The sequence below is a fragment of the Aureimonas sp. AU22 genome (assembly GCF_001463745.1).
In the GTDB taxonomy this organism is placed as follows: Bacteria; Pseudomonadota; Alphaproteobacteria; order Rhizobiales; family Rhizobiaceae; genus Aureimonas.
Window position 1 is genome coordinate 1 of sequence record NZ_BBWJ01000045.1, and the last position, 56,863, is coordinate 56,863.

Genomic DNA, 56,863 nt, shown 5'->3' on the forward strand with positions numbered 1-56,863 from the left:
ATGCAAACCGATCCTCAACCGCTCAAGTGCTATCCGCTAGCCGATCGCCAGCAGGGGAGCCTCTACAATGCACTCGTCAGAGGAGAACGTCCTTGCGGAGCATAACGACGTCGATCGGAAGCGGGTGTGCCGTGCCCCTAAAATTGCATAATATGGATTATGGAACATATGATTGCTTTGCGTTAGGCGCGCTGTCCGAGCGGACGATGCAGGAAATCCCATCATTCTCGCCGAGTTCTTCGCTTGGCTGACAAATCGCGATCTCGTTTGACCGAGCGACAGATTGCGGAGCCTACCAATCGCGCAGTCTTCGGCTTGAGCCCCTTCGTGTGACTATCGGCCGTCAAACGTCGCGTTCGACACGCATCCCGTCGAAACCGGGTTCGATATGCGGCGGCAGCGCTGCCTTGAGCGCCGCGTAGTCAAGCGGCGTGTGCATGTGGGTGAGAATCGCCTGCGGTACGCCCAACCTGTCGATCCAGTCGATCGCTTGCTCAAGCGACAGATGGCTGGGATGCGGACGATGCTGGAGCGCGTCGATCAACAGAAGATCGGCGCCTCGGATGGCTTCGATTGCTTCGATCGGGAAATCCGAGACGTCGCTCGAGTACGCAAACGGTCCAATCCGAAAGCCGAGAGAATGGATGGCGCCATGCACCTGTGCGTAAGGCCGTATGGTCAGGGCGCCCGCGGGTCCGTCGATGTCGAAGCTCGTTCCGGCAGTGATTTCGCGGTGGCGCACGACGGGAGCATACGAGCTGCCAGCCGGCGTCCGGAAGCAGTAGCCGAAGGCTTCGAACAGACGCGCGTAGGTGTCGGCGTCCGCATACAGGTCGACGAGCTTCCGGTGGTCCAGCACGTAACCTCGAACATCATCGAGGCCATGGATATGGTCTGCATGCGGATGGGTGATCAGAATGCCATCGATCCGATCGACGGACGCGGCGAGCATCTGCTCCCGGAAGTCCGGTCCGCAATCGATGACCACACGCGTCACCTCGGGTCCGTCGATCAGTTCGACCATGGCCGAACAACGGGTCCGTCGGTTGCGCGGATTGGTGGGATCGCATTGACCCCAATCGCCCGTGATCCGCGGCGTCCCGGGCGACGAGCCGCATCCCAGGACCGTGAGACGCAGTCGCTTGGTCACGTGGGTCCGCCCACGCGGGGATCGGGAACCTTGCGGCACAACCGGAAGAAATTGTCCGTCGTCTGCCGAGCGAACGTATCGAAGTCCAAGCCGAGCGCGCCAGCCAGCGCTTCCGCGGTATCTCGCACGAAGGCGGGCTCGTTTCGCTTGCCGCGGTTCGGTGGCGGCGCAAGATAGGGCGCGTCGGTTTCGACGAGAATGCGATCGAGCGGAACCGATGCCGCGACGGCGCGAAGATCGGCCGAGTTTTTGAAGGCGACGATCCCGGAGAACGAAACGTAGCCTCCGAGCTCGACGCCCACGGATGCGAGGCGCTGTCCAGCCGTGAAGCAATGCAGGACGAAGGGGAAGGCCCCCTTCCCCGTCTCGTCCACCAGAATACGTTCCACGTCCGCATCGGCGTCGCGCGCGTGGATCACGAGAGGAAGTCGCGTCTCGCGGGCCGCGGCGATGTGGCGCCGAAACACGCGTTCCTGGCGATCATGTGGAGCCCGGTCGTAGTGAAAATCAAGCCCGGCTTCGCCGATGGCAACCACCTTCGGATGCGCTGCCAAGCGCACGAGATCCGCAACCGGGACCTCGTCCTCGTCCGCGGCATTCAAAGGATGCGTGCCGATAGATGCGAAGACGCAGGCAAAGTTTTCGGCGATCGCCAGTACACGCGCCCGATTGATCACCTGCGTGCAGATGCTCACCATGATGCCGACCCCGGCTGCGTTGGCGCGGCCGATCAGCGCCTCGCGGTCGGCGTCGAAGTCCGGGAAATCGAGATGGCAATGGCTATCGACGAGGATACAAGGTGTCATCAGACTTCGTCGGCCGCAGGTTCGACGTAGCGCGGGAAGACACCGCTCGGTGCCGGTAGAGGCACGCCGCCCTCCAGCATGATCCCTTGATCAAGACGCGCAAAGGCACGCTCGTGCTCAGCGACGCCCAGCAGATCGAGAAGCTTGGCAATCGATTCCGGCATCACGGGCTGGAGCAGGATCGCGACGCGGCGCAGCACTTCGGCCGTCACGTAGAGAACCGTTCCCATGCGCGCCGGGTCGGTCTTCCGCAGGACCCACGGCTCTTCGCCGGCGAAATACCGGTTGGTTTCCGAAACCACGGACACGACCGACGACAGCATCAAGTGGAGCTCCTGCCGGTCCACGGCCGCGCGGCAGCGCTGCAGCAGTTGGCCGCTCGCCTGCAGGATCGCATGGTCCGTGTCGGTGAACGGGCCGGGTACAGGAAGCCTGCCGTCGCAGTTCTTCGCGATCATCGACAGCGAGCGTTGAGCGAGGTTGCCCAGGTCATTCGCCAGCTCTGAATTCATCCGGCCCACGATCGCCTCGTGCGAGTAGTTTCCGTCCTGGCCGAACGGAACCTCGCGAAGAAGGAAATAGCGAACGGGATCGAGCCCGTAAGCGCCGACGAGGGCACTGGGATCGATGACGTTGCCGACCGACTTCGACATCTTCTCTCCTCGATTGAAGAGAAATCCATGCACGAAGACGCGCTTGGGCACGGCTAGGCCGGCCGACATCAGGAAGGCCGGCCAGTACACGGTGTGAAAGCGAGCGATGTCCTTGCCGATGACGTGAAGGTCCGCCGGCCAGAAGTCCGCGCGCTCGCCCCCGTTCGGGAAGCCGGTCGCCGTTAGGTAGTTGGTGAGCGCATCAACCCAGACATACATGACGTGCCGCTCGTCGCCCGGCACCGGGATGCCCCAGTCGAAGGTCGTGCGCGAGATGGACAGGTCCTTCAGCCCCGAGCGGACGAAGGAAACGATCTCGTTGCGCCGCTCGGAGGGGCCGATGAAGTCGGGGTGGGTTTCGTAGTGTTCCAAGAGCCTGTCGGCGAACTGGGAAAGACGGAAGAAGTAGCTCTCTTCCTCGACCCATTCGACCGGAGACCCCTGCGGACCCAACCGCGTACCGTCGTCCGTCAGGAGCGTCTCGTCCTCGGCGTAGTAAGCCTCGTCCCGTACCGAGTACCAACCGGCGTAGGATCCCTTGTAGATGTCTCCGGCCGCCTCCATCCGCCGCCAGATTTCCTGGCTCGCAGCCTTATGGCGGTCTTCCGTTGTCCGGATGAAATCGTCGTTCGAGCTGCCGAGCTGGCGGCCCATCTCGCGGAACTTCGAGGAGTTCTGGTCGGCGAGTTCCAGCGGCGAAATACCGAGGTTGCGCGCGGTCTGGAGCATCTTGATGCCGTGCTCGTCGGTTCCGGTGAGGAATAGGACGTCGAAGCCGTCGAGCCGCTTGAATCGCGCAATCACGTCGGTCGCGATCAACTCGTAGGCATGCCCGATATGCGGACTTCCGTTCGGATAGGAGATCGCGGTCGTCGTGTAGAATCGCTCGGCCATGGTGGTACTTCTGCGCGGATCGGGTCGAGATGGGGAATAGCCCATCGGCAGGCTCGGCTCAACGAACCTCGTGCACACGCGTCAACCGCCAACTTCCCTTCGAGTGGCGTAGAGGCGGTCCAGGAAGCTGAGGATCGTCTGTTTCCGATCGAGATTGTAGGCGGCAGCTTCCCGCCAGCGAGCCTGCTCGCCCAGGCAGAAGCTGGCGAGCGCCGCGCCCTGACGCGCCCTGCCCTCCGCGGCCGCCTGCCGGGCTTCCGAGGCCAGCTTGTCGAACAGCCGGTCGCGAAAAAGGTCCCACGCCGCTTCGCGCCCTTTCTGGCCTAGCCCATCGAGAAGCGCATGCACGCCTTGCCAATCGGCCGTGGCGCTGTCGATGATCCGATCCGCCTCGTTCAACACATCCACGCCGCCTCCCGACTGGACGATGAGGGCCTGACGCAGGCTGCCTTGCGCGACATCTGCGGCCGCCTGCATCTCGCCCACCGGTGTTCCCGAAAGCTTGCGCTTCAACCCCTCCAGGAGCGATGCCCTATCGAGGCCGCCCATGCGCAGCGTGCGACAGCGCGAGCGGATCGTCGGTAACAGTCGCCCCGGTGCATGATTGGCGATCAAGAAGATCGAGCGAGCGGGAGGCTCCTCGAGGATCTTCAGCAGCGCGTTGGCCGCGTTGCGGTTCAGGTCGTCGGCCGGGTCGAGGATCGCAATCCGCCATCCCGGCGTCGCGGTCGACCGGAAGAACGCATGGAGGCGACGGATCTCGTCGACCGTGATCTGAGACTTGAAGCCGCCGCCGCGATCGGCCTCCGCTCGCTGGATATGGATCACGTTCGGATGGGCACCGGAAGCGATCTGTCGAACCGCGGCGTTTTCGGGATCGAAGTCGAGGGTCGCGCCCTCGCCTGCCGTCCAGTCGGCGCCGACGAGATGGCGCGCGAAAGCGAAGGCGAGTGTCGCCTTGCCGATGCCCCGTGGGCCCTGCAGAAGCCAGGCGTGATGCATCCGCTCACCCCGCGAGGCTTCGACGAGTTCACTCCAAACGCGCTGGTGACCGACCAGAAAGGTGGTGGCGGCGGGAGGCGGGACGTCGTCGATATCGTCGTGGGAGGACCGCTGCTCCATGCGCTCAGGCCGTGGCTCCCGCCCGGCTTCGCGCCAGCCGGCTCAAAACGTCGCCACAACGGTCGATCACGACGCGTTCGATCCGATCCGAAACCTCGTCCAACGGTCCCGTCGCTTCGATCACGGCGCAACGGTTCGGCTCGCGTGCCGCGATATCGAGAAAGGTCTGCCGTCTAGCCTGATGAAGTTCGATCCCGTCCTTTTCGAAACGATCGGCCGCATCGCTCTTCCTGCGCTCCGCCAGCCGGCGCAGGCTGATATCAGTCGGAAGATCGAGGATGATCGTCAGGTCGGGGCGTGCATCGACCGTCGTCGCAGCCTCCAGCTCTTCGAGGAAAGCCCTGTCGAGACCGGGAACGGAGCCTTGATACGCCCGGGTGGAATCGAGGAAGCGGTCGCAAAGGACCACCGCGCCCTTCTGAAGGGCCGGCAGGATCACGGTCCGAACATGGTCGTAGCGCGCGGCGGCAAAGAGCAGGGCTTCGGTCTCCACGCCCAGACCTTCGGCCGCGCCCGAAAGGACGATCTGACGGATGGCATCGGCGCCCGGAGATCCTCCGGGCTCCCGGGTCGTGACGACGGGAATGCCTCTGGCTTCCAGCCGGGCCGCGAGCCGGGCGATCTGCGTTGTCTTCCCGCCCCCGTCGGGCCCTTCGAACGTGATGAAACATCCACGCCGCGGCGCGTCGGATGGCTGCGCGCCCGTCATCAAAGGCTCCGTATCCAACCGAAGGCGAGTTCCTGCACCGCGTCCGCGGCCCGGCTGGCGAACGTGCCCTCGGTGACGTCCTCACCAGCGATGAGCTCGCGCTCCAACGAGACCCGGTCCTCGATCTTCAGTTCCACCACGCCGATCCTGTCGCCCTTGCGCACAGGTGCGCGCAACGGGGTATCGTAGCGGACGGAAGCGGTCACGGACTGGGCATGCCGCTTCGGCACCAGCGCGACCAGATCCTCCTCGAGGACGAGCGGAACGGACGCGGTGACGCCGCCGAAGACGGGCGCCTGCGCGATCGGGGTACCGGCTTGGAAGATCGCCTTCTCCTCGAAGGCGGAGGCTGCCCAGTTCGCCAGCGCGATCGTCTCCCGAACGCGGGTCGGTTCCTTGTCGAGCCCGGCGAGCGCCAGGATCGTCACCCGGCCGGCTTCCCCCTCGACCACCCCCACGATCGAGTATCCGCCTTCCTGCGAGAAGCCGGTCGCCATGCCTGTCGCACCGGGGATGGCGCCGAGCAGCGGATTGCGGTTCCGCTGCAGGATCTTGTTCCACTCGAATTCGGGCTGGGCGTACAGCGCGTACCGGTCGGGATATGCGTAGCGTACGTGACGGGCGAGAATGGCCACGTCGCGCGCCGTGACCTCCTGCCCGCCCTCCGGCAGGCCGGTCGGGTTCACGAATCGACTGTCGACCATGCCGAGCGCGCCAGCACGGTCGTTCATTCTTTGGGCGAAGGCCTTTTCCGACCCATCCAGGTGTTCGGCGATGATGATCGCCGCATCGTTGGCCGCCTGGACCACCAGTCCATGCGCCAGGGCATCGACCGGCACCGCGGATCGAACCGCCGCGAACATCGTCGCCGTCCGCGACGGCGCGCCGCCGGTACGCCAGGCGTGATTGGATACAGGCATTGTCGCATCGGCCGACACTTGGCCCGACGCCAAGGCCCCGAACAGGATTTCCGCGGTCATGATCTTGGCCAGCGATGCCGGCGGAAACGGCGCACGGCCGTTCTTGTCGAACAGAATGCCACCGGTCTTGCCGTCGAGCACGACGGCGACCTTCGCGGCAGTTTCCGGGAACAGCGTCTCGTCGCGGTTCTGCGCCAAGGCGGCGGCGCCGGGAAGAATGGCGGCGAGCAGAATGGCGTTCCGAAGAACTCGCATGGGATGACGCATCAGGGAAAGCCGGCGGGACAGGTGCTGCCCACCATAATCCATTGCTACGGCTTCGTATATCGCGGCCGAAGCAATCTCGCGGCGTTCGGTCAGCGTTCGTCGGCCTTGACCACGAAAGCGTCGGTAAGCCCGGTGTCCCAGATCTGGCGCAGCAAGGCGTCCGCGTCCTGTCCGGGGCGGAGACCAAGGGCTAGCGAGACCTGCCCCCCTGACGCGGTCTCCGTCATGTCGGCGCGGCCTTCCGCAAGGCTCGCGACCCGCATCAGAAGCGCGAGATCGTCGACGGTGCCGAGTTCGATCGTCTCCGGTGCGGAGCCAGTGGTTGCCAGGGACGACAAGGCGGCGTGTGCGCCCGTCGCACCCGGTCCCGCAGCGTACGACAGGAGCGAGCCGCGCGGCATCGGCACGGGAACCGGCGCCGAGGGGGCTGCATCGTATGTCTGGATGAGATCCTCGATCGACGGCATGCGCGATGGCGCAGCGCTCGGCGCCGGCGCGACCCGTCGCGGCGCTGCAAAGGCGGCCGCCATCATCAACGGCGACTTCTCCTGTCGCGACGCGATCATCACACCGCTCGGCAGACCGTCGTTGATGGCCGGCGCGTTGCCCGGGCGGTACGAGGCCATCAGCATCGGCGTGTCGTCGCCCTCGAGCGGAGCACGGCCGACATACTCGACCTTCACGTCGGCGACGCCGGCGTTCTGGAAGCCCAGCATCTCGGCGGCCTTGGACGACACGTCGAGCACGCGGTCATGCATATAGGGTCCGCGGTCGTTGACCCGCACCACGACGGAACTGCCGGTCTTGCGGTTGGTCACGCGTGCGTAGGATGGCAGCGGGAAAGTCGGATGCGCCGCCGACAGATGGTACATGTCGTAGACTTCGCCGTTCGCGGTAAGGCGTCCATGAAAGTTGGCGCCGTACCACGAGGCGGTTCCGGTCTTCACGTAGCCCGGCTCTTCCTTCGGATAGTACCACTTGCCGCGGACCATGTAGGGCTTGCCGGTCTGGTCGCGCCCGCCGCCCTTGGGCACCTTCTTCAGCCGCGTCACACGCGGACTGGCCTTCACGCCGAAGATACTCGAGCTGAAGATCGGCGCGTCGTCGTCCGGCGCCAATTCTTCTCCGTGCGTCGAAGACGATGTGGACTGGCAACCGACCAGCGCCAACGACAGTCCGAAAGCGAGCCCAAGCCCGATCTTCCGGTCGCGTCCGGCTCCTGCCATCGTTCATGCCCCCAAGTCATCGGTCAGGCGCGCACGCCCCGCCGCGCCAGACCCACCATATCAGCGGCAGAGGTTACCAATCGATGAAGCGAATGCAAGTCCACACGTATCGTGGGACTCTAACCTACAGAAAACAGCTTGCCGAAATCTTGCCACATTCGTGTCGATCGACAGTTGATGCGCAACTAACCTGCGCAGCACTTTTGGTCTCAATCCGCAGGTGGCTGAAACAGCGCATTCGTACTCTTGGGATTAAGCCTTCGATCGGATAGCGGCCACCTTCACAGGCGGTGCCTGCCCTGGCGACCCGATCCAGCCTCATTCCCGCTACTACGGCGCCTGCTCCGTAGGGAAATGAAACCGGGCATTCCGCAATCAGGAGAAGAACTGCGCTGTGACGTTTCCGTTGACCTCGCCAGACGCTTTGCGCCGCAGCATGTCGATGTAGTCCGCCTGCCTGCGCTCCTCGGTGGTGCTGTCGTCTCCCAACATCTTTTCGATCTGACGGAGGGTCTGCTTCAGCCGTTCGGTTACGTCGGCGATGTCGATCAAGTCCTGCATGGCGTCTCCTATTTCGGTGCACCCTGCCGCAACCAACTGGCCTCAGGCTGGCCGTCCCGCCTTGCGGACATCATGCTCCCCCTGGACGTGAACCGCGGCGAGAACATGGGCCGCGGTGACTTATGGATTTTCGCTAGGACGCCCAATTCGCGATGGTGTCGTTGGTCCGCGTGGCGATCTCAGCATTGGGAAAGTCAGGCGCTGACGCCGACGGGTGACGCCTTTGGGCCTCTCGCGAAACGACGGCAAATGATCGCAGCGCCTCCATCCGCCTCAAAGGCCCTTACGCCTATTGGCCGACTTGTTCCGCGCCTGCGGACCCCAACGAATGGTCGTTTCCTGCTCCGCGGGAGCTGGACCACAAACGGGAGGAGGCCTTTATGACGACTTGGAACGGCAACTCTTCACTGGCTGCAATCATCGCTGGCCCACAGGGAACGTCTGGTCCCGACAACCTGATCGGGACGACGGGCGATGACTACATCGAGGCGTTCGGTGGCAACGATACGATCCAGGGACTAGCCGGAAACGATGTCCTGATCGGCAACAGCGGGTCCGACCAAATCTTCGGCAACCAGGGCGCTGACACCGTCTACGGGGGTCAAGGCTCCGATACCGTCTACGGCGGCAGGGACAACGATCTCCTTGTGGGCAACCGGGGGGACGACATTCTTTTTGGCAATCTGGGTGACGACGTCGTATTCGGAGGCCGCGCCAACGACATGGTGTACGGCGGGCAAGGCAACGACATTCTCTACGGCAATCGTGACAGCGATACCCTCAACGGTGGTCTCGGAGACGATACGCTGAGCGGCGGGGCCGATGCCGATACGTTCGTCTTCGACAACACGAGCGGCAACGATGTGATCATCGACTTCGCCATCGACGATAGGATTAGCCTGAACGGTCAGACCTATACGGTCGGCTCCTCCACCGGTGGTGATGCAGTGCTGAGCCTCTCGGGTGGCGGGACCATTACCCTGATCGGCGTCACGGCCGCTGCGTTCGATCCGAGCCTGGTCTCCTGAGCTTGACCGCCGGACGATCGATGAGCGTCTGAACCATGACGGTGAGCTCGCAACCGTTCACGTTGCGGGCTCACCGACTGTCCTTCGATACACCAACTCTCGAGCTGTCGCCGTTGTTTCCCGATCAAGCCGGATCGATCAAGCAAGACGGCGTGTCGGCCCGCTCAACCGGTTTTCGTCCGCCTCATTGGCCGAAATCGGCGCTGCCCTGCGTTGTCGGGCATATACATGCCTCTTACGTCGACTGGGCGCACGCAGCGTTGCGGACGAACCGTCTGGGAAGCTTCACGCCGTTGTCATGCGGCGCCCTTAAGGCCGGAGTAACGATTGATCCGATCTCCGTTCAGGTGAACCATGGCGACCACGACCGTTCTTTCCGGCCAGACCATTTCCGCACGCATCAACCTCAGCGGCTCTGATCTTCTCGACGTCGACGCCGGTGGCACGGTGTCCGTGAACTCCAACGCTCAGAGCGTGCGGTTCAACAATCCGACGAATGGCGCCCTGATCGACAATGACGGACTGATCGAAAACCTGCAGTCGGCCGGGCGCGCCATCCGTTTCGAGACGAGCGTCGGCGCCACTCTGTATGCCACGATCGACAATGCCGGCACCATTCGCTCGGCCGACGATGCGATCCAGATCCAGGCAGGCTCGGTTACCAAGGGCTTGGTCGAGATCGTCAATCAGGGCACGATCCAGTCCACGGTCGGCCAGGCGGTGGACTTCGCCGGCGGGACGGGCAGCTTCACCACCGTGGTCAACAACGGCACGAACGGCCGGATCCTCAGCGGCGAAAACGACGGCGTTCGCGTCGGCGGCATCGGTGAGATCACCAATGCCGGCCTCATCGACGGCGGCAGCAGCGCAACGCCCTTTGCCTCGGCCGATGGTGTTCAGTTCGAGGACGACACGAACGGCAGCGTCCAGAACTCAGGCACGATCTCCGGCGATCGCCACGGCATCAACGCCGGCGCCGGCTCGAACATTTCGGTCGACAACGGCGTGAACGGAGTTCTCATCGGTCGCAACGGCTCCGGCGTCGGCTCGGACGGCGCGGCCAGCGTCATCAATCGCGGGCTGATCTCCGGCGGCTTCACGCCAGGAGTCGACATCAACAGCCCCGCCGGCCGCGACACGCAGGACGGGGTCTTCGACGGCGATGGCGACGGCATCGACATCGACGGCCGGGCCGAGATCCTGAACTACGGCATCATCGAGGGAACCGGGGCCGGCGGCAACGGCTCCGACGGCTTGCCCAACACGTCGGAGGGCATCGCGGCCGGTGGCGGTTCGATCATCAACGTCGCCGGCGCCACCATCCGCGGTCAGGGCCTCGGCATCCTGATCGACGATTCCTCGCAGGGGAACGCCCCCTTCGCGACCTCGATCGTGAACAGCGGCAGCATTTCCGGCGAGACCGGTACCGGCATCCGGATCATCAGCGACAAGGGTGATTCGATCACCAACGATGATACGATCTTCGGCGGCAACGGCATCGCCATCGCCTTCGGCACGGGCCACGACACGCTCTTCATCGGCGCCAATTCGGTCATCGACGGCATCAGCCAGGGCGGCGCGGGCACCGATACGCTGGACTACAGCGTCCTCCAGGACGGCCGCGGCGTGAACGTCGACCTCCGGGCGGGCATCGCGGACGGAACCGGCGGTGTCACCGGCTTCGAGAACATCGTCGGCGGCAGCGGCAACGACGTCCTCATCGGCGACGCGGGACGCAACGTGATCAAGGGCGGCGCGGGCGATGATGTGATCGGTAGCGGCGGCGGCGGTCCGGACTTCCTGGACGGCGGTGCCGGTGCCGACACCTACGTGGTTGGTCTCGGCACCGGCGACACGCAGTACGTCTTCGACAACGTCGGCGACAAGATCCTCACGGTCCGGATGGATGGAAACATTACCGAAGGGGAGACGGCGGCCGGTGGCACCGATGTCATCTGGTCGCTGATCGATATCGATCTGCGCCGCGATGACCTGACCTTCGTCGAGAACGTGCGCCTTCAGGGCACCGCGGATCTGAAGGCCACGGGCAACAGCCTCGACAACCTCATTACCGGCAACGCCGCGAGCAACACGATCGCCGGGGGCCTCGGCAGGGATCAGCTTTACGGCAAGGGCGGCGCCGACACATTCGTCTTCGCCGAGATGGGTGCGGCCAACCGCGATTCGATCTTCGACTTCGACGCGGACGACAAGATCCAGCTGAGCCAAGCCACTTTCGCCGGCCTCGACGCGAACGGCGACGGATTCCTCGATCCGACCGCGCTGTCGCTGACGGGCAAGGCGGCCGGCAGCGCGGCGCAGCTGATCTACAGCGGCAACACCGGCATCCTGTCCTACGACGCGGATGGCGCCGGCGGCGCGGCTGCACAAGAGATCGCCTTCATCGGGAAGAAGCTGGGATTCCTCGGCATCGACGACTTCATCCTCGTCGCCTGACCCGATCCGTACCGCCATATGCGAGGCCGCCGAGCGAAAGCTGGCGGCTTTTTTTCGTCGATGCGAGAGTGCACTGCATCCAAGAAGCGCTTCCGTCCGTATCTTGTCGATCGCGCGGTCGAGGTATGAGATGGACGAGTTGGTACGGCGTATCGCTTTCGAGATCCAAGACGACGGTATGAGCCGCCTACAGACCCAGCGCCTCGTCGCTTCGGTCCTGGCCGCCCTCGAAACCGGTGACCAGATTGGCAGGTCGCTCGTCGTTCGGTCGAGCGCGCACCACGCCGTTCGGGAGGACGGTCCGCGGTTCTGCAGCTGGGACTAGCAAGGGTGTTCATCTCCGCCACAGCATCACCGTCGCGATGCGGGAGATGACGGCGCGGTAGGTGGTTGCGATTTAGGTTCAGCAACCAGCTTCCGGTCCCCAATCCCGATACATGAGCGCTCAACGATGTTGCGGTAGGTCGCGTCGAGGGCGGCAGCCTTCAAACGGGTTCCGCCGAGGAAACGCCTATGGGCGTCAAGCTTCGACCGATTCGAAGATGCGCTGTCGGATGCCACGCCGAACCCATCGCGGGTGGCGTTTGGAGGATCTTCGGCTCTTGGAGAGCGATGGCGGATGGGGTGAGATTCGAACTCACGGTACGGTTCCCCGCACGGCGGTTTTCAAGACCGCTGCCTTAAACCACTCGGCCACCCATCCAAGCCCTGATTTCGCTAGCGAATTTGGCTTGGCGGAGCGCCTGGAAGGCGGGTCTGCTACCGGATTGCTACCGAACGGCTTTAGGCCTTCGGCTTTACCGCCTTGCGCACGGCAGCGTCAACAAGTTCGGCGGCGCTCGCGCCCATGCCAGGCATCGTGTGCTGGTACAAATCGATCGTGATCCCGATGCGGCTGTGACCGAGCCGCTCGGAAGCTACCTTCGGATGTACGCCAGCCATCAGCATCTGCGTCGCGTGGCTGTGGCGCAGGTCGTGGAAGCGGATGCGCGGCAGGTCGGTCTTGGCGAGGAGCCGTACCCACTCATGCGTCAGCGAGTTCGGCTGCAGCGGCTGGCCGTCTACCTGAGCGACAACGAACGCATCCTCGTCAGGGCGAACGCCAAGCCGAAGCTGCTCCTCGGCCTGCGTGAGACGATGCTGCCTCAGATCCTCGGCGAGCGCAGCCGAAAGGTCGACGACGCGCCCTGCCCCCGTCTTGGTAGGCTTGAGCCGGACGCCTGTCTTCGTCTGCTCTGCGGACTCCACCACCGTAAGACGCCGGCCGTCGAGATCGACGTTTCGCCAGCGGAGCGCGACGACCTCGCCGCGGCGCATGCCACATAGAGCTGCGAGCAGTACCGGGACGAAAATGCGCGTCTCCCGCACTGCGTCGAGAAGCTGCCCTGTCGTAACGGCGTCGTATGCGGTCATCGCTTTGCGCTCGATCTTCGGCGGCTTAGACAGCGCGGCAGGGTTCTTCTGGATCAGCTCCCAGGTGATCGCCTGCTTCAGCGCCTTGGACAGCACGCGACGCGCGTGGTGGACGCTGCGGGGCGCTAGACCGCCCTTCCCGTCCCGCCGGCCGGACGTCAGTGCCTTCGTCCATGCTGTATCGACGTCGCTGGTTTTGAGCTTCGTCAGCAGGACGTGCCCGATCAGCGGAGCGATCGTCTTGCGGCATAGCTCGGCGTACCGCTCCCACGACTTCGGCGATACGGCTGCCTTCTCGTGATCCAGCCACGTGTCAAGGAACTCGCCGACGGTCGTCTTCTGAGGCTCAACGTATCCGCCGTGCTTCATCAGCGTGACGAGACGCGCGCACTCGACCTGGGCCTCGCGCTTCGTGCCAGCAAACGAGTGCCACTTCCGCCGTCGCTTCCCTGTCACTGGGTCCGGCATCGGATGATCCAAAATGATCGCCCAACGGCCCGGCGAGCGCTCTTTGATGGAGCCCTTCATTCCTCGTAATCCTCAGGGCTCGCGTAAAGCTCTGGGTGACGCTTATGCCTGCCGAGTTCGAAGTCGTTGATATGAGCTTTCAGCCTCTGGAACTGCTTAAAGCTTACTTCATCAGCCAGTTTTAATTGCGTCATGAATGTGCCACTTTCGCTGAGGTTGGCTAACTCTGTCACCATCCCATGAAGCTGCTCGCTAGAAAGTATCAATGCCCCAAGCATGTCGTCGTACATTTCGACAAATATGGTAGCGACTTCAGTTGCTCGTTTGGGGTTTTGTGCAATCTCTTCTGCGCTGACGTTGTGGATCGCAACCCGCATCTGGGTCGCAAGGTTTGTAGCCTCCCAGAATGGGTTCACTACCTCTGGCAGCTGCCGCTCCGTCCGAATTCCGATCTGAACTAAACGCCGGACAGCTTCCGACTTTGAGCGAATGCGGTTGCGCCAAGCCCACTCGTCGATCGCCTCCATCTCAGACTTCGAGATGAACATGTTGAACCGCTCGCTTTTAGGTTCGTCCGCAGGCGTATCGTCGTCAACCATTCCCAACCCTCGAATGCATGAACCTACGTAGCTTACCCATCGAGGGGTTGCAATCGGGTTAATCCGTGCTACGTTCACCTATGAACCTACGTATGTTCATAGGAGGCGCAAAATGATGACGCTCGATGACGCACTGAAGCAAGCCACCATCTCGGTGCCGGACGCTGGTCGGTTGTTTTTCGGGATGAGCCGAAACGCCGCGTATGACGCTGCGCGGAGCGGCGACATTCCGACCATCAAGGTCGGCAGCCGTGTCCGTGCGATGGTCACGCCGCTGGCCGAGAAGGTCGGCTTGCAGTCCCGTGTCGGGCGTGCAGTATGAGCTCCGGTCAGCGATTTGCCGCGCGGCACGAACGCATCGCCCGCCGGCGGAAGGACACCCAGCGCTCCCTGGATCGGTCTCAAGGAGCCTTCGGCCTCCAGTCCGACGTTCGACCCGACGGCGACGAACTCGATGATGAGGCTAGGATCGCTGCATGGGACGCCGACCCTGAAGCGCGCGGTGGCCCGACCTTCACTGACGTTAAGGCTTGGCTGGCATCGCTGGACGAAGACGGAAGTGACGAGCGGCCGGCCGCCAAGTCGGACGCGATCACCCATCTGAGGGGCATAAGCCTGTCAGCCCTAGTCGGCGCTATGGTCTTCGATCGCGTCGCGAAGGCGGCGGCCGGCCGCATCTGGGATCGCTTGCTACGACACCGGTTCGGGCCCGACGACATCGCCGAGCTCGTGGACGACGAGGTCAGCCTGATGCGCATCCGGCTCAGTGAGCGACAGCTCGATGAGCTCGGCCGCGGCTACCTGCTCAACCTGTTCCGACGCCGCGTGGCGGCCGAGGGCAATAAGACCGCACAGCTGTTTGCAGCAGACTGCGGAGGTGCAGCATGAGCCGGCTCGACTCCTACGCTCGTGAATGCAGGATCTTCGAGCGTGCCGAGGCGCGCGCCCTGCAGCAGCTACGGCTGCGTCGGATCGGCTCTATCGGTTACGACCGGCGCGCCCTGATCGAAACGACGGACGACCTCGAGCATGTCATTCGGCTCTCGCAGTTCGAAAGCGTCCGCAGGCGCGCTCGGGCAAGGCTGACCGAGATCGTTGACGAGGTAGCTCGCCGGCAGATCGAGGGCGACGAGGTGACGGCATGAGCGCGGTCCGTCGTTCTTCGGCTGCGGCCGAGTTCACCGCCAACCTCCACCGGGCCGGGCTCGGCTCCTGCCGTACGGACCTCGAGGATGCCTTCCGGGCGCTCGTCGGCTGGCCCGGCGAGGCACCCATGCCGCACCTGAACGCAACGCAGCGGCAGGGCCTTCTCGTTGGAGTGTGCCGCGGGCTCATTGCGATGGAAAATGATCAGATCATGCCGTCGGGCACCTTCACCATCATTCTCGACGAGGCGGGCGCCGAACGCGTCGCCAGCGGCACTTACGCACACGGCGCCCAGGCGGTGCTCGACACGCCGGCGTTCTTAATGAACCTCACTCGGGAGAAGTCGTCATGACCAAGGTGATGGAATTCGCCGCCGAGCGAGACCTGCTGCACAGTGTGCATACCGATCTAGCCGTTGCGCGAACCACCAACGACTACGACGGGATAAAGGAAGCGGTCGACGATCTAGAGATGATCGTTCAGCACACGAGCTTCCCGCTACTGCGGCACCGCGCCCAGGGACTGATCGCTCGGGCGTTCGACCCCCACGACTCCTAAAATGTCGAGCTGTCAGCAGAGGGGCGGCTACCACCCCGGCCCTCTGCGTCCAACCCATTCTAGGAAACGCCCTCTGGCTGCAACCGACGGCGTGGAGTTCTGTACGTGCTGATAGAGAAGATAGCGCCTCCGCGCGTCGATGCCAATATCGAAATGCCGCACGAGCCTGACCGTACCGAGATCGATCGCTTTGTTCGCTGGGTGCATGGTGTGGTGCTACGCGCATGCGGTGGCAACCCGCCTTCTCAAGGGAGATTGCAGGTCTCGGTTCTCAATCCAAAGACGGAAAGAGTTGAAGTGTCCGGTCGATTCCGGCCGGGCGACCCGTCGCATATGAACGCGATGGCCGACAACATCGAGAAGAACGCTCGTAAAGGGCTGAACTGCTATTGCGAGCCACGGCTGGTGAACAAGAACGTCGACCAGGGGCTTCGCGGCAAGGACGAAGACACGATCGGCGTATTCGCCCTGGTTGCCGACATTGATGTTTACCATGGAGACGACGCCAGCAACGAGATCGGCGAGCCAGCGCTCGTCGTGGCGTCGTCGGATACCGGCAGTGTCCATCGCTGGTACGCCTTCAACGAACTCGTCTCCGGTGACATCGCATCTCGGCTTGGTAAGCGCATGCGCTTGGCCGGCGGCGACACCAAGACCGGCAGCATATCGCAGCCCTACCGTGTCCCGGGCACGCCGAATTACCCGTCTGCGAAAAAGGTGCGTGAGCACGGCCGGAAGGTATCGGCGACGCGCGTCCTTCGCCTCAAGGAAACGGCCTACAAGCCGCAGGACTTCGCTGCTCTCTGGCCGCAGTTGCCTCCACAAGCTGAACGGAAGGCGAAGCCGAGCGCGGCCGACGAGCGGTCGGCGCCGGACACTGTGGATGGCATTCGCGAGCTCATCGAGCGGATCCCGCGGTGGATTCGGACGAGGCTCGAGGTTGACTCTGAGGACGTCGAAAACCTCACGAAGGGGGATCGATCGACGCACTTCTACAGCGTGACGGGGTTCCTGAAACGAGCAGGCTTCGGCCAGGCAGAGGTACTCGTGATCTGGGAAGCGCATCCCGATAGCGCGGCCCGCAAATACACGGACGGCCGGGAGGATCTGCCTGAACGGCTGTCGAAGATCTGGGATCAGCTCGAGCCGCCTCTTGATACCCAAGTGCTCGTTGCCACGTGGCTCGAGCCAGTCTCCGACGATCCAAACGCGACCGCAGCGGATCGCAGGGTGGAGGTGCTCCCGAGCTTTGGCGATCTTCTGACAGAGAACGTTGCCGCGCAAATTTTCGCAGATCGGTTCGCTGGTAAGCTGCGCTTCGATCACGATCGTGGAGCTTGGTACGCTTTCGACGGGGCGCGCTGGCGGCACGCTCGCGATGGGCGCGCGTATCAGTGGATCCGCGAGCTCGTGAGCGCTCTTGTGCGGGCTGAGAAGAAGGAGGTTCGGTTCATCGCCGAGCGGGCCAGCTTCGCTGGCAACGCGGAGAGGTTCGCGCGGGTCGATCCTCGTATCCGATGCACGTCCGACATTTGGGATCAGGATCACTGGCTACTCGGCACGCCGGGCGGCACCGTAGATCTACGGACTGGCAAGTTGCGTCCCGCAGATCCAGCGGACGCCATCACGAAGATCACCAGCGTCGCGCCGACGTCGATAGCGGACTGCCCACGTTGGCTGGCATTTCTCGACGAGGCTACGAGAGGTGACGCGGGGCTGATAGCCTATCTTCGCGTGTGGGCAGGCTACAGTCTGAGCGGCAGCACTCGCGAGCAGAAGCTGACGTTCCTCCACGGGCCAGGCGGCAACGGCAAAGGCTTGTTCTATGGCGCTTTGCTTCACGTGTTCGGCGAGTACGGAAAGATCGCGCCATTCTCGACGTTCGTCGCAAGCCGCAATGAGCAGCACCCGACAGCGCTCGCTTCGCTTCGTGGCGCACGCCTAGTCGTAGCCAGTGAGGTCGACAACAAGCAGGCGTTCGCCGAGGACCGGATCAAAAGTCTAACCGGCGGCGACCCGATCTCGGCCCGCTTTATGGCCAAGGACTTCTTTGAGTTCGAACCGACGGCGAAGATCATGCTCATCGGCAATAGCTTGCCGCGCCTAACCAACGTCGACGACGCAGCGCGGCGCCGTTTCCGTATCGTGCCGTTCGTGAACAAGCCGCGCGTCGTAGACATGCAGCTTGCCGACACGTTCAAGGCTGAGGCGCCCGGCATCCTCGCATGGACGATTGTCGGATGCCTCGAGTGGCAGGCGAGTGGCTTGCCCTATCCAGCCGCCGTGCGCGAGGCGACGGAAGGGTTCTTTGCCGAGCAAGACGTCTTCGGAGAATGGTTTGCCGCGTGCTGTTTAGAAACGGGGCGCGGAGAGATCACGGCGACAGCTGAACTTTACGCCAGCTGGCGCGCCTTCGCGAAGCATGTCGGGGAAGAGGCAGGGCATCAAAGCCAGTTTGTCGCAACGCTAGAGCAGCGCGGCTTCGAACGGTTTCGGTCCAACAAGATGCGAGGCTTCCGCGGGATCCGACTGCGGGTCGCCGAGGACGTTCGCGAGTGACAGACGGTGACGGGGGTTCCGGTTCCGTCTCATACGCGTATGCATGTGCGCGTGAGAGGGAGTCTGCAAGGGTGTCACCGTCCGTCACTCCCCGGCAGGTCCACCTCGCGCTGCCCCGTCGATGCCCCTCGATCGATCCCGACGGGAGGGGGGATCGAAAGTCGGCGCGGTCTTGGGGGTGTCCACCGACAGGGGTCCCATTCGCAGATTTTTTTCGCTCGTAAGAATTTAGCCCGCTAGCGCGTTCGGCTGCCCATGCCCGCACCAGCACCTGCTACCCCGTACAACTGGAGAACCTCCCGCCATGACGGCTAGCACGCTCCCCTCCCCCGTCCTGATGCGACCGGAAGAGATCATTTCGCTTAAGGAGGCGGCCTATCGCACCGGTAAGAACGAGAAAACGATCCGACGCTGGTGCAAGGAGGATGGCATCGGTCGACGCTCATCGCTGGGCGCTCCGTGGGAGATCTCAGCCGTAGCGCTCGAGGCGAAGCGATATGGAGATCGGGAGGCGCTCGACCTGCTCCGCGAGGGGCACCGAGACTCTCCGATCGTTACGCGCTACTTCCTGTCGCTTGGCATCAGCTGCTGATCGTCCTGCCTCGCGCGCCCTCACATAGTGATTGTCCGCACATGTCCGGACGTGTCCAGTAACCAATAGCAACTGCCACCACCACATGACTTTCGACAGAACGAAGGTCTCGGCTCATGGCAACAGCTCAGCTTTTCCTCAGCGGCGCGCGTGTCACCAGTGGTTTCCGAGAAGCCATTCATGACGCGGCCAACCGTGCGGGCGTGACGCCGAACGAGTTCGCCATTCGAGCGGCGGCAGAGAAACTCGCGCGAGCCGGTCAAACGTTCCCGGGCGTCTTCCGCCGAGGCGACTTCGACGCTGGCGTCGATTCAAGTGCGGATAGCGGCCGAAGCCACGATAGGCAGGCTGGGGGCGCAGCTGATGGCTGCAGCAACAGTCACCCGCAAGCTCGTCGTCACGTCGGACACGTCAGGCCTGCAGAAGGGCGCGCGCGACGTCCAGTCATTCGGGCAGCAGACCGAGAGCGCGGCCGCGACGCTGAAGCGGATGAAGGCCGAGATGGACCCGGCCGCCTACAAGTCGCTGGCCGCTGGCATGAAGCCGGCCATCGAGGCCGAGCGTCAGATGGCTTCCATGACGAAGGCGCTGACCGCAGAGCTGAAGCCGTTCGGCGATGCGCTGCGCAAGCAGCAAACGGATAGCCTGAAGGCTGCCGAGGCGGTCAACAAGCTCGCTTCGGCAGAGATGAAGCGTGCCGAAAACCTCCGTCGCGCCTACGACGACACGTACGCCAACGCCACCCGATTCCTGAAGGTAGAACAGGACGTCGCGCACCAGATCGGCCTTCGCAACCTGACGACCGAGCAGGGCAACGTCATCCTTGCGACCGCCGCGAAGCGCTTCGATCAGATGGGCAAGGGTGCCGAGGCTGCGAACCAGAACGTGAAGCTGACCTCCGGTCAGGTGCAGGGCCTCGGCTTCCAAATCAATGACATGGGCACGATGCTCGCGATGGGCGCGTCGCCGTTTCAGATCCTGGCTTCGCAGGCCGGTCAGGTCGTTCAGGTTCTGCAGGAAGGCGGTGGCGTAAAGGTCAGCATCGGCGCGATCGCGACCGCGGTCGGCGGCTTCGTCACCTCCCTTGGCCCGGTGGGCATCGCGCTCGGCGCGACGACGGCCGCGGCCGGCGCGCTGTGGCTTATGTCGGACGGGCCCGAGGCCAAAGCTGCGAAGAACTCGATGGACGAGTTCAAGCGGTTGATCGACAGCGTCCGTGACAGCTTCGGCGAGGCCGGCCGCGCTGCCGATCTCGTCTATTCGGCCGGAGCCAAGCTGACGCCGGGCATGGCTCTCGGCCAGCTCGTCGACAGCATGAAGACCGCCAAAGAGGAAATGAAGGCGGCCGTCGAGAACCTCGGCCGTGGCGAAGCGGTCCGGCTCGACATGGGCACGCTTGGCAGTGCCAGCGCTGTGCTCGACCTCTTCAACGGTGAGCTGCGCAACGCCCAGTCCGAGATCCGCGAACTTTACGGGCAGTTCACCCGTGGCGAGATCGAGGCCAAGGCCTTCGTCGAACGCATGGCGATGATCCAGATCAAACCGGGCGCCAGCGACGAGGTCAAAGCGCTCGCCGGCGAGATGCGCCGTCTCGGCACCGACGTCTTGAACGCCGCCACGAACACGCAGGCCCTTCAGGCCGCTATGGATGCGATCGTGAACTCGCGCTCGCGCCTGCCCAAGCCCGCCGCCCAGGATCGGCCGGACAACGCCGGCCTCGAGCGTCGCTTCGGCGACCGGATCAATCCGGACGTCACGGACGATCTGCGCAAGCAGCTCGAGGACCAGGCGGCCGCGCTGACGAAGACCGAGACCGCGACCCGCTCCTATTCCGACGCCGTGGCCGAACAGAAGGCCAGCATCGAGAAGTCCGTCGCCGAGCTGCGGCTCCAGGTCGACATGTACGGCCAGAGCGAAGGTGCGATCGCCGCGGCCCGGTTCAAGCTCGACGCGATGACCGAGGCACAGCGCGCCTCGAACGACGCGAAGGCCGGCGCTATCGATCCGGCCCTCGTCGACCAGATCAACCGGGAGGCCGACGAGATCGGCCGCCTGACCGACAAGATCCGCACGAACACGGCGGCCGAGCGTGAGCGTCAGAAGGCGGCCGAGGACGCCAAGCGTCAGCGTGAGCGCGTCGCCGAATTCACCGCTGACGTCGAGTTCGAGAGGTCGATCCTCGACTTTTCAGAGAACGAGCAGGAGATCCGCCAGATCATCCGCAACCTCGATGTCGACTTTTCCAGCTACGAGGGGCAGCGGCTCGCCGCCGCGATGCGCTTCAACGAGTCCGTGCGCGACCAGCAGGATGCGATGTCGGACATGGGCGAAGTAGCCTCCGACGTCTTTGGCGACATGATCGAAGCGCTCGGCAAAGGCGGGAGCCTGATCGACAACCTAGCTCAGGCACTGTCCGGGCTCGGGCAGAAGCTCGCCTCGGCCGGTCTGGACCGCATGTTCGGCGGCCTCTTCGGCGCCGGACAGCGGCATGCCGCGAACCAGAACAACATCGGCAACATCTTCACGGGCTCGCTTGCCTCGGTGCCGCCGAGCTCCTTCGTACCCGTACCGACGCCTGCGGTGCGCGACACGACGCAGCGGCTCGCGCAGGGCGTCACGCAGTCGGTCTCGAACAACCTCCTGTCGTCGCTGCTCGGTGCCGGCAAGAGCGAGAGCCACATCTCGGGGCTGAACGCGCAGTTCGCGACCGCGCTCACCAATATGCTAGAGGCGGCGCCCGCCGCCGTGCAATCTGCGATCACGATCAACTCGGGCTTCCGGTCCGTCGCTCGGCAGGCCGAGCTCTTCGACGCGGCGCTGCAGAAGTATGGCTCTGTCGCGGCCGCCAGGCGCTGGGTCGCGCCTCCGGGGAACTCTCAGCACAACAAGGGCATGGCCGCCGACTTCGGCTACGGCAACACGGCGGCGCGCAACTGGGTCCACCAGAACGCCGGGGCCTTCGGCCTCAAGTTCCCGATGGCCCATGAAAACTGGCACATCGAGCTCATTAACGGCCGGACCGGCAAGACCGGCGCCGTCGTCGACGAGCGCACGCTGTCGAAGGGCGTGAGTTCGGGCCTCGCCGACTATAGCCGCCGGGGCGGTCCCGAGAGCTACGGCGCCGGGCGCTTTGACGCTGGCAGCGCGGGTATGGCTTCCGGCTTGTCTCGCGGCCAGGCGGGCATGGGGGTACTCTTCGGTCTCGCTGGTATCGCCGGCAACGGATACGCGAGCGGCAGCCCGCTCATGAGCGGTATCTCCGGCTTGATGGGCGGCTACGAGCTCGCAGGCCAGTTCGGCGGTGCGCTCGGCCTCGGCGCGATGGCCAACCCGATCGGCATGGCGCTGGGCGCCGGTGTCGGCATCATTTCCTCCCCCGTTGGCAAGCGGAAGCGGGCGACCCTCGCCGACATGCAGCGCCGCTACGCCGAACACCTCGCGACGAAAGGAAACGACGATGACAGCGATCAACGGCTTCTTGCAGCGTGACCGCGGGTTCCTGATGGCCGACGGCGCCTTCTACCTGTCCGACGGTACGCCGATGGGCTTCGGAAGCAAGATCGTCTCAATGCCCAAGCTTCACGCGGCAATCGCGGCGCGAGGGTACTCCCTGATCGCACCGACGATCGCGATGGAGATGGCGATCAAGTACGCTGATTTCGACGACATGCTCGACCGGGCCGACGATGATCTGACCGCGTGGGAAGGCACGCAGCGGGACTTCCTTCATTGTGTCGGCTTCCCCCATTTCGAACTGCACATGATGGGTTGGTCGAAGCGAGAGGCGCGCCCACGGTATGCGTGCTGGACGAACCAGCGCGAGGACGAAGAAGATAAGGTCGAGAGGCTCCACGAAGAGCCCGGGTGCCTCGTCTCGCCGTACCTGACGCCGGATGAGGAGCTGAAGGCATTGCCGAAAGTCGGCGTCTTCATGGGCGCTCCTGGCTTCCTCGACAGCTTTGATCCCATCCGCCACGGCGTTCCGATCATGCAGGCGCAGCGTCGCGACGTCGACGAACTCGATGGTCATGAGGAGAACGGCAAGGTTTGCATCGTCGGTGGCCACATCGAGGTGACGGAGATCGACGAAACGGGGATCTCGCAACGGGTTTTGCATCGCTGGGCCGATCAGACCGGCGTTCACGTGGAGCCAGAAGCGCTGTCTCCTAAGGACATTCTCCGCGCCCGTATCGCCTTGCGCAACGCGCACCTCGAAGCTTCCGAGGAGCAGGCGGCATGAACCCGGGCACGGAGCTCGGCGAGCGCCTTTTCAACGAAGCCGACCAGGCTTGGCAGGAGCATCTCGCCAAGTCGCCCGAGGACGTTGGCGATCTCGTTCGGTTCTTCGGCCGGCTGCGGGAGAAGGCGGAAGAGTTGCCAGCCGCTGCCCGCCGCGAGCGGCTGCCGTTGTGGGAGGTCAAAGAAGCCTTTCGTGCTGCGGCCGAGAAGAATGTCCGCGCCACCGTCACGGAATGGAAGGAACTCGCCGGTCGCGAGGCAGAAGTCTTCGACACGGTGATCGGAAAGTACGTTCCGGCCGCCACGCACGCCCTTATCTTTCCGAACCAGCCCCCGGCGTCAGCATGGAACGAGGGAATCTACGCGCTGCTGCATGAATCCTTGCAGCGTATCGCGCGTGAGATCGGGCTTGAAGCGCCGGATCATCCGCCGCCGGAGCGCGAGCCCCCGGCCTTGGAGCCTCCGCCCGGGCTCAATCGTCAGCATCGCCGCATGTGGCTTAAGCGAAACCGGAGGGCTGCCTGATGTCCAGTCTCAAGAACAGCCTGCTCGTATCCTCCATGGCCAGCGCCCCGCCGCTGGCTTCCTTCCCCGGCTGGGCCGGGCCTGTCGTGCGGGCCAAGCGTCAGGCTGGCCAAGGCGATTCCCTGCTCAATCCAGCGCTACCGTTGGAAGGCACACGTAAGATCTTCGAAGCGCGCGTCGCCGCCGATGTAGTCAAGCTTGGCGCGCTGATCGTCGAAGCGCGGGAACTCGGCCTGGGGCTCGGTCGCTCGCTTTGCGAGCGCACCATTGCCAGCATCGAGGCCGATATCCTCGCTGTCCGGTTCGGCGAAGGCGATCCGGACCTCGCTGGCAACGTACCAGCCATCTTGAAGCGTTTCTCGACCGCCGCTCACGAAATCTTCGTCGTGCATCAGCTCTCCGACGGGCCGATGAACGAAGCCACCGTGGCGCACTGGATGGCTGCTCGCGGCGAGGTCGCAGTCGGCGCGCTGAAGTACGTCATCACGATCCTGGAACGTCATGGCGAGACGCTTGCCTTGGCCGTAGTTCCCGAGGAATGGGTCGACGATCTGAGCAACGTCGTGAAGGCCTTTGTCTTCCCCGGTGACGGTGACGCACCGAAAGACGACGCCTGGCGTCAGGCGATCATTGAACGCTTTGACGCGATCCGTGCGCTCCTGCCTGAGCATCAGCCGGCGAGCTTCTGAACATGAGCGATCCCTTCACGCGCGAGCTCGCCCTTCTCGTCGACGAGATGAAGAGTCCAGCGGCCCGGTCCAAGATGCTGGCGTCGTTCGCGCGTGAGGAGATCGCCATCACGAAGGCGAAGAACGAGGCGGCGGCTGGCCGAACGATCGGGAAGCCGAAGTTGGCCGTCGATGGGCGCCAGGGCGCGCCGCTCGGCAGCGTGAAGCCGGACGGCACGATCGTCGCCGAGTTCAACACGGAGACCGTCGCGGTGCGTTGGATCCTGCGGCAGCTCGAATTGGAGTCGCCGCGGCTGACCGGCGCCTACCGCGCCTCGCACAGCGTCTACGCCGACGGCCGGCTGATCGAGCTCGGTTCGAGCGCAGACATTCCGGACGCGGACGAGTTCGTCATCGCGTCTGACGTGCCCTACGGCGTCAAGCTCGATCCGAAGGACGGTTTGCCGGCCCGCTCGAAGCAGGCTCCGAAGGGAGTCTACGCCGCGATCGCAGCCGTCGCCACAACCCGGTTCGACAGCGAGGCCGACATCTTCTTCACGTTCCGCGAGGTGCCGATGGCGAAGGGCGGGTCGCATCAAAACCCGGCGATCGTCGTGCGGCCGAATGGCCGGGCGGGCGAGCTGTGACGAGTGTGGGTCCACAATTTACAGTTTCACGACGTCAACGGCGTATGCCACACGTGATCGTACTTTTCGTGTGAGTCGGAAGCCGCGGGACCTATGGATCGAGATGTCACGGTAAAGTTTTGGAAGGTCGCAGCGATAGCGCCGAGCGCTCCTGACTTCGCTTCCTCATTGCAAATCGCAATGAACGCTACCGGCAGCAGATTGCAAGCCAAACTCGAAAACGCGACGTTCAGGCTTGAGCCGCATGGATGTAAGAAGGGGCCGATATGGATCGGAGAGATCATCCGGCTGCAATCATCCGCTTTCCCGTCTAAGGTCCCCCAAGGAAAGCCTGCTGAGCGCCTGAACCTTCTCCCGGGAGAGAGCTTGGGACATCATGCAGGGTTCATTTATGACGAGCGAAATAAGGCGCTTGGCTTTGAGGCCCGGCCAACCGCTGGGGGCCCATCTAGTTTCCTGAACCTCGTCGCGGCGATCGCCAAACACCCTCCTTGTGCCGTATTTCCGGTGTTAACGGCACAGAAGGTCGCAGACCTCGCAAAATCGAAAAACGGTACCCTCAGCCTGAAAATTGCTGACCCCGTCAATCTGCAAACTGTCGATCCGGAATTGGTGAATGTTCGAGACGGGTTGGCCTTCCTGACGGAATTGATGGATGGTGCCTACATAAATACCTCGATTGGCGTCGGCCCTCGGCGGGACGGGCTAGATGTGTCGAAGCTGAAGAAGGTCGTAGGCTGGCTCGCGGGTGAGCGATCTGCGGACCGCGGCAAGGTGAAGAAATTGCAGGTGACACAACCTGATGAGGCAGGTCCAATCCTCGACTTCATCGGAGGCCAGGTCAAAGAGCAGCAGACACTACAGCTTTTGGGCGACCCGAAGCCAGATTGGAAGATAAAGAAGACATTCCTGGACGCGGCTTATCAAACGGCAAAAAAATATGTCTAGCGATTCAGTCGGAATCTTTTTTGTTCGCCACCTGACCGCACTGAGACGCAGTACAGTTGCGTTTTGGGTGGTCGCCCTTCTGTCGGCCATTTTGTATGACCGCTTCGGTTCATACGTAAGTTTCTCTGGTCCGCAGCTAGACCGCCTTTATTCGTACACGTTCACACTTCTCACAGTCATATGGGGGGCGTCTCTGGCTGTTTGGGCTCTTATGCGTAGCCGCGCAACGCGCTACATCGAGCGACTACACGACAATGTCGTTTTCAAGCAATTCCTGACCCAGTTTGAGCTGAACATCTCGATAACGCTGTTGGTGATTGTGTACACCTTGATCCTAGGCATCTGGGCGATGGAACCGGGGAGCGTTCGGTCGTGGTCATCCACCGCGTTTATAGGATGGGCATTCTCCTATTTATGGTCGCTCCGGCTTTTGGCTGGAAGCTTTCGCGCTGGGCGAATCGTTCTGTAGGTCGGCAGGACCGTAGTTCGGCCGAGGTTGGGATCACCGCCAGAGGCATGGGGAAAGTTGCAGAAAGCTGAAGCAGAGCGAGCGGTGAGACAGCTGGCGTCCCGTTGGGCACGCGAAAATGCCGTACCCCTACAAGCCCCCTCACCTCCAAGCTTCAGCGATTTCGTCAAATGGGTGCGAAACCAAGGCTATGACGCCTACTTGGACTTCCGATCGCTTCGGGGATCCATGGCCGAAGTCGAACTTTGGTTCGATGACGAACTCGGCCAAAACTGGCGGGCCTGATGCGCCTTCGCGTCCAAGTCGGCCAACTGACCTCTATGATCCGGGGTGCTAGATGTTGTCATGCACAACGCGGCGACCTACTACCTATAGATCGTAAGCACCTGTTTGAGCTTGACTTTTGCCAATTCAGCAAAATATCCGCTTGTGCATAGCGCACTTTCGGCGTACAAGCCGCTTGTCAACAGTCAGTTGACTGAAGGCACGCGAAGAGCCCCACCTTGCGGCAGGGCTCTCCTTTCTTGACAGGTGTAACGTTCTCCTGCGGCGGCTACCGCGGATAACGGCGGCAATGAGAGCACACGTGCTCCCATTTGCCGTGCCTGTAGCGCCAATAGTCGATGACCGACACCGGCGCCGTGATCGAACACGATACTCGTGCCATAAGGCGACTCCATAATGGAAGTCGACAAGTTGGCCTTGTCTGCCCTTCGACGACGGTTCCGTCGAAGTTCGCTATGCCCATTGGGCTGACGAAGCGACGACGAGGCAGACAACGAGGGTGTGCTCGACAACCTTCCTTATGGCTTGAGCGATTCGAAGTAAAGCGCCGTTTTCGGCAAACCTGTTCTTTGCCGGTTTAAACGCTCACTGAAGCGTTTTTCGCTACCAGGGTAGGAAATCTCCTACCGGCACGTTGTGCCGCCCCAGTGGCCATCCTGCTCGATCTGGTAAGCGTTCCGGATGCGTTCTATTAGGCGTGAAGCCTGGAGAACGTCGCATCGCGCGCATGGCGTGCCGGTGTTCGATGCCTGATGTTCTCTTCCTAACAATACGGCCAGCAGTGGATCATGCCGGCCGTTTGTGGGCAGGAAGAAGGTCATCGAACGTGATTGGAACCCAGCCCTGAACGGCTACCGGATGTTGCATTGCTTGTTGCACGCAGCAGCCGCAACACTCTGCAAACCGTTGCAAAACAATGGCTTACGACGCAACACGATGCAACATGACCTGCCCGTGGTAGACGCCGCTGTCGTTGCTAATTACCAAGCAAAAACAAGAACTTAATTTGGCGACCCCGGCAGGATTCGAACCTGCGACCATCGGCTTAGAAGGTCGGTACTCACTGGGCTGCGGTTTGCCGCACCGACCGGTAGCCGTCGCTAAGGGTCAGCGACATCCCCACGAATGGCGCCGTAACGGATGTTCCCTGACTCGGGCTCTGGGCCGTGGCTCGCCATGCCCTCCGTGATGTCAACGAGGCGCCCTCGCCCGCAACGCGTAGGACTCCACCAAGGTGTTCGCCCGCCTAGTCGATCAGGCCCCGGTGTTGGGTTCCGTCAGGACATCTTCAGCCGGTTTGGCCCGGCGACTGGGGTCAGGTGATACGATGTTTTGAGATGAAGGCAATAATGGCGGCGCTAACGGCCGCAGGCTCGTCCCGTTGAAGCCAGTGTGTCGCGTTGGAGAAGGTCTGCAACTCCCCGTCCCGGCAGAAGGCGAGGCTACTTCTGGCGAGACCAGGTTCAAGGAAGCGGTCGCGCATTCCCCACAGCACCAGCGTCGGCACATCAATCGGCTCCGTCATCTGCGGGCGAAAGCGCAGGGCGCGGTACCAGTTGAGCATAGCGCTGATCGCGCCCGGCTGCTCCCAAGCCTGCCGATAGGCCGTAATGTCGTCGGCCGTGAATGCTCCGGGGCAACTGGATCGCTCAACGGCACGAACGAGAAGCGCGAACTGTCGCGCACGCAGCAGGGCTTCCGGCACGATGGGAAACTGGAAGAAGGCCGCGTAACTGCTTCGCAGGATCTGCGAGGGAGAACGCAAGACATAGGGAAACAGAGCCTCGGGATGCGGCGCGTTGAGGACGGTAAGGCTGGCCAGGCAGCTCGGCATCACGACGCCCGCCGACCACGCCACGATCCCTCCCCAGTCGTGGCCGACGAGATGGAGCCGCTCGAGGCCCATCGCATCTGCTAGTCCAGCTAGGTCGTCTAGGAGCTTCGGCAGCGCGTACTGGCGGATGCCCTTCGGCTTGCTGCTAATGTTATAACCACGCTGGTCCGGCACGACGACCCTGTAGCCGGCGGCAGCAAGCGCACCGATCTGCGCGCGCCAGCCGATCCAGAAGTCTGGAAAGCCATGCAGGAGTACCACCGGCTCTCCACTCAAAGGTCCAGCCTCCACCACGTGCAGCCGCACGTTCCCCGTGTTGATCAACCGATGGCGAACTTCCGTGGATATCATGGAGACGCAACGACGTCCGGTCACGAGGGATCCAGCGATGGTCCGCGGGAACCGCATACCGATGTCATGCGGCAGGTCATGGCCCGGCACGCGAGTGAACACGGCGGCCGTCCGCCCGAACGTTCGAATGCGGTGCTTTCGTCAACTCCGGAATACGCCAGGTTCCTAGATCGATTAGACGTAATGGTAGCGGCGCTACCCCGGCGAAGCCCAGGCGGTTTCACGCTTGCAATCAGGCGTCGAGAAGGGCGAAGGCTGCGTTTGGCGTGAGCGACTGGCGGTTCGACGAGGTGACGCAAGGCGCGCAACGCTTCGCAGTCGCCGTCCTGCCGGTTGCCGACCGGACCGGAAGCGTGCACCGTCCTATGGTCCGGTGCCGCGAGAGCATGGCGATCGTTTACGATCGACGAACCGTTGGAGGTTGTGATGAGCAGCGCGGTGGAACTTGCGACCTATCCCGGCCTAGACGAGCGTGTCGTCGTTCTTCGGGCAGGTGATCTAGTCGATGCGGTCTTCGTTCGAACCGAACGTTTCAACGTCCTCGTCGATACCCTCGACACGCCCGCAAGGTGTCATGCCGCCCTCGCCCTCGTCGATCCATTCCTTTACGAGCGTCCCCTGGTCGTCGTGAACTCGCACATGGATTGGGACCATTTCTGGGGCAATGCAGCGGTCGCCGATCGCGCCGTCATCATCGCCCACGAGGAGGCTCACCGACGTTTCCACGCCCCGTCGACGCAGCAAAAGCTAAAAACCAAGGCGTCAGAGGACGTGAGCTTTCAGGACGTTGCCCTGCAGGCCCCGACGGTGACCTTTCAGGATCGCCTGCGGCTCGACGGGGGTGATCTCACACTCGACCTAGTCTCCACTCCCGGACACACTCCCGACCATGTCGCGGTCTGGATTCCGGAGTTGAAGACGTGCCTTGCGGTTGATGCCGTGGAGGCGCCGATCCCGGTGGTCTCCAGCGAAGATCCGCAGGATCTGCGTTCGCTTGTCGCCTCGCTTCATCTCATCGAAGAACTGGACGCGGAACATGTCGTCCTGGCGCACGGCCAGACAAACGACCCTTTGGTTGTCAGCCAGAACCTTCGCTACTTCGAAGAGTTGGCCTCGCGCGTCGGACGAGCCAGTGACCTCGCGTTCCTGCGCGACGGCGATCCCATTCCGGATGGCCTTGAGCTGACAGACCTGGTTCCCTCCTCGACTAACCTGTCGCCAAGCGCTCGAACCTTCTATGAGCGTTTCCACCGAAAGAACCTGCGGGCCACCATTCGCAGCGTTCAGGGGGCTTCCTCGACCATGTAGACGGTTGCCGAACGATTGGTACCTAGTCCACGTCGAGCAATCCTTGACCCGTCGATGCCCGCCTGGTCTGTCCGTCGCATGAGCATACCGATCTGGGCGGGGTTCGAGTGCGGCCATCTCGGCTGGTCCGACCATGACCTCCTCGTCACCACCCGCCACCTGCCCGACGACCGCATGGCGGAGCATTACGCCATCGTGCGGGCCCACGGTCTCTGTCGCGGGCGTGACGGCCTGCCGTGGCGCCACGATCCTGCCCCCCGAATGCGGTTGGCCGAGGCGTCCGGCATGGAGATCACCTGGGATCTTGCACACTTCGATCGACCACCGGACCCGGCAGCGCATGCCGTCGCGGTCGCACAAGCCGCAGACCCCGATCGGCCCCTGCACCTCTGTCCTGTGAATGAACCCTCGATCTACCCGATGCTCGCCGGAATGGCTTGGGAGGAGGCCGTCGACATGGCGATCGTCATGGGACGGGCGGCACGCGACCACCATGCCAAGGTACGCCTCCTCGCATGCGACCCAATCAACGGGATCGGCGAGCGCCAGTTCGCCGCCGTCGACAGGCTCGTAGGCGCGGGCGTCGTCGATACGATCGGCATCAACAGCTACCCGCACACTGCGCGCGCTCCGCTAGGCCGGGCCATCCTGAAGAGCTGGCGGCGCTACGGCCTTCCCGTCCTCGTCGCCGAAACGAGCTGGCACGACGGTCACCGTGCACAGCGGCGCCGCTTTCCCGGTTTCGGCAAGCGGCGCTGGCTCGAGCACATCCTGGCGGAGGTCGATTGGGCATCCGCCCGGGGCGCTCAGGTCGAGGGCGTGTGCTGGTACCCGATCGTTGACTGTCCGCCTTGGCCTCACCCTGGCTCCGCGCATCGTTGGCGCCACGGGTTGATCCGTGAGGATCTCGGTATCGACCCTGTCCTCTCCGAGGCGTTGCGAGAGCACATGGTGGGTCCGTCGCAGTCGGCGCCGGACCAGCTTCGTTTTGCTTTCTGAGGTTCCTCTGGGCAGGCTCTTGGCTGCTCCGCACGGTACAGACCCGAAGCAGCATGTTCCCAGCGTCATCGGGGCGGTAACTTCCCATCGAGGTCTCCGCTCAACAGCCTCTCGAAGGCGACTGGCTCCAGCCTGCCCGGCGGTCGGAAGGGGTTCGAGAAGGCGTAGATGAAGAAGAGGACGATCCCCGAGTAGACCCCAAACGTCGCGAGCAGGACGAGATGGCCCCGCGTCGGTCGGTAGACGTGGAAGGGTACCGAGAGAAGAACAAGTCCCGCAATCGCCGGCGCCCAGAACAGACTGCTGAAGCGCCCGAACACCCCCGCTTCGCGCATCTCGCGCAACTTCGCGATATCCGTAATGCGGCCCAGCATGCGATCGCCCAACCATCGCTCGCGGTTCGTCGTTGGGGTCAGGTTCAGAAGCGCCTCGTACACTGCCTCCCACTCCTTCCAGGCATGCGGCGAGAGCCCCTCGGTCCGACCGAGCATGCTCCATTCGTCATCGATCACCGTCGAGATGTAACGCTTCAGCCCCGCCTGTACCGGGCCGACCTCTGCACCGCCATACCGCCAGATGTCGTTATAGACGTCCGTGATGGCTATCGCCTCTTCGATCAGAGCCGAGCGGACGTCCTTGTAGTCGGAGAGCTCCTGCGCATAGACCAAGCCAAGGATCAGGCCGTGCAGGGCGGCGATCCGGAACGCGACCGATCCTGCGACGTCGTGTGTTCGATCGACGTCGGTGCCGTCCGGCAGGACGCGCCGGGCAAGGAAGTAGGTGCCGAGGACGATTGCCGTTGCCCCGCCACGATGACCAACCCGTAGGCTGCTGAAACCAACGTATCCATCAGTTCGCCTTGTTGCAGGATGGGTGTCATGAGCTGCATGCAGCAGCACTCCACGCGAACGGAGTGCCCCGCAAGATGCCGCAAGGCATTGTAGCGCGCGAACGAGGGGTCGCGCCCCAGATGATTGCGACGGCGACCTACGACCTCGGTCGCTGAGGCGGCGCAGGTTCGTCCGTCCAGCGTGGCGGAAATGGCCGCACGAGAACCTGACCGCCCGGCGGGATCGGTCCTAAATGGCGCAGGACAAGGTCATAGTCCGGGTGGCCCGGCGGGTACCGCAACTCGCCATGTCCGACAATGGACCCGCCTTCCCGTTCGGCTCTGAGCCAAAGGACCAGCGTGCCGTCGAGTTCGCGATGCGCGGAGCCGATCGGCGCCTCCGCGGAAGGGGGAGCTGGCGCATGCTCCCTCGACCCGGCACGCGCCTCGGCGGACGTCGCCAAGGCTTCCAGCACCCCGACGAAGCGTGGTCTCAGACAATCGGAGCCGACCTCGTGCAGGACGTCGTCGCCATCGAACAAGGCCACGCTGCACAGGCGGTCCGTCGTCTGACCAAGCGCTGGCGGATCGAGATCCGGCATGCTCCAGACCTCGTTTCCGGACGCGATCACGTTGCGCCGCTCATCAGCCGAGATGGCGTCGGTGCGTTCGCTTTCGATCTCCATCGGCCCTCCCCATGGGCCAGACGGGTGGTTGCCTGCCGGATTGTCATGAGGTCGAGATCGACGATGATCCAGTGAGCCAGCGGCGACAGGACGTTGCCAGTCGCAACCAGAATCCCACGATACGGCCACTCGTCAGATGAAAGGGCAAGATGAACGCTTGCCCGGCTCGTACGCGCGGCGGAGACGACCTTTTCGCTCGCATAGCCGAGGACGTTCGGTTCGGCTGCAACCGGGACGCTGAGCAGGAGCACGAGAACCACGGAAGTGCCCGCCGGTCGCAACCAGCCGAGCACCGCTTGTTTGCGCATGCTTCCGGTTGCAAGGTACCAGCTACCCATCCTGTCTCCTGCCGGGTACGAACTCATTTCGGGTTATGGATTTTCTCGATCCTATCGCCGCCGGTCCCAGCCGTCATTCGTACGGGGTTAGCAATCCGGGTAGTAGGGGCTGACCTCAACCGAACAACCGAGCCGCTGACCAAGTTCTCGCCCAAGTGCTGTCATGCCGTCGGGATCGCCATGCTGCGCAAGGAACACAGACTGATCGTCAGCGCCGGGTGCGCGCGTGCGGCAATGGGCATGAAGCGACGAGCCGCCACCGCCCTTGGCCGGCGTCATGCGAACCACTCGAAGATGCAGGATCTCGGTGCGGCGGATGACAAAGAGCTGATCGGACACCACGATCAGCGCCTCGCCGTCCGCAGACAGACCGAGCATCCGTTGCCGGTCTTCGACCACGTCTTCCGGGTCGCGCACGTATTCGAGTTCCGTCTCACCCGGAGCAAGGCGGCCGGCTCTTGCCATGCGCGCTGTCCCGACCTCCCCGTCGATCGCAATGGGTTGGAACTCTCGCACCCAACCCCGTTCTCTATCGCTGAGAGCCAAGCGGAAGCCCGTTATCAGGGTCACGTGGCAAGCCGTCTTCAACCGCGGCTCGCGATCCTCGGACGGTTTCTGCAGATCGTGCGACTGCCAGCTCGGCGGCCAAGCCACCAGCGAAACGTCAGCCAACCCCGAGCGCCACGCGGCGACGACGGTGTTCCACCGACGACCGACCGACGTGGGCCCGAGCGATGCTGTCAGATGATCAGCGACGCGCCGAAGGTTGGCGTGCGCGTCGTCCTCGAACCATGCAAGGGTGGTGAAGCGGGTGATCGGGAACTGGGGCGGGATGCGCTCGAAGGCGCTAGCCGTCCAAGGCGCCAGTGCGCCTGGTAGGGGTTCGGCATCAGTGAAGACGAGCGCCGGCCATGCGTAGATCGGATCCGGCTGAACGCCGCAGCGCGCAATGACATCCAAGCGCGTTTTGTGACGGGGTAGGCGCCAATCGTCCGCAAGGCGCAGGATCGGGTTCATGCCACCGGGATGTGACGGAACCTCCGTCGGCGCGAGGCTGTCGGACGTGGAGGTCATCGGCACCGAGGCAACCTGCGGGCGACGAAAGAAACGGTCCAGGAATCGTATCGCACCCTCCGCTAAGGCTTGTTGCCCAGCAACAGGGCTAGGCAGGATAGAGAATATGCCCTGCCGCAGTCGATGTCAGAAAGTCTCGCCCGTGAGCGAACCGACAACCTTTCCGATCCCGAGCGAAGCGCTGACGGAACGAATCAGACCGCGATCAAACCCTTACAGACGTCGCATCGCGAGCCGTGCCATTTCCGGAGCGGACGTCGGAAACGCAACGGGCCGCCAAACCTCGATAGTCCGATCGCCGTCCAGAAGCTCGCGCAGCGCTTCGTGCCACTCCCTTCGGTACGAGCGGTGGATCTGAACCTTCACGACATCGTCGTGGTCGGCCCAGACCTCATGAAGCAGGAAGCGATTCGGGTCGGCGGGATCCTCGTGCAGCACGGCGCCGCGATAGTTCACCTCGTGCGCCATGGCATACAGCACGTCGGTGAGGAGTCGCAGAAAGCGCTCGCGCTGACCGTCCCGCACCGTGAAATGTATGACGTACGCGACGCTCATGAGCGCACCTCGTCCATGAAGCCAATGATCTCAACGATGCGCCCGCTCCCGTCGAGGCGCACGACGTCCGTGCCGGCAGCAACGGCCGGCCCCGCATCCGGGTTGAGCGTCCAGGAGAAGCGCACGAAGGGGCCGTGGCCGTCGGCCGTTCCCTGGAGGCGGAAGGAGAGGCCCGGAAACTGCGCCCGGGCCCCCTCGATCATCTCGGCGAGCGCCGCCCGGCCGTCGGCCTGCATGAGCGGGTCGCGGTAGCGCACGTCCGGATGCCAAGCGTCAAGGCGGTGCCGGCGCGCAGATGGTTCGGTTTCGTTCCAGGCAGCCAGGTAGTCGTTGGCGGTATCGAGCGCGGTTCGCATGTCGAACTCCCGTTGTTTGGAGTTCGGACCCTGCTCAATCCAACGCCGTCCGACGATTACGTCCAAGGTCATGGGCACAAGGCCGACGCCATGCCAGAAGAGGAGCCATGACGGCGACGACTGCGAGCGACACGGTGGGAGACGTCCTGCGCGACTGGCGACGCCGGCGCCGCTTCAGCCAGCTCGACCTTGCGCTGGAGGCCGAGGTCTCGACCCGCCATCTCAGCTTCGTCGAGAGCGGCCGTTCGCAGCCCAGCCGCGACATGCTCCTGCGGCTGGCCGAACGGCTCGAGCTGCCGCTGCGCGAACGCAACCGCCTGCTCCTCGCCGGGGGCTACGCGCCGATCTTCGCCGAGCGGGATCTCGACCGTCCGGACATGGCCGCAGCCATGGACGCGGTGCGCGCCGTTCTTCACGCCTACGAGCCGTATCCAGCGCTCGCCGTCGATCGGCATTGGCGCCTCGTTGCCGCCAACGAAGGTCTTCCGCCTCTCCTCCAAGGTGTCGCAAGGCGCCTTTTGGATCCCGGTGTAGACGTCCTGACCCTGTCGTTGTCTTCCGACGGGCTCGCGCCCTTCATCCTGAACTATGCGGAGTGGCGGCAGCATATCCTAGAGCGCGTGCGGCGGGACGCGGCCCGTTCGGGGGACGGGGAACTCGCCCGCCTCCACGAGCGGCTTCGAGCCCTGCCGAGTCCCGCCGGCCGATCGGAAGCGGCATTCGAGACCTCGCCAGCGGCCTCGATCGCGGTGCCCTTGCTCCTTAGACACCCTTTGACGAACGAACGGCTGTCGTTCCTGTCGACCACGACGGTGTTCGGGACAGCGAGCGACGTCGCTCTCGCCGAACTGACGCTTGAGGGTTTTCTTCCGGCCGACGAAGCGACCCGCGAAGCTCTCACGGCTCGCCGATAGCACGCGGACCCTTCCGTTTGACGCGGTGGCAAGCCGCAAGGCGGTTTGCCCAGGGTCTCATCCCCTTCGTGGTCGGAGGCAGCAGGCCTCGGTGGCAGCGCACGAACTTCGATCGCCACCTTGGCGTGCACGCCGGAACATCGCCTTCGCATCCCAGGTTTCGTGGTTGCAGACAGGAGGATTCCCATGACCAAAGGTGTGATGAACGCTTGGGAGATCGAGGCAGGCAAGATGCGGCGCCGGGATCTGACGAAGGAGGAGACCGCCGCGATCGGCGAGGAGATGCTGAAGGGCACGCTCGTACCCGACATGGATCCCCGCCGCCGGAAGAACGTGATCCGCACCGCGATCGACAGCGTGCGGCCGGGCCGGAAGACTTAAGCCGGGAGGTAGTGCCATGAACACCGCCAACCTTCAGCTCGAAGGCCTATATGCTGCCTTGTCGGCCCTGATGACGGCGTTGCGCCAGAGCGGCGCGGTGAGCGAGGCCGACCTCGACGCCGCGCTCGCGGACGTCGAGGACACCGTGACGGCCGACCGGAGCCGGGCCGATCTCAGCCCCTCCCATCTCGACGCCATCGCCTTTCCCATCCGATACCTTCGCCTGGCGAACAAGCTTGGCGCCGAAGGATCGTATCCGGGCTTTGCCGAACTGACAGCGCGGGTCGGTCGGGAGAAGCCACAGCAGGCGGAACTCCGGTCCTTGGAGCGCGAGGACATCGAGGCGTCGAAGGACGCCGATGTCCGGCGTTTGGAGGAGATCGACCGTTCCGCCGAGCGGCCGTAGCCGTTCGTCCCATGGATCTCGACCTCGTCCCCCTCCTCCACTGGACGACACGCGCCATCGAGGTGTTCGGCATCCTGGCCATCGTCGTCGGCATCGTCGGTGCGACGGTCCGATACCTACGGGAGCGGGCCTCCCCCTCCGCCGGCAGCGACCCGTACCGGACCTATCGCTCCAGCATCGGCCGCGCGATCTTGCTCGGGCTCGAACTTCTCGTCGCGGCCGACATCATCAACACCGTTGCCATCGAACCGAGCCTCGAGAGCCTTGCCGTCCTCGCCGGCATCGTCGCGATCCGGACCTTCCTCAGCTTCTCGCTGGAGGTGGAGATCGACGGGAGGTGGCCATGGCAGAAGGGTTCGAAGGACCGGGCCGACCCAAGGAGCGGTTGAGGCCGGTTCGCCGTACGATCATCCACGGTTACGCGTCCGCGCCGGCCCCGGCAAACGATGCGCCCGTAAGGATCGACAACGACGTGGGGACGGGATCCGCAGCCCCGTCGTGAAGGGACGATGAGACGCATGCGGATCGATCCGTCGCTCCGTCGCAAATTCGGCTCTTCGCTCCCATGTACGGTTGCCCCCACCCAACCTCAGGACATTCCATGCCCGAAGGAGTTCCTCTCCGAGCCGCCGCGGCGGGCCTATCCATGCTCGGCGTCCTGGTCGCGGCGGGCGGCGACGCCCTGGCGCAGCCGTCCTCGGAGCCGATCCGGATCGTTGCGTTCGGCGACAGCCTCGTCGCCGGCTATGGTCTGCGACCGGGCGAGGCGTTCCCGGCGCAGTTGCAGGCCGCGCTCCGGGCGAAGAGCTACGACGTGACGGTGGCCAACGCAGGGGTCTCGGGCGACACGTCGGCCAGAGCTGTGGCGCGCATGGAACGCGCCGTGCCGACGGGCACCGACCTCACCATCGTCGAGTTCGGCGCGAACGACATCTTCCGTGGTGTGCCGGCCAGCACCACCGAACGCAACCTCGAGGCCGTCCTGTCACACGTCGGAAGCAAGTCGAAGGTCGTGGTCCTTGCCGGGATGGTCGTCCCGCCCGGTTTGGGCAACGATGCCTCGCGTTCGTTCGCTCCGATCTACAGCCGGCTGGCGGAGCGGCACTCCGCGGCGCTCTACCCGTTCTTTCTGAAGGGCGTCGCGGGCAACCGGAACCTGAACCTTGGCGACGGCATCCATCCGAACGCCGCCGGGGTCAAACGCATAGTCGAGGGCATCCTCCCAACTGTCGTGCGCGAGCTGGGCAAGCTTGAGAAGCGTCGCGCGGCAGCCGATTGATGAGATCGGCAGACTGCGCCCCGTCGGCGCATTCTGCGAGTGGATAGGGCTGAACGCCCCGGGGGTCTCGATGGACCGGGGCCGGCCCTCCGGGCTCGGTTCCGGGCGGGGCGTCGACACGCGGACCAGCCTCTTGGTATTCCCTGCCGAACAACGCGAGAGCGAATGGCCGTACGCTTCGAAGATCTGACGCCCGTCCAGTGTCGGGCCATGCTCCGCCTAACGGGCTGGGCGTCGGACGGCGAGGCGATCGGCTGCCTGGAGAGCGAGTTGCCGACGGCGATCCTCGAGGCCGTCGCGCAACTCAAGCACCTTGGCCTCGCGCAGGTGGACGTCGGTTGGCGCGGCGCACGATGGTGGCGGCTGACAACACGGGGCCGGCGGGTTCGCGACCGGGGTGAGGCGTGACGACAAGCACACATGGTATGCCGCGGCCGGCGGTCACGGAAAGAGGCCTATGAAAGCCGGAAAGCTGCCGAGGCTGCGCAAGGGTTCGCGTCCGATGGGCGGGCCGATGAATTTCCTCGTCTCGGTCGATACGCGGGTCGGCGGGGACATCGTCCTTCCGCCGGATCGGTACCGCGGAACGGTCGCCTGGAAGGAGACGGCGACGCGTTTGGGCGTCGAGCGATCCAGGAAGCGCTACGAGATCGAGTTGCCCGCGGCCGACGTAGTGCGGTGGGGCGGTGCCCCGGTCACGGGTGGTGAGCCCTGCCTGATCGACATCAGCGCCGAGGTGGCGTCCGGAGAGATCCACACACTCAGACCGCCGCTAGCTCGTTCTTGCGTATCAGGTCGAAGGACTGCTTCCGACCCGTCGAAGACCTACATTGATCTCCTCGACCATCCCGTAAGCGGACAATCGTCGGACAGAACTTCGCCGGAGGCCATCAAGCGGAGACCGCCACCCTCCTCAGGACCAGTTCATCTTCACCGGCGCCGAGACGACCGTACGCAGACCCGGCCGATTGTCGTGGTTCTCCAACTTGCCGGCGATCTGATCGACCACGGCGTCCATCATTCGCGAACCGAAGCCTGTACCCTTTACGACCGTACCCTTCCCATGCCCCCTGTCTGCGACAATCAGACGGAAGCGATCAATGTGCTGTTCCAGGGCGATCGCCAACGGCCCGGCCTGTCCGTCATAGGCGTACTTGCTGGCGTTGATCACGAGCTCGGTGACGATGAGCCCGACGGGGACCGCGCGGTCGGCGGAGATCAGGACGGGCACGAGATCCAGGTGGATGTGCTCGCGCCATTCCTCCGCCATCGAAGCCGCCAGATCGTCAACCAGCTCGTCGATGGATTGGCCGAGATCGACGACCTCGACGCTGACCCCGTTGTACAGACGGCGGTGCACCAGGGCGACCGCGCTGATCCTCCTCTGTGCTTCGGTCAATTGGGCCACCGCCTCGCTGCCCGAGGCTTCACGAGCCTGCATCCGCAGAAAGGTCATGACGATCTGGAGGCTGTTCTGAACCCGGTGGTTGACCTCTTTCAGAAGGAAGTCCTTCTGGCCGATCAGTGCCTCGTTCTCGCGGATCGTCAGCGCCAGTTCCTCGTTGAGGGTTCGAAGCCGCTGTGTGCCGCGTTCCTCGCCCAGTCGCTGCACCAAGCGTTCTGCGGATTCCGTCTCGGCGAGTGACCAAGGCTTCGAGGGGCCTCGGACAGTCTCAGTCCAGTCCTCAAAGGAGGAGCGCGGGGTCAGCACGGCGTTCGGATCTGACGCGACATCCTTGTGCGGGTTCCCTGCCCAATTGACGACCTCCAACTTCTCGGCTCGGAACCACAGGAGGACGGTTGGAACCTCGCTCGACATCACGACGCTCAGCAAACCGCTAACCAACGTGCGGTAACGGTCCGCCTCCGGCAGTTTCTCCGACAGGCGGTCGGTCGCGTTTGGCATATGGGGAATGGTTCGGCGCGCGTAGGCGCTAAGTTCGCGGATCGTCGGCTCGTCCGGGCAGCGCCCATGGGTAAAGAGGTCGCTGCCTTGGATCGCTGCGAACCCGTCCGCGTCCAGCATCGTACGCAGATCCTTTCCGGCGTCTCGAAAGAACTGCGCTAGCGTCCTGTCCGGTCCGAGCCTTGCACAGGCTCTATCTTCGCTGGCTCGCAAACGGATGCGTTCGCGATAAAGAACGGCTTCGTCCTTGGCGCGGATTTGGCGTGACAGGCCGCTTGCCAGCGTTCGGCAGGCAACGCGAACCGGAAGCGACAAGCGGCGAGTGGTGCGATTGTGGCAGGCGATAAGCCCCCACAGGACACCGTCCTGAACGATCGACACGGAGGCTGAGGCGCCAACCTCCATGTTGCGAAGGTACTGGAGGTGGATCGGCGACACGCTACGCAGGGCGGCATCGCTGAGATCGACCGCCTGGGTCGGAGTCGCCTGCAAACGGATGGGTGCCGGCTGGTAGTTCACATCCGGAATGACGCGGATCCGGTTGCTTACATAAAGCTCCCGGGCCTGACGCGGAATGTCGCCCGCCGGGAAGTGATGGTTCATGAAGGACCCGACGCCGTCGGCGTCCGCCTCCCCCACAACCACGCCTGCGTCGTCTTCGAGAAAGCGGTAGATCATCACCCGGTCGTAGCCGGTGATCTCACGGAATACCTCGGCAGCCTCGCGGTATAGCTCGCGAAGGCCGATCGCACGCTCGAACCGGTGGCTGGCGGCTTCTAGCATGGCCAGCATGGCCAGCGGCCTCTCACCAGCCGCCTCGGCGGGCTCCAGTTCGATGAGGATGAGCCCGTCCGACCGATGCGCCGAGACGTCGAAGGTCTCACGCTGGCCGATCACCGGTTCCAGAATAGAAACTTCGTTTGCGGGGATCAGTGACGCATCAAACGGTTGGCCGATGAGCTGCGCCACGGGCAGCCCATGCCAACTTGGCGCCAACCGGCCTTCGATGTCGCCCGCGACGCCCTGCACGAGCCCCGTTTACGAATCGACGATCAGAAGCAGGCCGTGCGGTTGGATGGAGGCTGGAATATGGATTGGCTCGCGATCGCAGAGCGTCAGGTCGAGCGTGGATGAGGTTTGCGGGAACACGGAGCCTACGATCGCCAGAGCCTGAAGCGTCGTGGGGGTGTACGGGATGTCGCGACCTAGCGGCAATCAATCTGTCGGTAGGGGTCAACCCTTCGGCTCGCTCCATGCTGAAGACGACCATCCCTAGCCTCGCCGCGATCCAGACGTTGTCAGCCCCTGACTTCCTCTACGGCGGAGGAGCCTCAGCGCAAGCGCACGACGTTGGATCCACGAGCGCCTATGCCATAGCCTCCGTCTTCGACGCGATGAGATACCAGGTCCCGATCTGCGATCTTGAAGCCGGCGAGCATCTCATTGAGCTCACCGACCTCGACCGACCGCTCGTTGCAGGCTGCGGCAGATTCTTCCACCATTGCAGCGTTCTGCTGCGTCCCCTTGTCCAGCGTCCCGACCGCTACGTCGATTTCGCTGAGACCAACAGCCTGGTGGCGGGACGCGTCGACGATCGAGCCGACATGCAGATTGACCGCCGCAACGTTGGCAACGATGCCCTGAAGGCTCTGCCCGGCTCGCCCGACCAACTCGACACCCTGCTCGACCTGCCTCCGGGAAAGCGAGATCAGATCCTTGATCTCCTTCGCCGCCTCTGCGGACCGTTGCGCGAGCCCACGAACCTCCTGCGCAACCACGGCAAAGCCACGCCCTGCCTCGCCGGCGCGGGCCGCTTCGACCCCTGCGTTCAGCGCCAGGAGGTTGGTCTGGAAGGCGATCTCGTCGATCGTGCCGATGATGTTGCCGATCTTGCCGGACGAGGCCTCGATCTCGGCCATGGCGGTGACCGCCTCGTTGACAACCACCCCTGACTGTTCCGCTTCCCGCTTGGTGCGGGCAACCAGTTCACCGGCTTGTTCAGCCTTCAGGCTCCCGGTGCGAACGCCATTCGTCATTTCCGACAGCGCAGCCGATGTTTCCTCGATCGCCGCGGCCTGCTGTTCGGTACGCCGGGCGAGATCGTCGGAAGCCCCACGGATGTGGTCCGCCCCTGACAGGATCGCCTGCGCATTCTGCTGGACGACCACCATCGCCGATTGAAGCCTCTCGATCGATGCGTTGAAGCTCTGACGGATCGGATCGAGGCTGGGAATGAACGAGTGGGCTATACGCTGCGTGAGATCGCCCTCCGCAAGCGCTTCGAGCGCACCTCCCAGCGTCCGCACGGCGCTGACCCGTTCGGTGACGTCGCTTGCAAACTTCACGACCTTGATCACCTCGCCGTTGGGCGCGACGACCGGGTTGTAGGAGGCTTGAATGAAGACCTTGCGCCCGCCCTTGCCTACGCGCTGGAACTCGTCGGCGACGAACTCCCCACGTTTGAGTTTCGACCAAAACTCAAGGTAGTCGCTCGACTGCGCCTCGGCTTTGTCGACGAAGATCGAATGATGGCGGCCGACAATCTCGTCCAGCGAGTAGCCGAGCGCGGACAGGAACCGTTCGTTGGCGGTGATGATCTCCCCCTCCGGCGAGAACTCGATCACCGCCTGCGAACGGGAGATGGCGTCGATCTTCGCCGTGCTCTCGATTTGAGCGTGCTTGGTGATCGTGATGTCGTTGGCGAACTTGACGATCCGCACCGGCTTTCCGGCGCGGTTCAGGATTGGGTTGTAGTTGCCCCGGATGAAGACCTCGCGACCGCCTTTGGCCAAGCGGCGGAACTCGTCGCATTCGAACTCGCCGCGACGCAGCTTCGCCCAGAACGCGGCATACTCCGAGGAGCCGGCATACACGGGATCAACGAACATCGAGTGCTGGCGGCCGACGATCTCGGCCGGCGTATAGCCCATCAGCTCGCAGAAGTTCGCGTTGGCGCGAAGGATCCGACCATCGAGATCGAACTCGATGATCGCCATCGATTTGTCCAACGAGGCCAGGACGCGGTCCGAGCTTGATCCAAAAAGCCAGCCCATATCCAACATCCCCACGGAAAGACGCCCATCTACTATCCGCATGATGAACAAACAGCATCCTGATGGTGCGACAGAATGTACAGTTCCAATTTCAATCCGTATATCTGTTGTTAAAACTCTGGGTTACGTCGTTGATTCTGATAGCGGGTGAACACTGAACGTTCTGCAAACCAAGTACGTACGGTGGGTCGCGAGATGTTGTGAGTTATTAGTGTCTGAAGGGAGATTTTCGCAGCGGAATACGATCAGTCCTTAACTTTGGCCCCTTAAAGCAGGAGGCAGGAGAGAGTGATGAACGTCCTGCTGACTTGCCTCGGTGTCCTGAACGACCCCATGCTGCTGACTTTGGCGTCCATAGTCTGCCTGATCGGTGTCTATGGTTCCTTCTCCGTGGCTCGCCATGCCGGGCGCCGCGATGTGGTCGCTCGTCGTCGATGGGCCTTCCTGTCTTTGGTGACAGCGGGCTGCACGGCTTGGGCCACGCATATGGTCGCCCTGCTGGCCTTCCGCCCAGGCATGCAGTCGGGGTTCGAGCCCACCACGACCGCCGTCTCGCTCTTGCTGGCGATCGCGGGCATCGGAGCGGGGCTGATGCTCACGCTGGGGCGACGCGAGCGTTGGAGACGGTTCGCGGGCGGCCTCGTGATCGGCCTCGGGGTCACGGTCCTCCATTACGTCGGTCAAGCCGCCTACGTTGTCCGCGGACATGTCAACTGGGATCTCACGATCGTCTGGTCGACCATTCTAGTCAGCCTCCCCCTGTTCGGTCTTGCGACGCTGGCGTCGGTCGAACGACGGCGCTGGATCAGCGTCCTCGGCGCGCCGCTGCTCGTTCTGGCCATCGGGGTCCTTCATATCGGCGGCATGGTTGCCATGACGCTGGAGTTCGATCCACGGGTTCAGCTTCCAGCCTGGACGGTGTCTCCCGATATCCTGGCGCCGATCGTTGCCGTCGTCTCGTTCGGCCTCGTCACGATCGCGATCGTCGGCTTGAGGCTGACCGTCGCAGCCAAGGCGAAGCTCCGCTACGAGAGACGAAGGCTCGGTGAACTCGCCAATCTCGCGCTGGAAGGGTTGGCGATCTGCGAAGGAAGCCGCATCGTCACCGCAAACGACAGTCTGGCACGCCTGATCGGGATCTCCCGCGATGAACTGACGGGATGCGAGCTTTCCGCGCTTCTGCCGAACCTCGACTTCCGCTCCCTACCGGAACGCGCGGAAACTGATGCCCTCCTCATGAGAAGGCTTGGCCAACCACTGCCCGTGCGCGTCCTGCACAACGCCGTGGATCTTGCAGGGAGAGCACAGACCGTCATCGCCTTTCGCGATCAGAGCGAACGTCTGTCGGCCGAGGAGCGTATTCGCACGCTTGCCTATTCCGATTCCCTCACCGGCCTCGCGAACAGGACGAGGTTCCAGGACGCGATCGCGACCTGTGTCAGCGAGCACCAGGATAACGGCAGCCCTTTCACCCTGCTTCTCTTCGACCTTGACGGGTTCAAGGACGTCAACGACGCGTTCGGCCATGCGGGCGGTGATGAAGTTCTTCGGGTCGTCGCACGACGTGCACGCAGCGTTGCCGAAGACCACCTCCTGGCCCGCTTGGGCGGCGATGAATTCGCCATCATCGTCCGAGGCAGCGCAGACCCGCTCCAAGCTGCCGCCATCGGCCGCAACCTGATCGAGACCATAGAGACACCCATCCCGATTGGGGACGAGATCGCGCACGTATCCGCCAGCGTTGGTCTGATGCCGTCCCAGCTTCAAAGCGTGTCGGCTGACGACCTGACGCTGGCTGCCGATTTGGCACTGTACGACGCCAAGGCCAACGGGCGGGGCCGCTTGCGACTGTTCACGCCCGAACTGCGGAAGGCTGCAAAGGACCGCCTCAGCGTGGGAGAGGACCTGCGCGAAGCCTGGGAGGCGCGGAACTTCGAGCTCTACTATCAACCCCAGGTACGCTTGACCGACGACCGGATCGTCGGAGCTGAAGCGTTGATCCGTTGGAACCACCCATACCTCGGCGTTCTGGCACCCGGGGCATTCCTGTCGGTCCTGGAAGCGGGTCCCCTTGCGCTTCCCGTGGGCGACTGGATCCTGAGGAAGGCCTGCGCGGATGCGATGACGATTCGGCGCGGTGGACAAGCCGACTTCCGAATCGGCGTGAACCTGTTCGCCGCCCAGTTGCGAGCGCCAGACTTCGTGGAGCGCGTCGACGATGCGTTGAGGTCCACCGGGCTACCGGCCAACGCACTCGAACTCGAGATCACCGAGAACATCGTGCTGCGCAACGAGCGCACGATCGCCACCCACCTGTCTCGTCTACGCAAAATGGATATCGGCATCGCGTTCGACGACTTCGGGACGGGGTATGCCTCCCTGACCCTTCTCAAACAGTTGGACATCACCCGACTGAAGATCGACCGTTCCTTCATTCGGGATATCGAAACGAACCGAAAGGACCAAGGCATCGTCGATGCGGTCATTCGGATGGCACGAGGGTGCGACCTGGACGTCATCGCCGAAGGCATTGAGACCCGAACCCAAGCGGATTACCTGCGCGAGCGCTTAAGCGAGGGGCAAGGGTATCTGTTCGGAAAGCCGATGCCGCTGACGAACTTTCGCAAATGTCGTCACGATAGCCCAGGACCGCAGCTGTCAGGTGCCGTAGCCTAGTCAGCATAGCTACGTGCCGTCATCAGGTTTCACCGTCCCTGCCGCTCTACCAAGATGCATCGGCGGATCACCTTAAGACCGCCTCGGTGAGCAGCGCCCGTCTCTCCCAGAAGTCCGCTATTAACGTTCGTCGCCGAATAGCGGACCGGCAGGAAACCATCCTGTCCGGTCTCAGGCCTCGTACGAAGCGGACGCCCAAAACCGGTTGGACAGGCTTCGACCCTTCTAGGTCTCTTAGGCTTACCTCACTGCGGCTTCATAGCTGACGCGTCGCAACGAACGTCCAGTGAGCGTCGTCTCGCACCTGTCCGTTGGCTTCCTAGCGGCAGGGTACGCGATTACTCGGCATAGGATCGACCAGTTGTTAGACCGTCTAAGTTCGCAAGGAGCCGAGAGAGGAAGTTGAGGAACTGCTCGGCCTCCCCGTCCGTGAAGCCCTCCAGCGCGTCGCGGTTGCCCTGGAACAGGACGGTGATCGCTTGCGGCAGGCGCGCAAGCGCCGCGTCCGTCAGAACCACACGCTGACTGCGGCCGTCGTTAGGATCTGGCGTGCGGCTGATGAGGCCGTCCCGCTCCATGCGGCGCAGCATCTGTGCCATGGGCGGTTGTTCGATCCGGGCAAAACGCGCCAATTCACGTTGTGTGCTGGCTTCCCCGTCCCGCAGGGCAACAAGGACCGGCAGATGGCCGATGCCGAACCCTAATGGCTTCAGCCGGGCCTCACTGAGGCGCGCAAACCCCCGGGCGGCGAGGCTGACGAGATGCCCCGGCGTCGTCAGTACGTTCCTGCCGTCGCTCATACTCGCTTGCCTCCGTTTCCGCTATCGACTAACAAGTGCATATGCACATATGTAAGTTGGAGGCAGCGAGATCGCAACGCCACAACTGTGCGTGCTCCTCTCCTGCACCCAATTCTTAGAGGCTGACGCAATGCCGCGCGAAGACATCTCGATCACCACCCAGGACGGCGTTTGCCCGAGCCACGCGTTTACACCGGACGGATGGGTCGGCGGGCCTGCCGTCGTCTTCTTCATGGACGCGGGTGGCATTCGCCCGGCTGTCTTCGACATGGCGCAACGACTTGCAAACGCCGGGTACCTCGTGCTCGTGCCCGACCTCTTCTACCGTTACGGCGCCTACGGTCCCTTCGATCCAGTGGAGGTCCTGAAGGGTGACTTCATGGCGACGCTTGGTCCTCTGATGGCGACGACCGGCAACACCAAGGCGGCCGAGGACATGGGCATGTTTCTGGCCTACGTCGATACCCGGACCGATGTGACGGGTAAGCTCGGGGCGGTCGGCTTCTGCATGGGCGGCGGCATGGCAATCGCCGCGGCCGGCACGTATCCGGATCGGTTCGCGGCGGTAGCGAGCTTCCACGGCGGCAACCTCGCCACCGACAGGCCGGACAGCCCGCACACCTACGCGCCGCGCCTGAAGGCGGAACTCTACATCGCAGCCGCCACGAACGACGCCAGCTATCCCACCGAGATGGCCGAACGGCTGGAGCGGGCACTGATAGAGGCCGGTGTCCCATTCCGGGCCGAGACCTACCCGGCCGCCCATGGCTGGATGAAGCCCGACTTTCCTGTCTTCAACGAGGCTGCCGCCGAATGGGGATGGCGCGAGATGCTCGCCTTCTTCGACCGCACACTGCGGTGACGCTGCGAGCCCCAAGTTCCTAGAAGAGGCAGGCCTCCCCGGATCCCGCACGGGCGATCATGTCCGCTTTCCACGTTCTCAGCGCAGGAACGGTGGGCCGCCTTTCAAAAACTCTCGGTTTTGGGCGACTTGGCAAGCGGACGCTCGGAAGCGGATCAGCCGTACTCGACCTGTTGCACACGCTCAAGCGCAGCAAGACCATTCCTAGAAGCGGTCGTTCATTGACCTTCGAACCAAGCCTTCGCGTCGGCACCGGCGGGAAGGATCAGGGGACTTCCGGGATCGGTCGCTGCGCGCAAGACGGCTTCGGCGACGTCCTCAGCGGTGGTCACCGGACCGTTGGCAGCCTCCTGCATGCGGGCGAGCGTCTCGTTCGTGAAGTCGGCATAGGCTTCGTGGAAGCCGCCTTGTGCCATGATCTGCGCCCGCGCGTTGGTCCCAAAGCTGGTGGTGGGCGCCGAGCCCGGGAGGACCGATGCGACGCGGATACCGAACGGAGCCAGCTCCAGCGCCGCCGCCTCGGTCAGGGCGTTCACCGCCGCCTTGCTCGAGCGATAGACCGACAGGAGCGGCAGCGGCTTGATCGTCACGCTGGAGCTGACGTTGACGATGACGCCGGCGCGGCGCTCGCGCATGCCGGGCAGGACGGCCTGCATCATCGCGATCGTGGCGAACGTGTTGGTCTCGAAGATGCGCCGCACCACTTCCATCGAGGTGCCCTCGACCGGGTTCAACCAGCCAATGCCCGCGTTGTTGACGAGGACGTCGATCCGGCCCGCCTCGGCGATGGCTTTCCGGATGCTTTCCGCCTCGGTGACGTCGAGGGCGAGAACGCGCAGGTTCGCGGACGCGGGAAGCGTGCTGACGGCGGGGTCGCGCATCGTAGCGACGACACGCCAGCCTTCAGCCAGAAAGCGGGTAGCGATCTCGCGGCCGAAGCCGGTCGAGCAACCGGTGACGAGGACGGTCTGCATGGGTCGGATCTCCGTTTAGGATATCGCCTGACTTACGCCGTCGCTGCTGGACGTGCTACGTGCATTCGTCCGTAGTTTGTTTGAGATCGTCCGCCGTTGGTTGACCCGCTCGCCCAGATGATTGCGCTGCTCATGCCCAGCGCCTCGTTTTCGAAACTCGTGACGGCTACTAGTCCCTTTGCCGTGCATCCGCCCAACCAGGGACCCTTCTACGCAGCCGTGCTGGAGGGCGATCTGGAGCTGCAGCTTCGCGGTCACCCGCCTGAGCGCCTCGGCGCGGGCGACTTCGTTCTGCTCCCGGCCTCCGAGGGTCTTGTGGTGACGAGCCGCGTGCCGCCGGTCGATCGTCCAGCCGACGAACCGGTCGAGGTCCGCCCAGGCGTGTTCCATCTCGGCGCCTCCCGCGAGCCCGACACGCAGATGATGATCGGCTACTGCGCCTTCGGGTCCGACGACGCTTCGCTTCTTGTCTCGTTGCTGCCGGGACTGGTGGTAGTGCGGGGGGAGCAGCGATTGACGACGCTCGTGGCGCTTCTCAGCCAAGAGGCGCGGGCAGAGCGACCGGGCCGCGACGCAGTGCTCGCACGCCTTCTGGAAGTTCTGCTGATCGAGGCGTTCCGGTCCACGACGAGCCGTGGTCCGGCCCCCGGCCTCCTGCGGGGCTTGGCGGACGAGCGCCTTGCCCTTGCGCTGCGCCGGATGCACGGTGAACCGTCACGAGCGTGGACGGTCGGCGCGCTGGCGCGGGAGGCCGGTCTGTCGCGATCGACCTTCTTCGAGCAGTTCGGGCGCGAGGTGGGTCTGACACCCATGGAATATCTGCTCGGTTGGCGCATGGCACTGGCCAAGGACCAGTTGCGTGGCGATCGCACGAACGTCGCCAAGGTTGCGGAGGGCGTCGGCTACAGTTCGCAGAGCACGTTCAGCGTGGCGTTCTCTCGTCATGTCGGGATGTCGCCAACCGCCTACGCCCGCAGCCAGAAGCTAATTTCGCGCCTCGAACCGTATCACCCGTGAGGCCGAAAGTGGATTGCAAGCAACGGGTTGCTTCGAACACCCTGCTGCCGCTTTGATGGCATCAGTCACGACAGCCGACTGCCGCCTTTCCACCCGATTACGCCGACTGGCGGCGCGGAAACGGACGTTCGGAAGCGGTCCGTCTGTTTCCGCCCCCTAACGGAAGTCTCGCGTCTTCACCCGAATCTCATCGACGACGTGGCCGTAGGGATCCGCCATCGTCTTGGCGGGCGGCATGCGTGGCACCACGTCGGCTTTCAGGGGCGTCGTGTCCGCAACACTGTCCACCGCCGGTCCCCGACGCCCGACGCTCGCGAATTCCTTCGACAGGTCCGTCAGCGAATGCGCTACCAAATGCACGACCTCCCCTTCCCGTTGAATGCGTCCGCGCACGCCCATCATCCCGGCGCCCAGCACCGTCCGGCGGTTCGCCTCGAACACCTTCGTCCAGACGACGAGGTTCGCGACGCCCGTTTCGTCCTCGATCGTGATGAACATGACGCCCTTCGCCGAGCCCGGACGCTGGCGGACGAGTACGAGTCCGGCAACCTCCACCCAACGGCGGTCACGTGACGACATCGCCTCGGCGCAGGTGATGTGGCGCCGCCGGCCCAGTTCGGCCCGGAGGAACGAGACCGGATGCTGGCGGAGCGTCAGGCCGACATGGCCATAGTCCTCGACGACCTCGCCGCCCTCCGGCATCGCCCGCAGCCGCACGACAGGCTCGACCTGCTCGGCCACGGTCGCCGCTTCCCGTTCGGCGGCCGCGGCGAACAGCGGAAGCGGCTCGTCGCGCAGCGCCTTGATGGCCCACAGTGCGTCCCGGCGGCTCATTCCCAACGCGGGACGGAAGGCGTCCGCCTCGGCGAGTTCCGTCAGCGCGGCATGCGGAACCCGCGCCCGGCGCCACAAGTCGTCGACAGAGGCGAACGGCGTGTACTCCCGTGCTGCGACAAGCCGTGCCGCGTCCGCGTTGCCGAGCCCGCGCACCATGCGCAGCCCTAGCCGGACGGCGAAGCGCCCATCGTCGGCATCGGAAAACTCTTCCGCTCCACTCGGCTCCAGCGTGCAGTCCCAGCGGCTGGCGTTGACGCAGACGGGTCGGACCTCGACGCCGTGCTCCTGTGCGTCCCTTACGATCTGCGCCGGGGCGTAGAAGCCCATCGGCTGGGCGTTCAGGAGCGCCGCGCAGAAGACGTCCGGGTGCCAGCACTTCAGCCAGCTCGAGGCGTAGGCGATCAGGGCGAAGCTCGCCGCATGGCTCTCCGGGAAGCCGTACGATCCGAAGCCCTCGAGCTGGCGGAACGTGCGCTCCGCAAACTCGCGCTCGTAGCCGTTCGACACCATTCCCTCGACCAGTTTGTCGCGGAAGTGGGAGACGCCGCCCGTAAACTTGAATGTCGCCATGGCGCGCCGGAGCTGGTCCGCCTCGCCTGGCGTGAACCCGGCGCACTCGATCGCGACGCGCATCGCCTGTTCTTGAAAGAGTGGCACGCCGAGTGTCTTACCCAGGACTCGCTCGAGCTCTGGCTTCGGGAAGACGACCTTCTCCTTGCCCTCGCGGCGCCGGAGGTAAGGATGCACCATGTCGCCCTGGATCGGCCCGGGGCGGACGATCGCGACCTCGATGACGAGATCATAGAACGTCCTCGGCTTCATCCGCGGCAGCATGGCCATCTGGGCGCGGGACTCGATCTGGAACGTGCCGAGCGTGTCCGCCCGTCGGATCATCGCATAGGTGCGCGGATCCTCCGCCGGGATGCTGGCGATGTCTAGGGCGATGCCCTTGTGGTCGCGCAGGAGATCGAGCCCCCGACGCATAGCGCTCAACATGCCCAGCGCCAGCACGTCGACCTTCATGAACTTCAGCGCGTCGATGTCGTCCTTGTCCCACTCGATCACCTGACGGTCGACCATTGCGGCCGGCTCGATGGGGACGAGCTCGTCGAGGCGGTCGCGCGTGAGGACGAAGCCGCCCGGGTGCTGCGACAGATGGCGCGGGAAGCCGACGAGTTGGCCCGCGAGCTCGAGTGCCAGCCGGAGGCGCCGGTCCTCGAGGTTCAGGTTGATAGAGGCGGCGTGCTTCTCGTCGATGTCCTCGGACCAACCCCAGACCTGGGACGACAGCGTCTTCGTGAGGTCCTCCGGCAGGCCGAGCGCCTTGCCGACGTCGCGCAGCGCGCCCTTCGCTCGGTAGCGGATAACAGTTGAGCACAAGGCGGCTCTGTCGCGCCCGTAGGTCTCGTAGACCCACTGGATGACCTCCTCGCGCCGCTCGTGCTCGAAGTCGACGTCGATGTCGGGCGGCTCGCGTCGCTCCTCGGAAACGAAGCGCTCGAACAGGAGGTCGTTGCGCGAGGGATCGATCGATGTCACGCCGAGGACGTAGCAGACGGCGGAGTTCGCGGCCGAGCCGCGGCCCTGGCAGAGGATGCCCTTCGACCGGGCGAAGCGGATGATGGAGTTCACCGTCAAGAAGTACGGCGCGTAGTCGAGGCGCTCGATCAGCCGGAGCTCGTGCTCGAGGTTGCGCCGGACGCTGCCCGGCAGGCCCTCGGGATAGCGCTCGGCCGCCCCCTCCCACGTCAGCTTCGTTAGCGCCTCCTGCGGCGTCAGGTCGGGGAACTGGCGCTCTTCCGGGTACTGATAGGCAAGCTCCGACAGTGAGAAGCGGCATCGGTCGGCGATCTCGATCGTCCGCGAGAGCGCCTCCGGGTACCGTGCGAACAGGCGGTGCATCTCCTCCGGCGGCTTGAGGTATCGGTCGGCGTGCCGCTCGCGGCGGAAGCCCGCGTTGTCGATGGTGACGTTGTGGCGGATGCAGGTGACGACGTCCTGCAAGATCCGGCGGTCGGGCTCGTGGAACAGGACGTCGTTCGTCACCACGGTCGGTACGCGCATTGCCTGCGCCATGGTCGAGAGCTCGTGCAGCCGGAGCTGGTCGTTGGGCCGGCGACGGAGCGTCAGCGCGACGTAGGCCCGGTTGCCGAACGCCTCCCGCAGGCGACGGAGCTGCCGGCCGAGGTCCTCGTCCGCCTCGTCGGGTACGAGGATTGCCACCATGCCCTCGCCGTGCGCGACGAGGTCGTCCCAATGGAGCACACACCTGCCCTTCCCGCCCCGCGACTTGCCGAACGACAGGAGGCGGCAGAGGCGAGCGTAGGCCGGACGGTCCGTTGGGTAGACGAGGACAGGCAGCGCGTCGACGAAGTCGAGGCTGCAGCCCACGATGGCGCGGACTTCCGTGGTCTTGGCGGCTTCATGCGCCCGCACAATTCCAGCGACCGAGTTCCGGTCGACGACGGCGAGCGCCTCCATGCCCATCAGGCTGGCCGTTGCAAACAGCTCTTCGCAGGACGACGCGCCGCGTAGGAACGAGAAGTGCGAGGTGACCTGAAGCTCGACGTAGCGGTGCGAGGGGTTCACCCGAAGATGCCGTGCAGGAACCAGCGATGAGAGCCGGTCTCGGGATGCTCGCCGTCACCGGCTCGGAAGATCCAGTACCGCTCGCCCGCGTCGTCCTCGACGCGGAAGTAGTCTCGCACTTCGGCGGCCTCGGCTTCGCGCTTCCACCACTCGCCGAAGACGCGTTCCGGGCCGTCGGCGCGGCGGACGCGGCGCCGCTGCCCCCGCCAGGCGAACCAGACGGGTGGGTTGTCGGGAAGGAGCGCCATGGTCTCGACGGGTTCGGGACGCGGCAGAAGACGGGACGGCCGCGGCCAGTGGTCGTCCCAGGACGCGCCGTCGTCGAGGCTCATCGGCTCGACGCGGGTGACGGACCGCTCCGGCACGTCGCTGGCAACCGGAGCGAAGCGGTACAAGCGACGCTCGCCGATCCGGTTCGCCAAGAGGTCTACGAGCCCGGACACGTCTGGCTCCGGCTCCTCGACCAGCGAAGATATCACCTGAGCGGCTTCAAGCGGCTCGGCATGCGTCGCAGCCAGCGTCATGACCTCGATGCCGAAGCCGGGATCGACCTTCTCGATCCGGTCGCACAGGAGGCGCGTCAGGCGCCGCGTGTCGCGCTCCGCCTTCGCCGTTCCGATGCGGATGGCCTCCCAGCGGTTGTCGACGCGCCCGAACAGAAGGTCGAGGCGGCGCGCACCGAGGCCGCGCAGCTCGAGTTCGGCAACGAGTTGGACGACGAGCTTGCCGACGTACCGTTTGATCGTCTCTGGCGCGCCGATGGGCTCGCCGAACACCCGGCGTACCTCGACGAGATCGGGAGAGCGGACGGGCTCGATCGGCTCGGGGACGGTACCGAACGCCTGGTCAAGGCGCCGGACGAGCTGCGGACCGAAGCGCTGAACCAGCGGCGCCCGGGGCTGGGCGACGAGATCTCCGACCGTCGCGAAGCCGAGGACATGGAGGTCGTGGCGCATGCGCTCGGGCAGCCGCAGCGCCGCCAGCGGCAGGCGCGCAAGGGCATGGTCCGTCCGGCTGGGCTCCATGAGGACCATCGTAGCGCCCGCATGCCGGGCGGCCGCATGGGCGGCACCCCATGTGTCCGCGATGGCGACACGCGCCTCCAGACCGGACGAGGCGAAGCGGTCGACGATCGTGCGCAGCATCGTCTCCTCGCCGCCGTGCAGGTGATCGGCGCCCGTCGTGTCGACGACGAGCCCGTCCGGCGGGTCGGCGGCAACGACCGGCGAGAACCGCAGTGCCCATACCGCCAAGCGGTCCAGTGCATCCGCGTCTCCGACCGGGTCGGCGTCCAGGATGGCGAGGCCGGGAACCAGCGCCTGCGCCTTCGTCGCGGGCATACCGACGCGCAGGCCGGCGCTCTCCGCCAGTTCGTCCGCAGCCACCACGATACGTCGGCTCCCGTCCCGCCCGACGAGCACGAGCGGCACGTCAACCGGAGGCGCGGCGCCCGGCGACTTGCGGCGCAGCCGATCGGTCGGCCAGCGCGGCAGGAAGAGCGATACGACCCTTGCCATCACAGGCCTCCACTTCGAAATCGGCACATTCCCCCGCACGGGACCGAAGGAGTTCGAGCAACCAGCGCGGCCGGCCGACGCCGGGGACGGGCAGCGGCCGCGACGGTAGGACCGAGACACGCCAGCGCGTCATGGACGCGGTCGGCTGCCCGAAGTCGGCCGCCTCGGCCTGCCGTCGCCAACGGCGCACCGCGAGGGCGAGCGTGCCCGAGCCCTCGGCGGCAAGCTGAAGACGGCGCGACGCTATCATGGAGAGCTTCGCCACCTCCGCTACGACGGCTCCCAGGCCCCCATGCCGGAGACCGTCTTCGAAGCAGGCGAGGAGCGTCTTCTCGTCACCCGCCTCGACGAAGATGACCCGACCCGGCGCCAATCCCGCCTGCGCGATCGCAGGTGCGAAGAGGTCTTGCCGGGTCACGCACCATAGGATCTTGCCTTTCGTCCGAGCGGCGACCCCGGCTGTGAACAGCGCCGCCGCGGCCCCATCGACGGAACCGTTTCCGCCGCCCGCGACCTCGTGCAGCGCACCCAGCGCGAGCCCGCCACCCGGCAGGCGACCGTCGATCTCCGGCACGTCGAACGGTAGCGCCCGACGCACCCGCACATCCCTGCCCTCGAGGCGGTGGACGCGCTCGCGGAGGTCGGCCAGAACTGAGCTGTCGGGCATGCGGGGCATGAAGAGGTACGGACCAGATTCCTACAGGCGACTCAGGCGAAGAATATGTTCCCGTTCTGTTCCGAGGCTAGTGACGAGTCAACGCAAGGCGTTGTCTGTCCACCGATGTGGTCCAGCCTGTGGACAATCGCTCCCGGGACGCGCCGACTGACACCCGGTCTCCGGCTTTTGAAGATGCCCACCTGGTGAGCGGATCACGGGTCGGAGAGGATGCTGGCGATGACGAGCGGGCGCCCAAGGTTAAGCGGGTGACAACCGAAAGGCATACCGCTCGCATGATCCGCTGGTCCCTCCCCGCCCTCCTTATCGGCACCCTCTTGCCCATGGCGGCCGTCGCGCAGACGAGCCCCACGTATCCCGGCTACGGTCCGCGCCTGGAAGGCTTCGAGTATCCGCATCCTGTCGCCCTGCGCGCGGTCCGGTCCCAGGGGCAGAACCTCGAGATGGCCTACATGGACGTCGCCCCCGCCGGCGAGGCGAACGGCCGGACGGTCGTGCTCCTCCACGGCAAGAACTTCTGCGGCGCGACGTGGGAGCGGACGATCTCGGTGCTGACGGAGGCTGGCTACCGCGTCCTCGCGCCCGATCAGATCGGCTTCTGCAAGTCGTCGAAGCCCGAAGGCTACCAGTTCAGCTTCCCCGATCTCGCCACCCAGACGCACGCGCTCGTCGAGGAACTCGGCATCGAGAAGCCCATTGTCGTCGGGCACTCCATGGGCGGCATGCTCGCCGCCCGCTACGCGCTGATGTTCCCGGACGACGTCGGACAGCTCGTCCTGGTCAACCCGATCGGCCTCGAGGACTGGCAGGAAAAGGGCGTGCCCTACCAGACGCTGGACGACGCCTACGCGGGCGAGCTGAAGACGAGCTTCGACAGCATCAAGGCCTACCAGCAACGAGTCTACTACAATGGCGACTGGAAGCCGGACTACGACCGCTGGGTCGAGATGTTGGCGGGCATGTATGCCGGGGACGGTCGCGAGATCGTCGCCCGCAACCAGGCGCAGACCTCGGACATGGTCTTCACCCAGCCCGTGGTGCACGAGTTCCGGCGCATCGCCGTGCCGACCGTCCTGATGATCGGCGGGCTCGACCGCACCGCCCCCGGCGGCAACCGGGCAGCCAAGGAGATCGCCGAGACGCTCGGCCAGTACCCGGCGCTCGGCCGGCAGGCAGCGGAAGCGATCCCCGACGCCACGCTGGTCGAGTTCCCCGAGTTCGGTCACTCGCCGCAGGTCGAGGCGCCAGACATCTTCCATCCGAAACTTCTGCAAGCGCTGAACGCCGCGAAGTAGCCGAACCACTGCGGGTGCCGTGCCGAGCGCCTGAAGAACACGATATGCCAGGTGTGGGCGTCGATTTGGCCCATGCCGGAACGGGGGCCTCCCCTATCTGAGGGTGGCCGCCCTTCCGGGTCACGCTTCCCTTGAGTCTTGCATGAGCCCAGCTTTCGCCCAAACAACACCCGCGTCTGTCGATCCGAACACCGCCGCCGACGCCATCGCCGCGAACGCACCCGAGACCGTCGAGCAGGCTGTGCGGGTCGATCCCGCCTTCGTGCTGTCGAAGATCGAGACTTGGGTCGTCGGCTTCCAGCAGCTCCTGCCGAACATCGTCGTGGCGCTGGTGGTCTTCGCCATCGCCTTCGGCATCGGCTGGGCCATCGAGCGCTCGTTCCGGGCCTGGGCGGACAAGCACGAGCGGGCCAACCTCGGCGCCGTCCTCGGCTCGTTCCTG

Annotated in this window: 52 protein-coding genes and 1 tRNA gene (1 of these 53 cut by a window edge); 27 read left to right on the forward strand and 26 right to left on the reverse strand. The window is 64.3% G+C overall.

From position 1 onward, the window contains the following. Positions 1-343: 343 nt before the first annotated feature. The 8 genes from AUL34_RS16360 to AUL34_RS16395 form a co-directional block, all read right to left on the reverse strand. Complete coding sequence (locus tag AUL34_RS16360; RefSeq protein ID WP_061935928.1) at positions 344-1,150, reverse strand: MBL fold metallo-hydrolase; 807 nt, start codon at positions 1,148-1,150, stop codon at positions 344-346. Continuing rightward, a complete protein-coding gene (locus AUL34_RS16365) occupies positions 1,147-1,944 on the reverse strand; it encodes a TatD family hydrolase (RefSeq protein WP_061936393.1) in 798 nt (265 codons plus the stop codon). Before AUL34_RS16365 ends, AUL34_RS16360 begins: the two co-directional genes overlap by 4 nt. An 11-nt stretch (positions 1,945-1,955) precedes the next feature. Further along, positions 1,956-3,503: a methionine--tRNA ligase gene (gene metG, locus AUL34_RS16370; protein WP_061935931.1), complete on the reverse strand. Its 1,548-nt coding sequence runs from the start codon at positions 3,501-3,503 to the stop codon at positions 1,956-1,958. Between the two features lie 81 nt (positions 3,504-3,584). Next, complete coding sequence (locus AUL34_RS16375; RefSeq protein ID WP_061935934.1) at positions 3,585-4,625, reverse strand: DNA polymerase III subunit delta'; 1,041 nt, start codon at positions 4,623-4,625, stop codon at positions 3,585-3,587. A gap of 4 nt (positions 4,626-4,629) precedes the next feature. After that, positions 4,630-5,334 (reverse strand): dTMP kinase, encoded by a 705-nt coding sequence (tmk, locus tag AUL34_RS16380; protein ID WP_061935937.1) that lies wholly within the window; start codon positions 5,332-5,334, stop codon positions 4,630-4,632. Beyond that, positions 5,334-6,509: a D-alanyl-D-alanine carboxypeptidase family protein gene (locus AUL34_RS16385; protein WP_061936396.1), complete on the reverse strand. Its 1,176-nt coding sequence runs from the start codon at positions 6,507-6,509 to the stop codon at positions 5,334-5,336. Before AUL34_RS16385 ends, tmk begins: the two co-directional genes overlap by 1 nt. Before the next feature lie 101 nt (positions 6,510-6,610). Continuing rightward, the gene (locus AUL34_RS23040; protein WP_061935940.1) at positions 6,611-7,639 is read right to left on the reverse strand and encodes a septal ring lytic transglycosylase RlpA family protein; all 1,029 of its coding nucleotides are present in this window, start codon (positions 7,637-7,639) and stop codon (positions 6,611-6,613) included. Between the two features lie 483 nt (positions 7,640-8,122). Then, the gene (locus tag AUL34_RS16395) at positions 8,123-8,308 is read right to left on the reverse strand and encodes a hypothetical protein (protein WP_061935943.1); all 186 of its coding nucleotides are present in this window, start codon (positions 8,306-8,308) and stop codon (positions 8,123-8,125) included. A gap of 380 nt (positions 8,309-8,688) precedes the next feature. Between AUL34_RS16395 and AUL34_RS16400 the strand changes: the two genes are divergently transcribed. Together AUL34_RS16400 and AUL34_RS16405 are read left to right on the forward strand one after the other, a co-directional pair. Further along, positions 8,689-9,336: a calcium-binding protein gene (locus AUL34_RS16400; protein WP_061935946.1), complete on the forward strand. Its 648-nt coding sequence runs from the start codon at positions 8,689-8,691 to the stop codon at positions 9,334-9,336. Between the two features lie 354 nt (positions 9,337-9,690). Then, on the forward strand, positions 9,691-11,793 hold the full coding sequence (locus AUL34_RS16405) for a calcium-binding protein (protein WP_061935949.1): 2,103 nt from the start codon (positions 9,691-9,693) through the stop codon (positions 11,791-11,793). A 613-nt stretch (positions 11,794-12,406) separates the two neighbouring features. Here AUL34_RS16405 and AUL34_RS16415 read toward each other — a convergent pair. The 3 genes from AUL34_RS16415 to AUL34_RS16425 all read right to left on the reverse strand — a co-directional run bounded on the left by AUL34_RS16415 (position 12,407) and on the right by AUL34_RS16425 (position 14,273). Then, positions 12,407-12,496: transfer RNA gene (locus AUL34_RS16415), tRNA-Ser, on the reverse strand. An 80-nt stretch (positions 12,497-12,576) separates the two neighbouring features. Next, positions 12,577-13,734 (reverse strand): tyrosine recombinase XerC, encoded by a 1,158-nt coding sequence (gene xerC, locus AUL34_RS16420; RefSeq protein WP_061935955.1) that lies wholly within the window; start codon positions 13,732-13,734, stop codon positions 12,577-12,579. Next, positions 13,731-14,273, reverse strand: a complete 543-nt coding sequence (locus AUL34_RS16425; protein ID WP_061935958.1) for a hypothetical protein — start codon at positions 14,271-14,273, stop codon at positions 13,731-13,733. Before AUL34_RS16425 ends, xerC begins: the two co-directional genes overlap by 4 nt. A gap of 112 nt (positions 14,274-14,385) precedes the next feature. On the opposite strand from AUL34_RS16425, the gene AUL34_RS16430 reads away from it, so the two are divergent. The 12 genes from AUL34_RS16430 (at position 14,386) to AUL34_RS22365 (ending at position 26,155) form a co-directional block, all read left to right on the forward strand. Further along, positions 14,386-14,595 (forward strand): DNA-binding protein, encoded by a 210-nt coding sequence (locus AUL34_RS16430; RefSeq protein WP_061935961.1) that lies wholly within the window; start codon positions 14,386-14,388, stop codon positions 14,593-14,595. Beyond that, positions 14,592-15,161, forward strand: coding sequence for a hypothetical protein (locus AUL34_RS16435; protein WP_061935964.1), 570 nt, complete (start codon positions 14,592-14,594; stop codon positions 15,159-15,161). The genes AUL34_RS16430 and AUL34_RS16435 overlap by 4 nt, the downstream gene beginning before the upstream one ends. After that, positions 15,158-15,418, forward strand: coding sequence for a hypothetical protein (locus tag AUL34_RS16440; RefSeq protein WP_061935967.1), 261 nt, complete (start codon positions 15,158-15,160; stop codon positions 15,416-15,418). The genes AUL34_RS16435 and AUL34_RS16440 overlap by 4 nt, the downstream gene beginning before the upstream one ends. Next, positions 15,415-15,771 carry a hypothetical protein gene (locus tag AUL34_RS16445; protein ID WP_061935969.1) on the forward strand — a complete coding sequence of 119 codons (357 nt, stop codon included), beginning with the start codon at positions 15,415-15,417 and terminating at the stop codon, positions 15,769-15,771. The genes AUL34_RS16440 and AUL34_RS16445 overlap by 4 nt, the downstream gene beginning before the upstream one ends. Then, positions 15,768-15,977 carry a hypothetical protein gene (locus AUL34_RS16450; RefSeq protein ID WP_061935971.1) on the forward strand — a complete coding sequence of 70 codons (210 nt, stop codon included), beginning with the start codon at positions 15,768-15,770 and terminating at the stop codon, positions 15,975-15,977. The genes AUL34_RS16445 and AUL34_RS16450 overlap by 4 nt, the downstream gene beginning before the upstream one ends. Positions 15,978-16,082: 105 nt before the next feature. After that, the gene (locus AUL34_RS22895; protein ID WP_244492611.1) at positions 16,083-18,536 is read left to right on the forward strand and encodes a phage/plasmid primase, P4 family; all 2,454 of its coding nucleotides are present in this window, start codon (positions 16,083-16,085) and stop codon (positions 18,534-18,536) included. 955 nt (positions 18,537-19,491) lie between these two features. Further along, positions 19,492-22,617, forward strand: a complete 3,126-nt coding sequence (locus tag AUL34_RS16465; protein WP_061935981.1) for a D-alanyl-D-alanine carboxypeptidase family protein — start codon at positions 19,492-19,494, stop codon at positions 22,615-22,617. Further along, complete coding sequence (locus tag AUL34_RS16470) at positions 22,586-23,368, forward strand: hypothetical protein (protein WP_061935984.1); 783 nt, start codon at positions 22,586-22,588, stop codon at positions 23,366-23,368. The genes AUL34_RS16465 and AUL34_RS16470 overlap by 32 nt, the downstream gene beginning before the upstream one ends. Further along, complete coding sequence (locus AUL34_RS16475; protein ID WP_061935987.1) at positions 23,365-23,892, forward strand: hypothetical protein; 528 nt, start codon at positions 23,365-23,367, stop codon at positions 23,890-23,892. Before AUL34_RS16470 ends, AUL34_RS16475 begins: the two co-directional genes overlap by 4 nt. Then, positions 23,892-24,581, forward strand: coding sequence for a hypothetical protein (locus tag AUL34_RS16480; protein ID WP_061935990.1), 690 nt, complete (start codon positions 23,892-23,894; stop codon positions 24,579-24,581). The genes AUL34_RS16475 and AUL34_RS16480 overlap by 1 nt, the downstream gene beginning before the upstream one ends. A 2-nt stretch (positions 24,582-24,583) precedes the next feature. Continuing rightward, a complete protein-coding gene (locus AUL34_RS16485; RefSeq protein ID WP_061935993.1) occupies positions 24,584-25,207 on the forward strand; it encodes a hypothetical protein in 624 nt (207 codons plus the stop codon). Positions 25,208-25,300: 93 nt separating this feature from the next. Next, complete coding sequence (locus AUL34_RS22365) at positions 25,301-26,155, forward strand: DUF6731 family protein (RefSeq protein ID WP_156420965.1); 855 nt, start codon at positions 25,301-25,303, stop codon at positions 26,153-26,155. A 2,069-nt stretch (positions 26,156-28,224) separates the two neighbouring features. Here AUL34_RS22365 and AUL34_RS16500 read toward each other — a convergent pair. Continuing rightward, positions 28,225-29,196: an alpha/beta fold hydrolase gene (locus AUL34_RS16500; protein WP_370539053.1), complete on the reverse strand. Its 972-nt coding sequence runs from the start codon at positions 29,194-29,196 to the stop codon at positions 28,225-28,227. 324 nt (positions 29,197-29,520) lie between these two features. Between AUL34_RS16500 and AUL34_RS16505 the strand changes: the two genes are divergently transcribed. Both AUL34_RS16505 and AUL34_RS16510 read left to right on the forward strand, forming a co-directional pair. Next, a complete protein-coding gene (locus tag AUL34_RS16505) occupies positions 29,521-30,402 on the forward strand; it encodes an MBL fold metallo-hydrolase (RefSeq protein WP_061936005.1) in 882 nt (293 codons plus the stop codon). A 78-nt stretch (positions 30,403-30,480) separates the two neighbouring features. Next, positions 30,481-31,401, forward strand: coding sequence for a hypothetical protein (locus AUL34_RS16510; protein ID WP_061936008.1), 921 nt, complete (start codon positions 30,481-30,483; stop codon positions 31,399-31,401). A gap of 65 nt (positions 31,402-31,466) precedes the next feature. Here the strand turns inward: AUL34_RS16510 and AUL34_RS16515 are convergent, their stop codons facing one another. From AUL34_RS16515 to AUL34_RS16535, 6 genes are all read right to left on the reverse strand, one after another. Further along, complete coding sequence (locus AUL34_RS16515) at positions 31,467-32,300, reverse strand: hypothetical protein (protein ID WP_244492612.1); 834 nt, start codon at positions 32,298-32,300, stop codon at positions 31,467-31,469. An 88-nt stretch (positions 32,301-32,388) separates the two neighbouring features. Next, positions 32,389-32,916, reverse strand: a complete 528-nt coding sequence (locus AUL34_RS22645; protein ID WP_061936011.1) for a hypothetical protein — start codon at positions 32,914-32,916, stop codon at positions 32,389-32,391. Further along, positions 32,859-33,254: a hypothetical protein gene (locus AUL34_RS22370; protein ID WP_156420966.1), complete on the reverse strand. Its 396-nt coding sequence runs from the start codon at positions 33,252-33,254 to the stop codon at positions 32,859-32,861. Before AUL34_RS22370 ends, AUL34_RS22645 begins: the two co-directional genes overlap by 58 nt. An 87-nt stretch (positions 33,255-33,341) precedes the next feature. Continuing rightward, positions 33,342-34,328 (reverse strand): hypothetical protein, encoded by a 987-nt coding sequence (locus tag AUL34_RS16525; RefSeq protein WP_061936014.1) that lies wholly within the window; start codon positions 34,326-34,328, stop codon positions 33,342-33,344. Positions 34,329-34,541: 213 nt separating this feature from the next. After that, positions 34,542-34,883, reverse strand: a complete 342-nt coding sequence (locus tag AUL34_RS16530; protein WP_061936016.1) for a putative quinol monooxygenase — start codon at positions 34,881-34,883, stop codon at positions 34,542-34,544. Beyond that, positions 34,880-35,239 (reverse strand): nuclear transport factor 2 family protein, encoded by a 360-nt coding sequence (locus AUL34_RS16535; RefSeq protein WP_061936019.1) that lies wholly within the window; start codon positions 35,237-35,239, stop codon positions 34,880-34,882. Before AUL34_RS16535 ends, AUL34_RS16530 begins: the two co-directional genes overlap by 4 nt. 107 nt (positions 35,240-35,346) lie before the next feature. Here AUL34_RS16535 and AUL34_RS16540 point away from each other — a divergent pair, with 107 nt between their 5' ends. The 6 genes from AUL34_RS16540 (at position 35,347) to AUL34_RS16565 (ending at position 38,627) form a co-directional block, all read left to right on the forward strand. Then, positions 35,347-36,153, forward strand: coding sequence for a helix-turn-helix domain-containing protein (locus tag AUL34_RS16540; RefSeq protein ID WP_061936022.1), 807 nt, complete (start codon positions 35,347-35,349; stop codon positions 36,151-36,153). Between the two features lie 186 nt (positions 36,154-36,339). Beyond that, positions 36,340-36,534, forward strand: coding sequence for a hypothetical protein (locus AUL34_RS16545; protein WP_061936025.1), 195 nt, complete (start codon positions 36,340-36,342; stop codon positions 36,532-36,534). A 16-nt stretch (positions 36,535-36,550) separates the two neighbouring features. Then, complete coding sequence (locus tag AUL34_RS16550) at positions 36,551-36,940, forward strand: hypothetical protein (protein WP_192845774.1); 390 nt, start codon at positions 36,551-36,553, stop codon at positions 36,938-36,940. 11 nt (positions 36,941-36,951) lie between these two features. Beyond that, on the forward strand, positions 36,952-37,329 hold the full coding sequence (locus AUL34_RS16555) for a DUF1622 domain-containing protein (protein ID WP_061936028.1): 378 nt from the start codon (positions 36,952-36,954) through the stop codon (positions 37,327-37,329). Between the two features lie 212 nt (positions 37,330-37,541). Continuing rightward, entirely contained in the window at positions 37,542-38,219 is a 678-nt protein-coding gene (locus AUL34_RS16560; RefSeq protein ID WP_202814964.1) for an arylesterase, read from the forward strand. 210 nt (positions 38,220-38,429) lie between these two features. Next, positions 38,430-38,627 (forward strand): hypothetical protein, encoded by a 198-nt coding sequence (locus tag AUL34_RS16565; protein ID WP_192845775.1) that lies wholly within the window; start codon positions 38,430-38,432, stop codon positions 38,625-38,627. A gap of 505 nt (positions 38,628-39,132) precedes the next feature. Here AUL34_RS16565 and AUL34_RS16570 read toward each other — a convergent pair. The 3 genes from AUL34_RS16570 to AUL34_RS16575 form a co-directional block, all read right to left on the reverse strand. Further along, positions 39,133-41,094, reverse strand: a complete 1,962-nt coding sequence (locus AUL34_RS16570) for a histidine kinase dimerization/phosphoacceptor domain -containing protein (RefSeq protein ID WP_244492613.1) — start codon at positions 41,092-41,094, stop codon at positions 39,133-39,135. Positions 41,095-41,163: 69 nt separating this feature from the next. Then, positions 41,164-41,274, reverse strand: a complete 111-nt coding sequence (locus AUL34_RS22900; protein WP_244492620.1) for a hypothetical protein — start codon at positions 41,272-41,274, stop codon at positions 41,164-41,166. A gap of 182 nt (positions 41,275-41,456) precedes the next feature. Then, positions 41,457-43,220: a PAS domain-containing methyl-accepting chemotaxis protein gene (locus AUL34_RS16575; protein WP_244492621.1), complete on the reverse strand. Its 1,764-nt coding sequence runs from the start codon at positions 43,218-43,220 to the stop codon at positions 41,457-41,459. A gap of 249 nt (positions 43,221-43,469) precedes the next feature. On the opposite strand from AUL34_RS16575, the gene AUL34_RS16580 reads away from it, so the two are divergent. Next, a complete protein-coding gene (locus AUL34_RS16580; protein ID WP_061936043.1) occupies positions 43,470-45,854 on the forward strand; it encodes an EAL domain-containing protein in 2,385 nt (794 codons plus the stop codon). A 338-nt stretch (positions 45,855-46,192) separates the two neighbouring features. Here AUL34_RS16580 and AUL34_RS16585 read toward each other — a convergent pair whose 3' ends face one another. Then, positions 46,193-46,654, reverse strand: coding sequence for a MarR family winged helix-turn-helix transcriptional regulator (locus AUL34_RS16585; RefSeq protein ID WP_061936045.1), 462 nt, complete (start codon positions 46,652-46,654; stop codon positions 46,193-46,195). 130 nt (positions 46,655-46,784) lie between these two features. Here AUL34_RS16585 and AUL34_RS16590 point away from each other — a divergent pair, with 130 nt between their 5' ends. Further along, positions 46,785-47,516: a dienelactone hydrolase family protein gene (locus AUL34_RS16590; RefSeq protein WP_061936048.1), complete on the forward strand. Its 732-nt coding sequence runs from the start codon at positions 46,785-46,787 to the stop codon at positions 47,514-47,516. A 218-nt stretch (positions 47,517-47,734) separates the two neighbouring features. Here the strand turns inward: AUL34_RS16590 and AUL34_RS16595 are convergent, their stop codons facing one another. Further along, the gene (locus AUL34_RS16595; protein WP_061936051.1) at positions 47,735-48,490 is read right to left on the reverse strand and encodes an SDR family oxidoreductase; all 756 of its coding nucleotides are present in this window, start codon (positions 48,488-48,490) and stop codon (positions 47,735-47,737) included. A gap of 96 nt (positions 48,491-48,586) precedes the next feature. Between AUL34_RS16595 and AUL34_RS16600 the strand changes: the two genes are divergently transcribed. Continuing rightward, positions 48,587-49,507 carry an AraC family transcriptional regulator gene (locus tag AUL34_RS16600; protein ID WP_061936054.1) on the forward strand — a complete coding sequence of 307 codons (921 nt, stop codon included), beginning with the start codon at positions 48,587-48,589 and terminating at the stop codon, positions 49,505-49,507. Positions 49,508-49,663: 156 nt separating this feature from the next. Here AUL34_RS16600 and AUL34_RS16605 read toward each other — a convergent pair whose 3' ends face one another. Genes AUL34_RS16605 through AUL34_RS16615 form a run of 3 tightly spaced genes read right to left on the reverse strand, consistent with a single transcriptional unit; the run spans position 49,664 to position 55,126 of the window. Next, positions 49,664-52,933 (reverse strand): error-prone DNA polymerase, encoded by a 3,270-nt coding sequence (locus tag AUL34_RS16605; RefSeq protein WP_061936057.1) that lies wholly within the window; start codon positions 52,931-52,933, stop codon positions 49,664-49,666. Continuing rightward, positions 52,930-54,450 carry a DNA polymerase Y family protein gene (locus AUL34_RS16610; RefSeq protein ID WP_061936060.1) on the reverse strand — a complete coding sequence of 507 codons (1,521 nt, stop codon included), beginning with the start codon at positions 54,448-54,450 and terminating at the stop codon, positions 52,930-52,932. The genes AUL34_RS16605 and AUL34_RS16610 overlap by 4 nt, the downstream gene beginning before the upstream one ends. Then, positions 54,365-55,126: an ImuA family protein gene (locus AUL34_RS16615; protein WP_061936064.1), complete on the reverse strand. Its 762-nt coding sequence runs from the start codon at positions 55,124-55,126 to the stop codon at positions 54,365-54,367. The genes AUL34_RS16610 and AUL34_RS16615 overlap by 86 nt, the downstream gene beginning before the upstream one ends. A gap of 275 nt (positions 55,127-55,401) precedes the next feature. Between AUL34_RS16615 and AUL34_RS16620 the strand changes: the two genes are divergently transcribed. Further along, entirely contained in the window at positions 55,402-56,421 is a 1,020-nt protein-coding gene (locus AUL34_RS16620) for an alpha/beta fold hydrolase (protein ID WP_061936067.1), read from the forward strand. A 142-nt stretch (positions 56,422-56,563) separates the two neighbouring features. Further along, on the forward strand, positions 56,564-56,863 hold the 5' portion of the coding sequence (locus tag AUL34_RS16625; protein WP_082653440.1) for a mechanosensitive ion channel family protein. Its footprint extends 765 nt past the window's final position; 300 of the gene's 1,065 nt are visible here — the first part of the coding sequence; it begins with the start codon at positions 56,564-56,566; its stop codon lies off the right edge, out of view.

Excerpts from the sequence above, each read along its gene's own strand:
- AUL34_RS16465 (WP_061935981.1), top strand. The coding sequence starts at position 19,492 with ATGGCTGCAGCAACAGTCACCCGCAAGCTCGTCGTCACGTCGGACACG.
- AUL34_RS16550 (WP_192845774.1), top strand. The coding sequence starts at position 36,551 with ATGAACACCGCCAACCTTCAGCTCGAAGGCCTATATGCTGCCTTGTCG.
- AUL34_RS22365 (WP_156420965.1), top strand. The coding sequence starts at position 25,301 with ATGGATCGAGATGTCACGGTAAAGTTTTGGAAGGTCGCAGCGATAGCG.
- AUL34_RS16480 (WP_061935990.1), top strand. The coding sequence starts at position 23,892 with ATGTCCAGTCTCAAGAACAGCCTGCTCGTATCCTCCATGGCCAGCGCC.
- AUL34_RS16395 (WP_061935943.1), bottom strand. The coding sequence starts at position 8,308 with ATGCAGGACTTGATCGACATCGCCGACGTAACCGAACGGCTGAAGCAG.
- AUL34_RS16400 (WP_061935946.1), top strand. The coding sequence starts at position 8,689 with ATGACGACTTGGAACGGCAACTCTTCACTGGCTGCAATCATCGCTGGC.
- AUL34_RS16385 (WP_061936396.1), bottom strand. The coding sequence starts at position 6,509 with ATGCGAGTTCTTCGGAACGCCATTCTGCTCGCCGCCATTCTTCCCGGC.
- AUL34_RS16475 (WP_061935987.1), top strand. The coding sequence starts at position 23,365 with ATGAACCCGGGCACGGAGCTCGGCGAGCGCCTTTTCAACGAAGCCGAC.
- AUL34_RS16405 (WP_061935949.1), top strand. The coding sequence starts at position 9,691 with ATGGCGACCACGACCGTTCTTTCCGGCCAGACCATTTCCGCACGCATC.
- AUL34_RS16525 (WP_061936014.1), bottom strand. The coding sequence starts at position 34,328 with ATGACCTCCACGTCCGACAGCCTCGCGCCGACGGAGGTTCCGTCACAT.
- AUL34_RS22645 (WP_061936011.1), bottom strand. The coding sequence starts at position 32,916 with ATGGAGATCGAAAGCGAACGCACCGACGCCATCTCGGCTGATGAGCGG.
- AUL34_RS16585 (WP_061936045.1), bottom strand. The coding sequence starts at position 46,654 with ATGAGCGACGGCAGGAACGTACTGACGACGCCGGGGCATCTCGTCAGC.
- AUL34_RS16510 (WP_061936008.1), top strand. The coding sequence starts at position 30,481 with ATGAGCATACCGATCTGGGCGGGGTTCGAGTGCGGCCATCTCGGCTGG.
- AUL34_RS16615 (WP_061936064.1), bottom strand. The coding sequence starts at position 55,126 with ATGCCCCGCATGCCCGACAGCTCAGTTCTGGCCGACCTCCGCGAGCGC.
- AUL34_RS16450 (WP_061935971.1), top strand. The coding sequence starts at position 15,768 with ATGACCAAGGTGATGGAATTCGCCGCCGAGCGAGACCTGCTGCACAGT.
- xerC (WP_061935955.1), bottom strand. The coding sequence starts at position 13,734 with ATGAAGGGCTCCATCAAAGAGCGCTCGCCGGGCCGTTGGGCGATCATT.
- AUL34_RS16375 (WP_061935934.1), bottom strand. The coding sequence starts at position 4,625 with ATGGAGCAGCGGTCCTCCCACGACGATATCGACGACGTCCCGCCTCCC.
- AUL34_RS16540 (WP_061936022.1), top strand. The coding sequence starts at position 35,347 with ATGACGGCGACGACTGCGAGCGACACGGTGGGAGACGTCCTGCGCGAC.
- AUL34_RS16425 (WP_061935958.1), bottom strand. The coding sequence starts at position 14,273 with ATGGTTGACGACGATACGCCTGCGGACGAACCTAAAAGCGAGCGGTTC.
- AUL34_RS16620 (WP_061936067.1), top strand. The coding sequence starts at position 55,402 with ATGATCCGCTGGTCCCTCCCCGCCCTCCTTATCGGCACCCTCTTGCCC.
- AUL34_RS16535 (WP_061936019.1), bottom strand. The coding sequence starts at position 35,239 with ATGCGAACCGCGCTCGATACCGCCAACGACTACCTGGCTGCCTGGAAC.
- AUL34_RS16505 (WP_061936005.1), top strand. The coding sequence starts at position 29,521 with ATGAGCAGCGCGGTGGAACTTGCGACCTATCCCGGCCTAGACGAGCGT.
- AUL34_RS16575 (WP_244492621.1), bottom strand. The coding sequence starts at position 43,220 with ATGCGGATAGTAGATGGGCGTCTTTCCGTGGGGATGTTGGATATGGGC.
- AUL34_RS16485 (WP_061935993.1), top strand. The coding sequence starts at position 24,584 with ATGAGCGATCCCTTCACGCGCGAGCTCGCCCTTCTCGTCGACGAGATG.
- metG (WP_061935931.1), bottom strand. The coding sequence starts at position 3,503 with ATGGCCGAGCGATTCTACACGACGACCGCGATCTCCTATCCGAACGGA.
- AUL34_RS16440 (WP_061935967.1), top strand. The coding sequence starts at position 15,158 with ATGAGCCGGCTCGACTCCTACGCTCGTGAATGCAGGATCTTCGAGCGT.
- AUL34_RS16445 (WP_061935969.1), top strand. The coding sequence starts at position 15,415 with ATGAGCGCGGTCCGTCGTTCTTCGGCTGCGGCCGAGTTCACCGCCAAC.
- AUL34_RS16555 (WP_061936028.1), top strand. The coding sequence starts at position 36,952 with ATGGATCTCGACCTCGTCCCCCTCCTCCACTGGACGACACGCGCCATC.
- AUL34_RS16530 (WP_061936016.1), bottom strand. The coding sequence starts at position 34,883 with ATGAGCGTCGCGTACGTCATACATTTCACGGTGCGGGACGGTCAGCGC.
- AUL34_RS22370 (WP_156420966.1), bottom strand. The coding sequence starts at position 33,254 with ATGGGTAGCTGGTACCTTGCAACCGGAAGCATGCGCAAACAAGCGGTG.
- AUL34_RS16590 (WP_061936048.1), top strand. The coding sequence starts at position 46,785 with ATGCCGCGCGAAGACATCTCGATCACCACCCAGGACGGCGTTTGCCCG.
- AUL34_RS16435 (WP_061935964.1), top strand. The coding sequence starts at position 14,592 with ATGAGCTCCGGTCAGCGATTTGCCGCGCGGCACGAACGCATCGCCCGC.
- AUL34_RS16595 (WP_061936051.1), bottom strand. The coding sequence starts at position 48,490 with ATGCAGACCGTCCTCGTCACCGGTTGCTCGACCGGCTTCGGCCGCGAG.
- AUL34_RS16610 (WP_061936060.1), bottom strand. The coding sequence starts at position 54,450 with ATGGCAAGGGTCGTATCGCTCTTCCTGCCGCGCTGGCCGACCGATCGG.
- AUL34_RS16470 (WP_061935984.1), top strand. The coding sequence starts at position 22,586 with ATGACAGCGATCAACGGCTTCTTGCAGCGTGACCGCGGGTTCCTGATG.
- AUL34_RS16560 (WP_202814964.1), top strand. The coding sequence starts at position 37,542 with ATGCCCGAAGGAGTTCCTCTCCGAGCCGCCGCGGCGGGCCTATCCATG.
- AUL34_RS16580 (WP_061936043.1), top strand. The coding sequence starts at position 43,470 with ATGAACGTCCTGCTGACTTGCCTCGGTGTCCTGAACGACCCCATGCTG.
- AUL34_RS16565 (WP_192845775.1), top strand. The coding sequence starts at position 38,430 with ATGCTCCGCCTAACGGGCTGGGCGTCGGACGGCGAGGCGATCGGCTGC.
- tmk (WP_061935937.1), bottom strand. The coding sequence starts at position 5,334 with ATGACGGGCGCGCAGCCATCCGACGCGCCGCGGCGTGGATGTTTCATC.
- AUL34_RS16430 (WP_061935961.1), top strand. The coding sequence starts at position 14,386 with ATGATGACGCTCGATGACGCACTGAAGCAAGCCACCATCTCGGTGCCG.
- AUL34_RS16545 (WP_061936025.1), top strand. The coding sequence starts at position 36,340 with ATGACCAAAGGTGTGATGAACGCTTGGGAGATCGAGGCAGGCAAGATG.